This window comes from Longimonas sp. (assembly GCF_040409695.1).
Lineage (GTDB): Bacteria > Bacteroidota > Rhodothermia > Rhodothermales > Salinibacteraceae > Longimonas.
Genome location: NZ_JARWGJ010000033.1, coordinates 1 through 50,910 on the forward strand (window position 1 = coordinate 1; position 50,910 = coordinate 50,910).

Genomic DNA, 50,910 nt, shown 5'->3' on the forward strand with positions numbered 1-50,910 from the left:
TCCATGTCGCCAAGGGCTGCTTGTGTGGGAAGGTGTTGGTCCATCTCCCTTCCAAGCCGCCTGCGGCGACATGGTTTTTTCTACCCCTGATTGGCATAACCTTCTTCTACGTTGTGGTATTTGGACTGTGGATGGCCTGGGCGCATCTGAACGAGAACGATGCATCGACCCCTGAGCAGCAAGATACTTCCACCCCTTCTGCTCAAGCCCCCGCGCTCTCGTCGTAGGCTCTTATGGACCGCACTTCTCTCATCGGAACCGCGCAGGCTATTGCCGTGCGGAGTTTGCTGATCGTGCTGCTCTTTGTCGGGTACTGGACCGCCTGGCGTCCTGCACGAACGGTTGTACTGAACCAAGTGGCTGTTCCCGTGCTCCAATGGAGTGCCGAGCACGAAAACGATGTGCAGGCGAGCGCCGGACCGGCACGTCTCACACTGCCGAGCGGACAGGAACGCGGGCTTCCCGCACCTGCTGGTATCCCCTTTCTGCTGCCAGCCCTCTTCCTTGTCGCAGCCTTTCCCCGAAAGCCCTACTGGTTTCTTTTCTGGGTCGGACACTGCGCGCTGTTTTTTCTGATCGTTGCCTTATGGAGCGGAGCCCTTATGATGTGGCCGGGAGCCGAGGCGGTAGCTGGGTTTATGCAGACATATGGCGTTGACCTCTACAGCATCGGTGTTCCCGTTGCGCTGTGGATGTGGGAGCGTCGCCGAGGTAGCAGAACATAGCGATTACGACCCGCTTCCATTCGACTTGCTTCCTTTGAATCCCGACAGGCTACGCTCCGAAAGCAGGTTTACGTCGTAGGTTCGGATGCGGCCCGACGCTTCGGAAAACCGCTGCTGTGCAGCCTGTATCATGCGATGCATGAGCCTGTCAAACGGCACGCCACTTGGCTCCCACAGATAAAACGAGAACGATCCCGGAATGGTGTTGATCTCATTAAAGTACACGGCACCCGTGTTGCGGTCCATCATAAAGTCGATACGGGCTACCCCAGCGCATTCAAATAACTGGAAAATGCGTACTGCCTGCTCCTGTATAGCAGTAGTCCGTCCGCTATCTAACTCTGCAGGTATGATCCGGTCGAGCGACGCCATCCCTTCAGGGCCTCGTGCCTTCGCGCCTGACGAGCCGGCATCGTCTTCGCGCATGTACTTGTCCTGAAAAGAGAGCACCTCCTCTTCAGATGACGGAACGGGCTCTTCCAGTACGCTCGCTTCGGCTTCAGCCGGCGTGCCAAGCACCGAACAGTTAATCTCACGTAGCGCCGTTACAGCCTCCTCCACAATTACCTTACTGTCGTATCGGAATGCGTCTTCAATAGCGGCGTCAAGCTCAGCCCGCGTGTCGGCACGATCGATGCCGATTGAGGAGCCGCAGCGTGCGGGCTTCACGATGAGCGGGAGGCCCAGCATATCTATGCAGCGGTCAAGCTGCTCGTCTTCATGATGGGCCCATTCACTTTCGCGGAGCGCTACGAAGTCAACAACTGGGATGTCATGCAGACGACAGAGCTCTTTTGAGAGCACCTTGTCTATTCCAATTGCCGACCCGACCACACCGCTTCCGGTATACGGTACCCCCATCGCCTCGCACAGCCCCTGAATGCTTCCATCCTCGCCGGGGCCGCCGTGCAGGCCAAGGAGCATAACGTCAATTGTTGCACGCAGTGGCGTATGCCGCATGCGCTCCCAGCGCGACGCGGCAGGTACCTCTACGATGCGCAGGGTGCCATGGCGGTTAGGATGCAGGGCTACCGGAGTGGCTTGGGCGCGCAACCTGTCCAAGTCGCGATAGGTTTCTACGTCGAGCAGCGCGTCTCCGGTATACCAAGTTCCATCTTTCGCGATATAGAGCGGGATAGGGCGGTAGCGACTGCGGTCGAGAGCCGCTGCAGCCTGAAGGGCCGATATGATCGATACCTCATGCTCAGGGGCAACCCCGCCCAGTACAACACCGACGGTACATGTGGGAGTGCTCACGGAAGAACGTAGCTATTAGGTAGGGGCGTATTGGTGCATGCGAGCAGTCGACGTACAGGTCAGCCCGGTACGTATCAGGTGGGTCGCACGTCAAGTACAATCCAATTGTTCTGGATCCAGTTGTACACAACAAAAGCATTTCCTATGTTGCACTGTTCTCGTTCTGCATCCCATAAAACATGGCACTGTGCGGCTGGCTGTACTCTCCGACATTCATGCGAACCTGCAAGCGCTTCAGGCAGCGCTTCGCGTTGCGGAGCAGGCTGAGATCGACGCGATATACTGCTTGGGGGACATCGTGGGGTATAATGCCGACCCGGGCCCCTGTATTGATCTTGTACGCAAACACTGCGAAATCGTCGTACAAGGCAATCATGATCGAGCCGTTGCAACCGGCGAAGGGGTCGAAACCTTGCCACCTAACGCGCAGGCGGCAGTCTCGTACCAACGGTCTGTGCTAACCGAAGCACAGCTTTCGTTTTTGAAAGAGCTGCCCCTGCTTGAGGTTGTCGGTGACTGTACACTGGTACATGCCTCCCCTGATGCACCAAGCGCATGGAAACGCCTCTCCGCCTACCGGGATATCCGTGCGCAGTTCGACCATTTTGACACCCCATTCTGCTTTACCGGGCACACCCACGTTCCAGCAGTTATTGCAAACACACTTGGGGTGTTTGAAGTGCGAGCGGGCCACCGGTACCTGATCAATGTAGGAAGCGTAGGGCAGCCGCGCGATCACACGCCTAAGGGAAGCATTGTGCTGTTCGATACCGAAAAGCCGTACCATCGCTGCCTTCGATTTGCCTACGATGTAGAAGGAGCCGCCGAACGAATCAAGGAAGCAGGACTGCCCGAACGGCTGGCGCAGCGAATCTACAAGGGGCAGTAGGTCTCTGAAGAGTAAACGCTGCAGACGCCTCGCATTCGTAAACAGCGCAGGGAGAAGGGGGCGTAATCCCACAATTGATCTTTTTCTCGTATCAACAGTACACACTATGTATCCCTACTGTGTGTACATAATCAAGATATGAAACGACTTAACTTTACGCTCGACGAAGAAGCCGTCACACTGCTAAATGAGCTGGCTGCAACGTATTATGGCGGGAATAAGTCGCGTACGGTACGGGCGGCTCTCGAGAGCCTGGCTACCCACACCGGCCACGACGGATGGGTGATCTCCGGGTACACGCCGACCCAGCTCGACCATGAGGCTGCGTGCCATACATGCGGCACAACCTACGCCGAAGGTGATATCCTACTGCGTCCGGTGTTTGAACGGGGAGCCAGTCCGCAGGCGCTTACGTCGATCCCAGCAGAGGAGTGGCTCGACTGTCCACAATGTGCAGAAGACCGAACGGTGTAACAGACTACAGACTCCGTGTGCAGGTGCCGTGCTGATCTCCAGGCCAGGCGTTGCACTTGCCCGGCTCGATGTGTATCGTTCACTGTAGCCCGTCTTCCTACGTATCGACTTCCATTCCGGCTGCTATGCCCACCCCCCGTGTCGGATGCGCTGCCTTCCCAACCGATCTGCCATTTGCACGTCAGGTAGCTACAGCCCGCGACTGGCCCTGCATACAGGCTGACGTCACGCGTTTTCCAGACGACGAGATCGATGTGCAGTGGCCTGCTCCTCTGCCCCAAACGGTGGTACTGGTAACGTCGCTCGTGTCTACCCACGACCAGTCGGTGCACGACCGCATCATGGAGCTTGTGTTCGGGCTTCATCAGCTCAAAGAAGCTGGAGTAGCGCGCTGCATTGGACTGGTGCCCTATCTCGGGTATACGCGCAGCGATACAAAGGCCACTCCAACAAACTTGCTCGGGCTCAAAGCGATTGCCCGGCACCTCACATATGCCGGGTTAGACGCGCTGCTCACCGTTGACGCACACACGCCCGCTGCACTTCATAACGCGTTTAGCGGACCGACCTGGTCGATGAACCCGGTATCGGTTATGGCCGAACAGGTAGATCACCAGCTCCCTGAAGGCGCAAAGGTCGCCGTCTGCGCTCCAGATGCAGGCGCATGGAAGCGCGCCCAGGCATGGGCCCAGGCATTAGCTACCCCACAGCGTGGCCCCGTAGAACTGGCCCTTGTGCACAAGCAGCGTATCCGTCCTGATACCGTCACCCAAAACGCTTTTATGGGAGACGTAACCGGTCGCACGGTGCTTGTTGTGGATGACATGATCAGCACCGGTGGCACCATGGCCCAGGCCGTGCAAACCTGCTACGATGCCGGTGCACAGTCTGTATGGGCCGCTGTCACGCACGGACTTCTGTTAGACAGCGCCCCCACACGGCTTCGCACGGCTGGTCTTGAGCGGCTATTTGTCGCGAACACGATTCCCGCGGATCAGGTGACAAGTACGCCGCTTCACAGCCGTACGCATACTGTGGATGTGGCTCCACGCTGCGCGCAAGATCTTACGGCGGTCATGACGAGAGAAGCCTTTGCGCGACCCTCGCCGTGATAGCGTCCCAATGCGGGCTCATCACAGCTGGTCACGGCAAGAGGAAACCGGCGTCTGGTCGTCGCCTCTGTTTAGCGAAAGATCACAGCGCATCCGCATGACAGTGGAACCGGCACCTGCTCTCCTCGTTTTTCGGAAATAGACATACACAATGGGGCTATAGCTCAGTTGGTAGAGCGCTGCAATCGCACTGCAGAGGTCAGCGGTTCGAATCCGCTTAGCTCCACTGCCCCCGACCCTCGCCCGAGCCCTGTGCCCGAGCGGGGGTTTTTATATTTTTATATGACGTGCAGGCCGCGTGCTGCTATACAAGCAAAACGCAAAGCCCAAACGCAGGCCAACAAACAAAATACAGGGGAAAGCGGTGCGTGGCCATTATACCAATGCGCATCACGGAATACGTGCGTCCCGATGCTTGCAGCGTGGCCTGGCCTCTATCTGTAGAAGATTTCTGTCTGGTGCTGTTGCACGTAGAACAGTCTGCATCACGAATCTCGCAGCGGGCCTTTTCAAGAATACACCCGTAAAACGCGTACAGCCAAGTCCGCTCCATGCGGACCCGGCTGCATGCGAATAATCCTGTCTGTCTGCCATGCGGCAGAACAAGGACAGTTAGAACGTTTCAAGATACCGATCCAGCTCCCATCCTGATACCGAAGCAAGGTACTCCGTATACTCTACGGTCTTCGCTTCGATAAACTTCTCGCTCACGTGAGAGCCGAGCGCTTCAAGAATGACGTCGTCTTCCTTCAGCGCATTAACGGCCTGCCCCAGCGTGCTGGGCAGCGTTTCAATACCGCGCTCAACGCGGTCGGCCTCCGTAAAGTCATAGATGTTCTCGCGTACGGGTCCAGGAGCCTCCATCTCCCGCTCGATGCCGTCGAGGCCGGCGTGTATCATCACGGCGAGCGCCAGGTAAGGATTGCACGACGGATCGGGCGAACGCAGTTCGATGCGTGAAGCTGCAGGAACACGCGCAGCCGGCTTGCGGACCAGCGCTGAGCGGTTCACATCGCTCCATGCAATGTAAATAGGCGCTTCGTAGCCCGGCACAAGGCGCTTGTACGAGTTCACGGTTGGGTTGCAGATGGCCGTGAGCGCAGGGGCATGCTCCAGAATTCCGCCCAGGAACTGATAGGCCTGCGTGCTCAGGTTGAACTCATCGTCGTCGTCATGGAACAGGTTCGTGCCGTCTTTGAAGACCGAGAGGTGCGTGTGCATTCCCGATCCGTTGATGCCAGCAATGGGCTTCGGCATGAACGTGGCGTGCGTGCCATGCAGTCCGGCTACCGCACGCACCACAGCGCGGAACGTCGCAATGTTATCGGCGGTGGTCAGCGCATCGGCATACTTAAAGTCAATCTCATGCTGTCCGCGAGCCACCTCGTGGTGACTGGCTTCGACCTCAAAGCCCATCTCCTGCAGCATGTAGATGATCTCGGCACGGATCTCCTGGGCCATGTCTTTCGGGCCCAGGTCAAAGTAGCCGCCTGCGTCGTGTGTCTTTGTTGTAGCGCGCCCTTCCTCATCTTGCTCAAAGATGAAAAACTCCGGCTCCGGCCCTGCATTGATCTCGAAGCCGTGGGCTTCGGCACGCTCAATAGCGCGATGCAACACAAACCGCGGGTCTCCAGCAAAGGGCTCGCCCGTAGACGTATTCATAACGTCGCAGATAAGCCGTGCTGATACCGTACCATCGGAGCGCTGGCTGCGCCAGGGCAACAGCGCAAACGTATCGGGGTCGGGCTCCAGGCGCATGTCCGACTCTTGAATGCGCACAAACCCCTCGATTGAGGAGCCGTCAAAGTAGATCCCTTCGCTGAACGCTTTTTCAGCCTGGCCTGCCGGAATCGATACGTTCTTGACCGTGCCCAGGATGTCTGTGAACTGCAAGCGCAGGAAGTCAACGTTCTCCTCCTCGATACGCGTTAAGATGTCTGCTTGGGTCATTGTGCTTCTGTAAGGTAGTCGTGAGAAAACGAATGGGAAAAGGCAAGACGTTATGCCTCATGTTATGCCTCCTCGGTAGGGGCAAATACTTCGATCGGGCGTGTCGGCACGGTACGCGTCTCCTTAAAGGTGCTGAGTACGATACTCGTGGATGTGCCTGATACCCCCGGAAGGGCCTGAATACGTGACAGAAAGCGCTCCAGCGAGGTCGTGTTTTCAGTACGAATCTTAAGCACATGCGACCCTTCGCCGGTGATAGAGTGCACTTCCAATACCTCGGTCATGGCTGTAGCCGCATCCACAAACTGAGGATAGTGCTCGGAGCCGTCTACCCCGACACGGATAAACGCGGTGATGTCAAACCGAAGACGCTTGGCATCAAGCACCGCGTGATAACCCTGAATGATGCCGTGGGCCTCAAGCTTGCGCATCCGCTCGCTCACTGCAGACACCGACAGCCCGACTTCTTCAGAGATTGCGTTGCGCTGGATGCGACCATCCTCCTGCAACAGCGCAAGAATCTGCGCGTCAATCTCGTCAAGCGTGTGGCTCATTTTTGCCCGATTGCTTAATTATTTTTGGTTACAAGGGCATTGTACACCATTATTTTTGGCTTGTCAAGTACAAAACAAAAAAATATTCTATAAAGGAAATGGTAGCGCTTCCAGCATATTGCAGGGGGCCTCTCTGAGCAGTCTATCCTAAAATAACGCTCCCAGCCGAGTCGGCTCTGGCGCTTCCGGTTCGGGGACTGCTCGTTCCTCCACACCTCAACCTCTTCGGGCATGGTGCAGCCCGTACATGCCAGAACATAAAGAGCCCCCGAGCGAGCCGGCACGGACGCTCGGGGGCAAAAGTGCGACAAACGGGAAACCAGACGCTGAAAAACAGATGCTGTCCGGTCCGGTCACATGGTAAAAGACGCGGCGAACAACGTGATGATGAAACAGGACCTCGGCAGCCTATCTACTCAGCGCAGGCGAGTCCTTGGTCTCTGATCGCCTGCACAGAGGCCTCGGCCAGTCCGTCAACACGCGTTAGATCGTCAAGACGAGAGAAGGGGCGCGCATCTGCAATGCCCTGAGCGGTAGCCGGGCCTACGTTGGTGATACGGACAAGCTCGTCTGGCGCTGCGGCGTTTATGTTGATGCACCGCGCGGCGATGAGCGCATCCACGTCGGCGGTCGGCTCCACGTCGAAGGTGCCGTCAGGGCGTGCGCTGATGCGTATGGTGCCGTGGGTGTCGGTGCGGTACACCTCGGCCCCGACGCTATCATACAACAGCATCGCCTCGTCGTGCGGGTGCCCGTAGCGGTTGTCGGCCCCAATGCCTGCCAGCACGACCTGTGGACGCAGCTGGTCGATGGCTTCACGTACATCGCCGTTGCGGCTGGCGTGGTGACTGGCCTTATGGACCTGTACATCAGGAAATAGATCAGGGTGGTTGGCAAGAAGCCACGCAAACTGATCATGCTCAGCATCCCCATAAAAGGAAGCCTTGAACGTTCCATACGTCAGGAGCAGCCCCACGCTGTTGTCGTTGAGTCCGAGATCCTCGTCGTTGGGAGGCGGAACGATCTCAATGTCCACCGGGCCAAACTCGATGGTCTGGCGATCCGGATCCAGCAGCTGCGAGCCCGCCGCCTCAATGGCGTCGAGATAGCGCTCGTAGGTGCGTGTGGTATGAGCCATTCCGCTGTCGATAATAAAGCGCGGCTGGTAGGCTTCGATGACAGCGGGCAGACCGCCGATGTGGTCTTCATGCGGATGCGAAGCAATAATCATATCGATCTGCTCGATCTCAAGAGCACGAAGCTGGCTCAACACATCAGCCCGCCGGGGGCCGCCATCATAGAGGATGGTCTGACCCTCGGGGCTCTGCAGCAAGACCGCGTCTCCCTGGCCCACGTCAAGCATAGTGATCTGCAGCGGCGCTGCCGAAGAAGCGGCGTCGCCAGGCGCCGCAGCATCGCCATTGGTTACTTCAGGCTCGGGAGATGCGTCTGCCGTTTCATCGGAGGGTGCCGATGCCTCACAGCCCAGCCCGAAGACGAGAAGGGCCACGGCAGGAAGGATAGAAAAGAAAAAAGAGCGGGGCATCATAGCGAGATGGGGCCGTCCGGTTTGGAAGAAGATAGCTTGTTACGACGCGCTTGCAAGTTGTCGCGCCGGCGTTCGGTGGCGTCGGTATCGCGCGTGAAGGTGACCGTGCTCGATTGCGCTCCGGCCTCGAGGTCGGCGTGCACGACGTCGCCTTCTGATACATCGGTGGGAAGCCAGGCGGTGGGCACATCGAGCATTGTGCCATCCGGCATTTCGAGCACGGCCCATTCGCCGTCTTCGATGCGATCAATAATGTAACGGGCAGAAGACATAGCGTGTGTGCTGTTAGCTGGATTTGACGTGAACAATGCTCATGTAAGTAACACAGGCAGAGATACGGAGGCGGGTATACTCGGTTCACTGCGAGGGCAAGAGCGATAAAGGCTGGAGACACGAAAGGGGACGTGCTGCCCGGATGAAATTAACGCCCTCCCAGCACTTCAGACTTGACATTACCGCTTTTTTCAGTACTTTAATTAAACGTGGGGAAAAGTGGGGGACTTTCCCATATAGTCCGATATGGTCCGAAAGCGTTCGCATTCCTCTGGTTTGCGGATACGTTTCAAGAGCAGGGCATGCTGCTGTGCCGCGCCTAACGAGTTTCATCTGGATGGTATTTGATGGTATTTAAGGGACAGGCTGAGCATACCATTGATAGCAAAGGACGGGTTGCCATTCCGGCAAAGATGCGCAAGGTGCTCGGCGACGCAGCGCAGTCCCCATTCACGATTACGCGAGGATTTGAGCAGTGCGTTGTGCTCTATCCTGCGAAGCGCTGGCAAGCGATTGAAGACGAAATCGCCGCGCTCAACATGTACAACCGGGCCACGCGCGACTTCGTACGCATCATTATGATGTGGGCCGAAGACGTTTCGCTCGATGCGCAGGGCCGCGTTCGGCTACCGAGCTCGCTTGTTGACTTCAGCAACCTGCAAGACACCGCCCGCATCATTGGCGCATTCGACCACATTGAAATCTGGAATCCTGAACGCTTCCAGTCGTACCTTACCCAGCAGCCCAGCAACTACGAAACGCTGGCAGAACGCGTGATGGGCATGTAGGGCATGGGCATCTGCCCCCCATCACATTTCGCTGCTATAACGACCGCCTTCTTATTACCATGGCCAACGCGTCTCCAAACGGTTCTGACACCCCCTCTTCAGCCTATGCAACCGCGTACCACGCGCCCGTAATGGCGCTCGAAGTATGCAACAGCCTCATTACAGATGCGTCGGGCACCTACGTAGACGCTACAGCTGGTGGGGGCGGACATACCGAAGCCCTACTTGATGCGCTTGCGCCGGACGGGCAGGTTATCGCTGTTGATCAAGACCCCGAAGCGCTCGGAGCCGTACAAAGCCGGCTCGCAGGGGACGTGGAAGCAGGGCGCCTGCATCTGATACGCGGAAACTTTCGCGACCTGCCTACGCTGCTTCGAGAGGCGGGTATAGACACAGTGAGCGGGCTGCTTCTCGACCTGGGCGTATCGTCGCATCAGATTGATGAGCCCGAGCGCGGATTCAGCTTCCAGGCCGACGGGCCGCTCGACATGCGTATGGATCCGGAGCGTCGGCTTACGGCTTATGCCATCGTAAATGAATGGCCTCATGGCGACCTGGCACGGGTGCTGGGGCGCTACGGGGAAGAACGCTACGCAGGGCCCATAGCTCGTGCAATCGTCGAAGCCCGCCCGCTCAACACCACGGGGGAGCTTGCCGAGGTTATTCGTAATGAGGTGCCGGGGCACGTGGTAACAAAAACGTTGGCACGCGTCTTTCAAGGGCTGCGGATTGCGGTGAACGGCGAGCTGGAGGCGCTCGAAGCAGTGCTCGAAACCAGCCCTGATATACTGCCTGCCGGACGGCGTATTGCGGTGCTTAGCTATCATTCGCTGGAAGACCGCCGCGTAAAGCGCTTCCTGCGCGACGGTAACTTTGAGGGCACTGTGCAGCGTGATATCTACGGCACGCGCATTGCACCGTTTGCACCCGTCGACGCGTCGCCACAGACAGCCTCTGCGGCGGAAGTGGAGAAGAACCCGCGTGCACGGAGCGCACGGCTACGCATCGCCGAACGGCGTGCCGAAGACGCGGCAGGCCCCCCTGTGCCGTAATAACTGCACTGTGCACAAACCGTACACCCCGAACCGATATGGCTTTTTCGCGCCCTCCACGTGCGCCCAGCTCCGCCTCGTCGTCGCGCCGCTCCTCGGCACGCACGTCAGGGGCCTCTGCGGCGCACGGCCAGCGGTCTACGAATGGGACGTCTTCACCACGTGCATCCAAGAGCGCATGGAGGCGGCACGGCACGGCATTGCCGAGCTGGACCGACCTTGAGCACACGAATGCACGCCGCTACGCCCCAAAGTCTGGTGAGGCGTTCCTGGAGCAGGTACCCACGTGGAAGTTTGCTCTTGTCGTTATCCTACTCGCTGCGTCGTTTACCGGGTACGTGTGGCATGTGAACGCGACCCAGCAGCTTCTGGCCGACGTTCAGCAGGCCGAAGCCGAGAATCAGTCGCTGCATATTCAGTACAACTATCTGCAAGGCGAGCGCGCCCGGCAAACGGGGCCGTCCGTTATCTACGAACGGGCCCGTGCGCTCGGGCTTGAAGAGACCGTCGCCTTTGGGCCGAGCATTCCTCGCGAAGCGCTCTCAGACCGCTAAACCGTTTTCCTCTTTCTTACACTGCAGCTGCCGTGAACGCCCGCGACGCAATCCAATTACGGATGTACATCGTCCTGGTCCTGCTGGGACTCATTCCGCTGCTTGTGGCTGCCCGTATCGGACTCATTCACCTTATTGAGGGAGATGAATTGCGCGCCCGAGGTGAGCAGCAAGCACATTCTGAGCAGGTCATTCCGGCCATGCGTGGCGCCATTCTCGACCGGCAAGGCAACGCGCTCGCTATCAACACCGCGACCTACGACATTGCGCTCGACCCGACGGTAGACGGATTCGCCGGGGTGGCCGAACGGTTTTACGAGGCGCTGGCCTCGGTGACAGACCGATCTGCAACATACTATCGTAACCGGGTGCGCTCGCGGACAAGTCCGCAGTACGTTCTCTTGCGGCGCGGGCTCGACGAGTCGCAGCGCAGCGTGATCGAGGAATGGAGCGTGCCGGGACTCATCATGACGCCGCGCTTTGCCCGTACATACAACCATGGCACCAGCGCTGCGCACATTCTGGGGCACATCGGGAGCGATGGCGAAGGACTGGCGGGCTTAGAGCTGCAGTACAACGAGTACCTGACCGGGACGCCCGGGCGGCGGGCGGTGCAGCGCGACCGTCGCGGGCAGATCAAAGCACTGGTGGGCGGGCGCGAGGTGGCTCCGCAGCAAGGCCAGAGCCTGGTGCTTACCATCGATCGGATGTGGCAGGTAGCACTCGAAGACGAACTGGCGCGCGGGGTGCGCGAGCAGGGCGCCGCGTGGGGCACTGCCATCGCGATGGATCCGCGCACCGGAGCAATCCGGGCAATGGCAAACGTGCCCACCTACAATCCCAATCGGGCTTCTGCGTTTTCGGATGCGCAGCGCCGCAACCGCGCGATCACAGATCGCTTCGAGCCCGGCTCGACCTTTAAGTTTGTGACGGCGGCAGCGGCGCTTGAGCAAGGCCACGTAACGCTGCAAGACACGATTGATACGGGCGACGGGTGGGCGGTCTACTCCGGCTACACCATGCGCGACATCAGCGCGTACGGTGCAATCCCCTTTCGAGAAGTGCTGGCCAAGTCGAGCAATGTAGGCACCGCCGAGGTGGCCAGCCGCATTCAGCCAGGTACGCTCTACCAGTATGCCCGCAACTTTGGGTTTAGCCAGCCAACCTGGATTGATCTTCCGGGAGAGGTGAGCGGTGTATTACGGCGTCCTTCAGAGTGGAGCCGAACAACGCCTACGTCTATGAGCATCGGCTATGAGGTGGCGGTAACCCCTATTCAGTTGCTTTCAGCTTACAGTGCACTAAGCAACGGTGGTGTGCTGGTAAAACCGCACGTGGTTGCCGAGCGGCGTGATTACAGGGGCAACACGCTCTGGGAGGCCGAGCCCGACACCATACGGCGGGTCGTAGAACCGGAAACGGCAGCACTGCTTACCGAAGCGCTGCAAGACGTCGTCGAAGAGGGTACCGCTACCGCTGCTCGTATCGAAACCGTTCCCATCGCTGGAAAGACAGGAACGGCCCTGGCTGCGCAGGGCGGACAGTACACCCGAAATCAGACCCGAGCGTCGTTTGTCGGCTCTTTTCCGGCCGACGATCCTGAAGTGACGCTGCTTGTTCTTATTGGGGCGCCCCAGCAGGGCATGTATGGCGGAGACGTGGCTGCACCCATCTTCAACCGGATTATGCGCCGCTGGCTAACGACCCTTCCGGGGACCTCCGCACGCCTGATGCAGGCGGCCACGCTTCCCGAAGATACGACCGCCACGCCTCCCTCTGTACAATCCGTGCAATCTGTACAACCCGCTACGCTTTCGGTTGACGACCCTGCGACGATGCCTGACTTCCGGGGTATCGGTATGCGAACGGCGCTCCACTGGCTGGAGGCGCAGGGGGTAGACGTTACGCTGCGCGGTACAGGCGTCGTAGCACGGCAGTCTATCGAGCCCGGAGGCGCGCTCCCCGAAGCAGTAACGCTCATTAGCGAGTAACGAATATGGGACTCTCGGAATCCGACATCAGATCGACCGTCCCGCCGGCGTCGCGCACCGTGCGTTTTGATACGCTCCTCGATCGGCTTTACGCTGCCGGGGTAGTCACCGATGTCGTGCATGGCGACCAGGTAGACGCCGGTGCCACGTGCTCACTGGCGCAAGTGGCCGACGACAGCCGGAAGGTGCGCGAAGGAGCATGCTTCGTGGCAATTCCCGGAAATGCTGCCGACGGGCACGCCTATATCGAGATGGCCATCAATCATGGCGCGCACGTCGTAGTCGCCGAGCGGCTCCCTGAGAGCCCGTCCACGCAGTATCCTGGTGTCCGATTTGTGCAGGTGTCCAACGCGCGAATCGCGCTGGGGCATAGCGCTGCAGCTTACTACGAAGACCCGGCGCGCGAGCTGAGCATGATCGGCATCACCGGAACCAACGGCAAGACAACAACGGCATATCTTACGTACAACGGCTTGCAGGATGTTGGAGAAACTCCAGGCCTAATTAGCACAGTAGAGGTGCGAACGCGTACGCTTGCTGTTAACGCAGCCCTCACAACACCGGGCCCGATCGAACTGCAACGCACGCTCCGCCGCATGGTCGATGACGGATGCACGGCCTGCGTCATGGAAGTCTCCTCGCACGCGCTCGACCAGTATCGCACCACGCCCATTGGATACGACGTAGCGCTCTTTACCAATCTAAGCACCGACCACATCGACTATCACGGCACCCCCGCGGCCTATCAGGCAACGAAGAAGCGCCTCTTCGATGGCCTTTCCGCAGATGCAACCGCGATCTACAACCGCGATGATGACGCCGGGCCTGCTATGGTGGCCGACACAGCAGCTACGGTTCGGTCGTACGGTACGCACCCGCAAGCCGATATTGCGATGCGCCGCGTCGACGCGCAAGCCCGAGGGCTCTCCATGCGGTTGGACGGCCACGACGCTACCTTTCAGGTAACCGGACGCTTCAACGCGTACAACCTGGCTGCTGCGTATGGTGCACTGCGGGCCTGCGGCGCCGACGCTGATGCAGCGTGCCGTGCGCTCGAATCAGCCCCTTCTGTGCCCGGACGCTTCGAGCGCCTCGATCTTGAGGCCGGACCTACCGTCATTGTTGATTATGCACATACCCCGCACGCGCTGGAGTCCATTCTGCAGACGCTTCGTCCTCTCGTGCCAGACACCGGTGCGCTGTGGTGCGTGTTCGGATGCGGGGGCGACCGCGACACAGGTAAACGTCGCCTTATGGGCGGCATGGCCGAGACGCTGGCCGACCGTGTGATCGTGACAAACGACAACCCGCGCACCGAAGACCCCTACGCTATTCTGAACGATATTCGGCGGGGCATGAGCCGTCCGGCTGATGCATGGTGGATCCCCGACCGTGCCGCCGCGATCGAAGAAGCCGCGCGTCGCACATCTCCGTACGATGTAGTGCTCATTGCGGGCAAAGGGCACGAAACGTATCAGATTATCGGCGATGAGCGCCATGCCTTCGACGATCGGGTTGTGGCACGACGTCACTTTGAAGCCTACCACACCTCCGGGCAGCCTGATCTATTCGATTAATTCTGTTTCTGGCCTGGCACACTATGCCCCTCTTCACACCGTACCCCACCGACTGTTCTTAGCCACCTTAATGCATGCTCTACGAACTCCTGAGCCTAATTGAGCGCACGCTCGATCCGCCGGGCTTTCAAGTCTTTCAGTTTATTACTGTACGTGCCTCGCTGGCTGCGCTCACAGCGCTCGTGATTGCGCTGTTCGCAGGGCGTCGTATCATTGTGTGGCTTGAGCGACAGCAGCTTGGCGAGCGCGTTCGCACCGGCGATGCTTCGGGTACAGTAGACCATGCCCATAAAGCGGGAACGCCCACCATGGGTGGTCTAATTATCTTACTGGCTCTGCTGGGTAGCGTGCTGCTCTGGGGCGATCTGCGCCAGCCGTACGTATGGCTGGCGCTGGTCGCCACCGCCTGGATGGGCGCCGTAGGGTTTGCCGATGACTACATCAAAACGGTGCTCAAACAGAAAGACGGACTACCCGCACGGTATAAGGTACTTGGTCAGGTCGGTATCGGCGTAGTCGTTGGCGCTGTGCTATACTTCACACCGGCCTTTGCCGAGTACAACAGTCTTACGTATCTCCCTTTCATAAAAGACTATTCGCTCGACTATTACTTCTTCCGCGACTGGGTAACAACGAGCATTGATCTCGGCTGGCTGGTCTACATTCCGGTGGTCGTGTTTATCATGAGCGCCGTTTCCAATGCCGTAAACCTTACCGATGGACTTGACGGACTCGCGGCGGGCGTAACGGCGTTTGTGTCGCTCGGGCTCATGGCGCTGGTGTATGTGTCAGGAAACGTCAACCTGGCCACATTTCTAAACGTGATGCACCTGCCCGGCACGGGCGAGCTTACGGTGTTCTGCGCCGCAATGGCGGCCGCATGCTTCGGGTTCCTGTGGTACAACGGCTACCCGGCTTCGGTATTTATGGGGGATACGGGTGCGCTTGCCCTCGGTGCGGCGGTAGGTGCCGTTACGCTTATGGTGCGAAAAGAGCTGCTGCTTCCTCTGCTGGGTATTGTGTACTTTGCGGAAGCGCTATCCGTAATCATTCAGACCGGATACTTCAAGTATACGCGCCGCAAGACCGGCACCGGAAAGCGCGTCTTTCGGATGGCGCCGCTGCATCACCACTACGAAACACAGGGCACACATGAAGCCAAAATCGTGACCCGATTCTGGATCATCACAGCGCTTACCGTTATTGCTGCACTGCTCACGCTTCGCATCCGCTAACCAGATTGCCTGTCGGATTGCCTGCAACGCACCCGCGCCTCGTCTCGAACGCGAGTCCTCAGCCAAACAAGCTGTAGAGACCGGCCCCCTACCCCTATATCTTCAGACCCTGAGTAATCGCTTTTTCGCCCCGTGCTTCGACCTATGGCTCCTTCCTCAATTGCCGGCAATCGCATCACCATTGTGGGCGGCGCTCGTAGCGGGCAAGCTGCTGTGCGTCTCCTGGGGGATGCGGGCGCCCAGCTTTTTCTGACAGAACAGGGGCCGCCCAGCGACGCGGTGCTCGACGTGCTGCAGCAGTACGATGCAGCGTACGAGTTCAACGGACACAGCAACCTGGCCCTCGATGCCAACATTATGGTGCTGAGTCCGGGCGTGCCTTCTACGGCCCCACTGGTGCAGCAAGCCAAAGAGCGGGGCATACAGGTGGTGTCAGAGATCGAGATGGCATCCTGGTTCTGTGACGCCCCGATCGTGGCGATAACCGGCACCAACGGCAAAACGACTACGACCGAGCTAACAGGGCATGTGCTACGCAGCACGCTCAGCGACGACACTGAACGACGCGTTATCGTAGCCGGCAACATCGGCATTCCGTTCAGCGACCACGCCGCGGCGGCGCGCCCGAATGACATTGTGGTGCTCGAAGTGTCGAGCTTCCAGCTTGATCACGTAGACGCGTTCCAGCCGCGCGTGAGCGTGCTCCTGAACATTACCCCCGACCATCTTGATCGCTACGGGGGCGACGTAGACGCTTACGCAGCAAGCAAGGCACGTATCATGGCGCAGCAGAAAGCCGGTGATGCAGTCATCTACAACGCTGACGACGAACGCGTAGCTGCTGCTGTACATCAGGCGCATCCAGACAGCGCCGCAGCGCGCCCGAACGTGTATGGATTTAGCCAGCAGGCCCCTCTCCAACAGGGGCTCTACGTGAGCGATGGGCAGCTCTGGCTCCGCCAGGATGGCGCCACAGATATCTCGCTCTTTGAAACGAGACACATTGCACTTCGAGGTCGTCACAACCGCTATAACGCCATGGCTGCGACGCTTGTCGCTGTTGCATTCGGAGTACCTATAGATACCACGCGACGTGCGCTGCAGTCCTTTGAAGGCGTACCGCATCGCCTGGAGGCCGTGCGCACGCATCGAGGCGTGCTCTACGTGAACGACTCAAAGGCCACCAACGTGGAAGCCGTATGGTATGCCCTGGAAAGTTTTCAGCGCCCGGTCGTACTCATTGCTGGCGGGCGCGACAAAGGAAATGACTATGCGCCCCTCAAACCCCTTGTTCGTGCCGGTGTGCGCACCGTAATCGCGCTGGGCGAAAGCGCTGACACCGTCATGCGTGAGCTTGGTCCGCAGGCCGAGGCATGCGTGCACGCAACGTCGATGCGTGATGCTGTTGCGCACGCGCAGCGCCTGGCTGAGCCTGGCGACGCTGTGCTGCTTAGCCCAGCCTGTTCCTCGTTCGACATGTACGCCAACTACGAAGAACGCGGCGACGTTTTCCGGCGTCTGGTTCAGGCCCTGTAACGTGCCGTGTTGCACCTTCTGCATGGCAAAGCCGCTGTTCGTAAACGTCTGTGCCAGCCCCACTCTCGCTTTAACGATCCACTCGCACCGTCGTGAAAAAAATTTTCCGCGCCCTTGCTACTCGATTCCAGAGCCTGCCGCCGGCCGACAAGTACGTCACCTGGGTGGTGCTTGTGCTGGCGGCGTTTGGGGTAGTTGCTGTGTATAGCTCGATCACGTTCTTTGCCGAAATGCGTTCTGGTGGCAACACCGAGCTCTTCCTGGTTAGGCACCTCACGCGCGTCGTGCTTGCACTAAGCGCTATGTTCGTTGTAAGCATGATCGACTATCGCATCCTGGCACGCTACAGCCGCATCGGGCTGCTGGGAGCCCTCGGGCTGCTCTTCACCGTGAAGGTTATGGGAGCATTTGCAGAAGGGCCGGCTCGTTGGCTCACCCTGGGCGGGTTTGGGTTCCAGCCGTCGGACATAGCGCGCGTCGCGCTTGTGCTCTATGTTGGCGTGCTGCTGACCCAGAAGCAAGAATACATCAAAAGCTTCAGCCGCTCCTTTTTGCCCGTGCTGGTATGGGTGGGGATCACGGTCGTGCTGGTTGGACTCGAAGATCTGTCTACCTCAGCCGTAATGGTCATGGCTGTCATTGTGATGTGCTTTATTGCACGCGTCAGTACCATGCAGATCGGTGTGCTGGCCATGCTGGGGCTACTTCTGGGAGTGGGGCTGATTCTGGCAGAACCTCACCGGGCCGCGCGTGTCGAGTCCTTCATTGGCACCAACATGTTCGCATCTACCGATGCGGAATACGTGCTCGACCGGCAGGGCGAAGGCTACCAGGCCGATCAGGCCCGCATCGCTTTTGCAATGGGCGGACTTACAGGAGTGGGGCCAGGGAAAAGCGTACAGCGCGATTTTCTGCCCACCCCCTACAACGACTTTATCTTTGCCATCATTGCTGAGGAGTACGGGCTGCTCGGTGCCCTGGCTCTGCTGGGTGCGTTTTGCTTGCTGCTCTTCCGAGGCTTCTTGCGTATTGCCCGTGACGCACCTGACCCCCTGGGCGCGTTCCTGGCAACGGGGTTTACCACACTCATCGCGCTCTACGGATTTATCCATGCTGGCGTGTCGTGCGGCCTCCTTCCTGTTACCGGACTGCCCATGCCGTTTGTGTCGTACGGCGGTACCTCTATGATTGCCAACGGAATCATGGCAGGTATCTTACTGAACATATCGCGACAGACGAACGCATCCAAAGAAAACACATGAGTACACGTCCGCCCCACATTCTGCTGGCAGGAGGAGGTACCGGTGGGCATGTCTACCCGGCTATCGCGATTGCCGATGCTATACGGCACGAGCATCCTGATGCCGTGGTCGTGTTTGCCGGTACGCGCCACCGGCTCGAAGCGCGTGCCGTGCCTAAAGCAGGCTATGCCTTGCATCCCATTACGGTAAGCGGATTTCAGCGTGCGTGGACATGGGATAATCTCGCATTTCCCGTTAAACTTGTGCGCGGCGTGGTGCAAAGCTGGCGGCTCGTCGGTGCCATACAGCCCGACGTGGTCGTGGGTACGGGGGGATACGTGGCGGGGCCCGTTGGACTGGCCGCCTGGATGCGGGGCGTGCCCCTGGTTATTCAAGAGCAGAATGCGTACGTGGGCGTCACGAATCGCTTGCTAAGCTCGATGGCTGCATCGATCCATGTGGCCTTCCCAGAAGCAGCAGAGCAGCTGCCTGAGCAACGTACACACCAGAGCGGCAACCCTGTACGCGAGCGGCTTCTGTCAGTCGATGCATCGGCTGTGCGACGCCAGTATGAACTTGATGATGAAGCAACGGTTTTGCTTGTAACGGGCGGCTCGCTGGGGAGTGCAGCGCTCAACGAGGCAGTGCGTCAGCACCATCAGGATCTGCTACAGGCGTTTCCAAACGTGCATCTGTGGTGGCAGACCGGGAGCCGTTACTACGAAACGCTCTACCGGCAGGTAGACTCCCATCCGCGCCTGCGGCTGATGGAGTACATCGACCGCATGGACCACGCTTATGCGGCGGCCGACCTGGCACTCTGCCGCGCCGGAGCCCTTACGTGCAGCGAACTGCTGGCCACGGGAACGCCCTCGGTCCTGGTTCCGTCGCCCAATGTCGTAGCCGACCATCAGACAAAGAATGCGAAGAGCCTGCGCGATGCCGGGGCCGCGAAAGTGCTTGCCGAATCCGACCTGCACGATCGGCTCTTTGATGCACTCCATGCGCTCCTGAACACCCCCGACACCCGAGCCGAGATGGCACGTGCTGCTCGAGCACAGGCACAGCCTCATGCGGCCCGCACTATTGCGCAAGACGTACTTCGCCTTGCATCGTCCCCTTCCACCCATACCTCGGCCCCTTCATGAGTACATCGCGACGACGACAGCCCGCTCTGGGACGCATTCGAAAAGTCCACATGGTTGGCATTGGCGGCATCGGCATGAGCTCCATCGCCGAGGTGCTCCTAAACCGGGGGTACCGGGTAAGCGGGTCAGACCTGAAAACCAGTGACGTGACCGACCACCTTGTGTCGCTGGGCGCCACGATCTACCAGGGACACGACGCCACGCAGGTGGGCGATGCCGACGTGGTGGTCTACTCGTCGGCCATCGACCCCGATGCGAATCCCGAAACGCAGGCGGCCGACGAGCGGCGCATCTCGCTCATCCCACGCGCCGAGATGCTCGGTGAGCTCATGCGCATGAAGTTTGGCGTGGGCATCGCCGGCACGCATGGCAAAACAACCACGACCTCTATGGTCGGCCTGGTTACCACGGAAGGCGACTTCGACCCGACCATCATCGTGGGTGGAAAGGTCGCGGTGTTCGGGTCGAACGCCGTCGCCGGAGAGGGCGATATTATCGTGATTGAGGCCGATGAGTACGACCGCACGTTTCTTCGTCTTACGCCCTCGTTGGCTGTCATTACGAGCATCGAGGAAGACCACCTCGATATCTACGAAGACCTCGACGACATCAAGCAGGCTTTCGTGCAGTACGCCAACAGCGTGCCCTTCTTCGGCGCCGCGATTGTCTGTCTCGACGACCCAAACGTGCAGTCTATTGTAGGACGCATTGAGCGGCGTGTGCTCACATACGGCACCACGCGACAAGCGCAGATTCGTGCCGAAAGCGTTGCGCATGACGGACTTGGGACGCGCTTCACGGTGATGCATGGCACCGACGAGTTGGGCACGATTCGCTTGTCGGTACCCGGGCGTTACAACATCCGCAACGCCTTGGCTGCAGTGGCTATTGGATACGAACTTGACATCCCGTTTGCGGATATCCGAGACGGGCTCGCACGCTTTTCAGGGGTGCAGCGGCGCTTCGAAAAAGTTGGCGAGGCAGCAGGCGTGACAGTCATCGACGATTACGCGCATCATCCTACCGCACTGAACGGTACGCTGCAAGCGGCCAGCGAGGGCTTTCCCAACCGCCGTCTGGTTGCCGTTTTTCAGCCCCACCTGTACTCGCGCACCCGCGACATGCTCGATGACTTTGCGCGCTCGTTTTTCAACGCCGACCTGCTCGTCATCACCGACGTGTATGGAGCTCGCGAAGCACCGATTGATGGCGTGAGTGGACGCGCGCTGGCCGAGCGGGCCCGTGACTTTGGGCACCAGTCGGTACAGTGGGTGGCAGCGCTCGACGAGCTTCCCGGGCGCCTTCTTGAGGTGACACGTCCGGGCGACGTAGTGCTCATGCTCGGAGCAGGAGATATCTGGCGGGCCAGCCGCAAATTTGTGACGGCGCTCGAAGAACGGGCGTCGGAAGAGGCAAACGGTGGAGGGGCAACCCATCAAGAGCAAGCGTTTACCGGAGCTGAAGCCACCGACGCGTCGTCATGAACCTACCAGACTGGCTACGTATTGAGTCTCGCTCCGGCCCGTCGTTCATTGCCTCGCTGGTTGTGGCCGTGTGCGTATGCGCAGTGATTGTCGTGCTGGGGTGGCGCTGGTACGCCGGCGGCACCATGCAGTCTATGTCGGTATCAGGAGCGACCGTGCTGACGGCGGATTCGGTACGGGCGTTGGCCCACCTGCGCAGCGGGATGTCGCTACGCGAGGTTGACCCCGAACGCACAACGGCTCGTCTAACACGCCACCCCTGGATTGCCGATGCGCAGGTGCGCACGCATCCATTTCGTAACCATGTAGCGGTAGCGCTGGACGAGCGCACCCCGGTGGGCCGCTGGGTCGACGCGGAGGGGCGCCCTCAGTTCTATCTGGATGCACACGGATATGCTCTTCCGCTCCGTAACGATAGTGTCTTCGACGTACCCCTGGTGTACGACGACTCCATTTCGTATCATCAGCATGAGCCTGTTGCGCGACCGGAACTACGGCAGGCGCTTCGTGCCATTGCCGGATCTGGAACGACCTACGACATAATTTCCGGCATCGAGATAGGGCCCGATCATGCGGTGCAGCTGTACGTTACGCATCCGCAAGGCCATGCGATGACAGTCCGGCTCGGAAAGCAAGGGTATCCAGAAAAACTTCGACGCCTCGAAGCGTTTCATACGCATGTGATCCAGCAGACTGCAGATCCGGTACGCACGATCGACCTTCGCTTTCGGGGGCAAGTGATCACCCGGCCATGACCAGCGAGTTATGGTCAGTAAGGGCATCGAATAACGCAACACATGTACGTTTCTTTCGCACCACGCATTTACACATACCATGGATGGACAGATCGTAGTGGGGGTCGATATTGGCACAACAAAAGTGTGCGCCGTAGTGGCCGCTGAAGACGAGCTTGGCGAGGTCAATATCTTAGGCATGGGCATGGCGGCCTCAGATGGGCTTAATCGTGGCGTCGTAGTCAATATCGATCGTACCGTGAACGCGGTGCGCAAAGCCATTGAGGAGGCCGAGCGAGCGGCAGGCGTGGAGGTGCACCATGTAATTGTGGGAATTGCAGGCGACCACGTACAAAGCTTCCAGAGCCATGGCGTTGTCACTATTCGCTCCGGCGAGATTACCGAGCACGACGTGCAGCGGCTGCTCGAAGACACGATGCAGGTAGCGATGCCAGCCGACCGTGAGATCCTGCACGTGATTCCGCAGGAGTTCGTCGTAGACGGGCAAGACGGCGTAGCCGACCCCGTTGGGATGAGCGGCGTGCGCCTGCAGGCGAACGTCCACATCATCACCGGGCTGGTTTCGGCAGCAAAGAACATCTACCGGTGTATCGAAAAAGCCGGATTTGAGGTGGCAGACATCGTGCTCGAACCTCTCGCTTCCTCGTTTGCCGTGCTCCACGAAGACGAGAAGGAGGTGGGGGTGGCACTTATCGACATTGGGGGCGGTACCACCGATATTGCGGTGTTCGAAGACAACACCATCCGCCACACGGCTGTAATCGCTGTTGCCGGTAATAAAGTCACCGACGATATTCGCAAAGGCGTGAGCGTAATGCGCGACCAGGCCGAGCAGCTAAAGCGCCAGTTTGGCACTGCGCTCGTCGACTTTGCAGATCCGAGCGAGCAGATTGAGATTCCGGGTATTGCGGGACGTCCCGAGAAGACGATCGGGCGTGATACGCTGGCTCAGGTCATTCAGCCCCGCATGGAAGAGCTGCTGGAAATTGCTGCGATCGAGATCAAGCGGAGCGGCTACGGCCGGCACCTGGGCGTTGGATGTGTGCTCACGGGCGGCGGGTCGCTGATTCCTGGTACAGCCGAGCTGGCGGCTGAAGTGCTGGGCATGGAAGCGCGCATCGGACGCCCGATGGGACTTGGTGGGGGACTCGTTGAAGAGGTGACCGACCCGAAGTTTTCCACGGGTGTAGGGCTGGTGCTCTACGGGATGCGGCCCGAAATCATCGGAGGCCCTACGCTGAGCGAAGACGTGGAAGCGCGAAGCAGTGCCAATGGTAAGACCGAAGGGCAGACGCTGATGGATCGCTTGGCAGCCCGCATGAAAGCGTGGTTTGACGAGCTCTAAGTAACTTCTCCAAGATTAAAAAACACGTCGCAGGGTCCGATAGCCTGTATTCGCACCGGAGAAGGCGTCGGGGCCCATGCTTGAGAACAGCAAAGGGTGCACGGGACTTTTGACGGACGTAAGCAAACGAGTCACACGTCGCTATTCCCCAAATGTGTAAAGATAGCCCAACAATATATTTTGAATAAGTTGTGAACATACCAGCTCGGCATGCATAGACATCGCTCAATAATTTGGAAGCAACCGTTCTTCTCGTTACAATAGGTGTAGCATTTACACCAATTCTTAGTCATGGCTCTAAGAGCCTGTCTGGGTTTTGGCTTGTATGCGAGAGCGAGCAGCCCATTGAAGCCGCCTGCAGCGCCCCGGTCGCAGGGAGGAAATACCCCTGGGATGCTCAAATTAATAAATTAAATAGGCTATTAAAGTGCAGCGTAACACGTTGCGATACTCATTATGGCGTCTGGTCTAAGAAATTGAAGGACCGACGTTTCCTGCGGTATATTTTATCAGCCCCGCGTGTCTTACCGGTGCTTCAATGCTATACCTATCAAAGCGGATGCACAGCATCTACACCAAAAACGACTTATCAATAGCACCATAAGAGCACGTGCTCTGCGCAGCACACAGAGAAGATGTATGGAGATGCGCTGTTGAAAGAAATGATGGAAGAAATGATATTTACGCATTTACGCAAGCGTTGAACATATTTCTCACACTGTCATAGGCTAACAACGAGTGCACCGTTTCTGCGAAACTGCTCATTTCGTGAGGGGCACTTGCGTTTGTATTTGTATCCAACCTGGAGGGACCCATGGATAATGATTTTGGATCACGATTCTCGTTTGACGACGCAGCCAACGAAGAAGCAAAAATCTGTGTAGTCGGTGTTGGGGGAGGCGGAGGAAACGCCATCAACAACATGATTGAGAAAGGCATTCGCGGTGGAGTCGAGTTTATCGCAATCAACACGGACTCACAGGCGCTTGCCGAAAATAAAGCCTCTCATAAGGTGCAGGCAGGTCGCACGTTAACGAAAGGCCTCGGTGCTGGTGCGCGCCCTACAATCGGCGCTGAAGCTGTTGAGGAGAACAGCCATGAGATCGAGCAGGCGCTCGAAGGATACGACATGGTGTTCATCACAGCAGGCATGGGAGGCGGTACCGGAACGGGGGGAGCCCCAGTGGTGGCCTCCATCGCCCGCAGCATGGATATACTCACGGTTGCCGTGGTCACAAAGCCATTTGCATGCGAGGGCGGGCGCCGGATGAAAACAGCTGAAGAAGGGATTGAACTGCTGCGCGAGAACGTCGATACGCTTATCATCATCCCGAACGAGCGTCTCCTCGATATCGTCGATGACAACACAAGCCTGATCGAGTCTTTCGCAAAAGCAGATGAGGTCCTTTACAACGCCACGCGTGGGATCAGTGACCTGATCACCGTACACGGCCTGATCAACCTGGACTTTGCTGATGTGAAGACGACAATGAAGGACGGCGGTACGGCCCTGATGGGATCTGCCATGGCTTCAGGGAGCGACCGTGCAGAGAAGGCTGCCATCAAAGCAATTAGCAGTCCGCTGCTCAACGGCTTAACGGTTGCCGGCGCAAGCAATGTGCTTGTGAACATCACATCCAGCACCTCACTCGGGCTGCGCGAAACGACCAAGGCAACCAGTGTCATTCAGAACGAAGCAGGCGAAGACGTTGAAGTCATTCTGGGCACTGTGATTGATGACGACATGGGCGAAGATATGCGCATCACCGTCATTGCTACGGGGTTTGGCCAGGACGATAATACGATGGATAACCCCGGGCATGGGGAGCAGAACGCTCAGGGACAAGCCCCGCAGAGCGGCGTGCGTCGTACCGTTCCACTCGATGGCGAAGACTCATCGTATCGCTACAAAGGAGAGGATAACCTGCGCACTCTTGACACGCCGGCCTACGAGCGCCGTAGCGCACCGGGGAGTGACAATGACGCGCCGGGTTCTTCTGACGAGAATAGCCAGCAGAAGAAAAATCAATCGGGCGGGCAGCGTGACAGTAGCCCACGTATCCGACGCCTGCGTGCCGATGATGATGCGGATGAACGGAAAGACCGAAGTGAACGCATCCGCAAAGATGATACTGATACCCCCGCATTTCTTCGCAAGATGATGGATTAGGAGGAATCTTGTGATGTTTCCTCCTCGATTTCGGGGCCCTCCAGCCCCACCACGACCCCCGTTTGCTACTGATCAAAGGAGCATCGCAGGGCCCGGCTAACGATTGAGCACCGTTCGCCTGTCGTGGATTGCGTATGTGGAGGTAGCATACTTCCGCTTGCGCACAGATAAAACGCCACGCTTCCAGCTATATGGGAGCGTGGCGTTTCTGTATGACTTCCCCACAGTTTTCCTGCAGCTGCTCGGGTAGTGCCTAAAAAGTAAGCGCGCAGCCTATGAGGCGCTCTCAGGCGGTGCATAGAGAAGTGTAGAGGAGGGTATCTGCCGCTGCTCGTGCAGAGATCTCAGACGTTACAGACGCTGCCTAAAAGACAAGGTACATCAGTGCACCGAAGAACGTGCCGAGGCCGATAAGAACCAGCCCAATGGCGCGGACGCGAAGTGCAGTAATAAGTGCTTTATTTGAGGTAGTGCGGTCGGCCAACTCCATCGCGCTATACACGAATGCCGAACCGACAAATACCATGATGGACGCAAATCCAAGCATGGTATCGACCGTGAACAGCATTGCTGTGATAAACAGCATAGAGACGCCGATCAGTACGGCGAAAGCTGCACTGGGGCTAAAGTAGCGGGCAACACTCATTTTTCCTTCTCTACGGAGACTGTTTTCATAGCGTCGCCTTCTTCCATAGCGTCGACGACATCTTGGCCCTCCTCGACGATACCGAAGACCGTATGTTTGCCGTCTAAGTGGCTCTGGGCAGCCCGCGTTATAAAAAATTGGCTGCCGTTCGTATCGGGGCCTGCATTCGCCATAGAAATAACCCCGAGTTCGTGCTTGAGCGGATTATCCTGCACCTCGTCGTCAAACGTGTAGCCAGGCCCTCCACGTCCAGTGCCTTCAGGGTCTCCTCCTTGAATCATAAATCCATCGATCACGCGATGAAACGATAGACCATCATAAAAACCCTGCTCTGCTAAAAACACGAAGTTGTTCACAGTCATGGGCGCATGCTCAGGATAGAGCGTGAGCACGATCGTGCCTTTGGAGGTATCGATTTCGACCCGGTAAGTCGCCTCCGTGTCAATCGTGAGGTCGGGCGGTGTGCTCCATGTAAGATCTTCGCTCATAAATGCAGATCAATTTAGTTTGGTTAACAAAGAAAGTCGAGTAATAGCACCCCGCTTTTCCCCTCGGTGTTTCGTTGGGATGCCATCGTGGTCTTGGCAGATACAGAGCCATGTTCTAAGAAGCTGTTTGGGTTTCGGTTTGCCGGTGAGAGCGAGCGCTACCGCGGCGAAAATTGGACCACGATAGAGGTTCGTAGCCGGGGCTACGGGCCGACACGAGGGCGCAAGCCCGACTGACACCCGTATATCGGGGGCAATTTGCAGCCCAGCGGAGCCGCTCGGAGCCCAAATTAAGAAATCAAAACAGGTTCTAACTTCAAAGATAGGTGCAGGGCACCAAAAACAAAACCGGACAAGCATGCTCACCCGTACATGCTTGTCCGGCAACGGAGGCCTCCGTGGTCGGGGTACCTAAATTATGAGGTGGAACTGTGATGCACCTTGGTGTACTTGCATGAGATACAACTCACATGCCAGAGCATACCAGAAAGCCCGTAGATCCCTGCACGGCTCTATTGCTCCGATACAACTGCAATCTGGTGTGTAGGATGGATGCGACACCCTGTGGTAAGGTGTATACAATATGACGCACCAGCGTAACAGCGGGCGAGGAGATTCCAACCACCGGTGAGCTTACAGAGCTCACAGTCTGTCGGTAGAGTGGAGTGCAGAGTATCGTCCACTGAAGAAGAATCAGGGGGCAGAGGCGACAGGGGGAGACTCAGTAAGACGTTTCAGCCATCCCAGCATAATTTCGTTGAATGTCTGGGGGTGCTCAATCATTGGAGCATGGCCACATTTGTCGATGAAATGAAGCTCTGCATTGGGCATCCGATCACGAAACTCTTCTCCGACATCAGGAGGAGTAATCACATCGTTATTCCCCCATACGAGAAGGGTTGGCATATCCAACTTGCCAAGCTGGTCTGTCACGATCTCTTTATCTGCCGAGCGCGCAATCTTGATAAGGCGGAGTGCGCGCGGGCGATCGCTAACCAGTTCCAGCATCTCATCGATGAGTTCGTCGGTAGCATGGACCGGGTCGTAAAACGTAAGTTCGGTACGCTCTCGGATAAACTCGCGGTCGTAACGGCGCATCGTCGACGTGCCGAGGTGAGCTTCGTATATGCCAGAGGATCCGGAGAGGACCATAGCTGCAACATGTTCTGGGTGGTCGAGGGCATACAGCAGCGCAATATGTCCTCCAAGCGAGTTGCCTACCAGAATGGCCTGATCGAGACCGAGATGCTGTATGAAGTCATGCATGTACGACGCAAGTCCGGGCACACTCGTTTTACGGAGGGGGAGGTCATACACAGGCATAACCGGTGTAATTACGCGGTATCCTTGGTGGACCAAGTCCTCAATAGTGTGTGTCCAGTTGCTAAGGTCGCCCAGCATGCCGTGTAGCAGCACAATGGGCGGATGCGATGCATCTTTGGGGCCCTCATCAAGATAAGTGAAATCGTCAGTGTGTTGGACGACATAGGGCGTATCATGCATGAGGGCGAAGCGACATTAGATTATAGAGTACATCGTGGTGGTTTGAGGTTCACGGCGCTTCTTTAGCGCGGTGAGTCGTACGAGTAGCAACAGGGCAGCCATACAGGTAGAACCCTTACAGGCGATACCGCAGCGCATGAGAATATCGCAGCGCATAAGAACGTCACGTGCTCGAGCAAGAGCTCATCTCATGCTGTATGAAACAAATACCTTACGATAAAAACTATGAGAGGACAAGTAAGTTTTTGTAATGCTATGCCTTCTGTACATAAACACCGCGCAAACATATTGCCACTGCTACAAAGGGTTGAAGAGGCTTTGCTTGCGAAGCGCTTACCACGTTGGTTGATTCAGTTGCGTGGGTGGGTGTCCTCCGCATTATACACCCGTCTCGGTGCTATATCATCTGAAAGGGTTTCCAGTAGATAACACCGTCCGCACCGCAAAACAAGCGTACAACAGGAAAGTGCACAGAATTACCGGAAAGCATCTGCTTCGTGTGCGTTCCGATATGTCTTGTTATGACGATATAGTCACTTCATGCATACTGAATCGTTCCCAGATACTTGTTATTCATTGCGCTGCGTTTAAATATTTGCTTGTTCAGATGGGTCTCATGCATTAGATAAAGCGTTTTGAGATAAGTGGGAGCCGTCGGCGCGTGAATCTCAACCAAGTGCTCATGCGCAACGTGCTGTTTACGCTTGCAAGAAACGTGAGAAGTGAGTACAATACACCGTGGCTGTAATGTTTGCCGAAGCGCACGCGCTATATGGTATGACTTGTACATATACCGTACAATTTGGGCTTCGTAGCACCAGGTTGATGAATGGAGCAGATACACTTCACGTTGATACCTGCACGAAGTTAAAGTTGTGAAGTTAAGATCGTAGAGTTGAGGCAAACTGCGAGCCTGAAAGCAAGCAGTCTCTGCGGTAAAGCCGTAAATCAAGACCGCTTTTTTCTTGTGTTCATCCTGACTGTACCCGAGGATGTCATGTCCGACAAAAAAACGACCCGCATACCGTTTTGGAGCGTACTGATCAGCGGAGCCATTGGCTTTGGGCTGGGAATGCTATTTGCTCCCCAGCGCGGCCCAAATGCTCGCCGTCGTATCGCGTACCAGCTCGACCAGTTCGCATCCCAGACGGGATCGTACGTTCGAGGCCTTGCTTCACCCTCCAGTAGGAGCAGTGAGGCTCGGCGAACGCGTGACGCGCTCGTTGCAGATGCCCAGGCGCGTGCCAATAACATTCGAAATGACATTGACTCACTCTTGGATGAACTCAAGAAACAGCAACAAGATCGTTCCTCTTCATGAGAGCAACGCGCTGAACTGAGCATGCGTCGTTGTATCACGCGCTGATGGTATGCCCTGGTGCCGCTACACGTTATAGTGCTGTGCCAACGCTGAGTCATGCTAAAAGCACGCAGTACGAATTCTTTCTGCGGAGCACAGAGCATGTACTGCGTATGGTACACACGGTGAAAAGATATGCCATGTGTGGCGTTGCAATCCCTCTCTGATGTGACACAGGATGCGTAGTACCTGCTATATGCCTATGTGCAGTGCCGCGTCTTGTACAGTGTGCGTTCACTCTTTTTTATCCCGTGCTGTAACCCTACATGCCCAACCTTACTGTTCTGCTGGCTCCTTCCGATCAAAAACAGCCCGGTGGCAATCCGTTTGCACCGGATATGTTCGACTACCGGACATCGGGAACGTTCAACTATTTCGATGCACTCAATCCTGAGCGGCGGGCGTTGATCGACACGCTCCAGAATGTCATTAACGAATATGAGACTGACACCCTTGCCGACATCTTCGGTCTCGAAGGAGCAATGCTCGACGAGGCCATTCGGGTGAACACCGAAATCTACGATGCGCCGCTCATGTCTGCACTTGACCGGTATAGCCCGGGAATTATGTATGCCGCGATGGACTTCGCGAACCTGCCAACGGGAGCACAGCGGCGCCTGCTGGAGAACGGAATTATCATCTCTGGGTTGTTTGGACTGCTGCGGCCCGATGACCTCATTCCTAACTATCAGCTTGGCATAACAGACGACGTGCCGGAGTTAGGAAAACCGGTTGATTACTGGCGAGAAACTATCAGCCCGGTACTTAATGACTACATCGAAGGGCGTTTTGTATGGGACCTCCTCCCCGAAGCGCATCGGAATGCATGGGAAGATACGCGTAGCTACGAGGCGCGTGCGGTCGTGCACTTTGAAGAAAAAACAGGAGGCGCATACGAACCCGTACCTTCCGAAGAGGAGGATATCCAGCGGGGGCAATTCGTGAACTATGTAGTTCGTGAGACCGCGGAGGAAATTGAAGATCTGGAAGAGTGGGAAGACCACCCTGACGGATTCTCGCTTGCAAAGCGAGCGTCTGAGTATGACGATGAAACGCGTACCTGGCATGTATACATGCGTCGGTAGCTTTTTAACAACACGAGACGCACGACAAAAAACCCGTTGTGCGCATCTACCACTATCTGCCGTGAGTCAGCGCCAAGGTCAACTATGCAACGTCCGGTCTGTATTGGTATTGCCGGCGGTTCGGGGTCGGGTAAGACAACGGTGCTCAAACGCATTGTGAAAGCGATTGGCCCCGATCGCATTGCAATTCTTGACCATGATGCATACTATCGCGACCTCAGCCATCTGGACCCGGAAGAGCGCAGTTCCTTCAACTTTGACCATCCTGATGCGCTTGAAACCGAGCTCATGCGCGCTCACCTGGATATGCTTCTGGAAGGAAACGTCGTGGAGAAGCCCGTCTACGACTTCAAACGCCACTGTCGCGTTGATGAGACAACCACTGTGAAGCCACGCCCGGTCGTAATTGTTGAGGGCATTCTGGTGCTGGCCGAGCCAAGTCTCGAATCCAGTATGGATATCAAGATATACGTTGATACTGCCGACGATGTGCGCCTCATGCGGCGCATACGACGTGACCTGGAAGAGCGAGGACGCACTATCAAAGAGGTCCTCTCACAATACGAAAGTACGGTGCGCCCCATGCACCTGGAATTTGTGGAGCCGTCAAAGCGCAAAGCTGATGTAATCATTCCACGAGGCGGCAAAAACCATGTAGCAATCCATATGGTGCTTGCACGGATACGCGACCTGCTCCAGAAGGCGCAAGGTACATATCCATAATTGCAGTACCAGTTGTGTGCGTGGCGTGCAGCATTCCCCTGAATGCAGATAAGGAGAGAAACGAAAGAGACACAGGTGCTGAGCATGTCGCTTCGTCTTGTCGTTTAATAATCAGTACGCTACCCGCTATCCTGTTGTCATCCTGACATGCCGGTTATCCAAAAGTAACCTGGCGTCTCCCCAAACCGCACCGAATAATGTCGGGAAAAGCATAGCGAGGAGTAACAGAAAGCGCTTATACTGTTTCAGTTACCAGTATTTAACTAACGCGGCGTGCAAGCTTTTCTATTGTCCTTTCGGGCCGAGCATTTCCCTTTGTCGCCGCGCGACATGTATTCTGCTTCGCTTCGTCAGTCGCTGACGCTCGCGTCCCCCCTTCGTGAAGGCGCGTGCCGGACAGTGTGAGGGAATGGGGGGCAGGACCACGTATTCTGTAATAAGGCAATCAGCAACGATAAGAGGGAAGCCCGTACATGCCGTTAACTATGTGGTGTACGCGGAGCAGTGTGCACAGAAAACCCAGGTAACAAAATTACGTAATACAACAAGATATCCGACGTAGGTAGTATCTAAAAAGCAAGTGGCTCACGCAGTGGCGCACAACTCGCGAAGGGCTTTTAGATACTGCAGCGTGAGAGGTGCGCACCCTCGTCGAGGCGTTTTTTCTCAAAAAACCGGCAGAGGCGTCATATCATATCGCACATAGTAGCGCATGATAGCTACTGCCCTATCCATTAAACTTGCTCGTTGCGTGTTGACGCTTACGCGCGTTAACGTTTGTAAACTAAAGCAGGTGGACGAACTGATTTGCTGGTCGAGGAGAAATAGCGTACCAGATTCAAAAAGGGAACCCGGCATACGTACCATTGCTTTTATCCGCGCTCTTTACATAAGTACCCTTTTTCATCATGTATACCAAAATGCCGACCTTCATGCACCGGCTCTTCGTGCTGCCGGGCTTAATCCTCATCATTATTAGCATGGGGCTTCTCGGATGCGACTCAAGCACCGACCCCGGCCCAGACCCAGGCGATTTTGAAGGGACATACGTCTTTGAAGAGTTCATCTTTGAGATTCCAGGTACAGCTGTTCGAGACCTGGATTTTCTCGAAGATGTGCTTGTCGTTTCTGAGAATACGCCACGCATGGAGTTTTTCGGACGGAATGCGAGTGTGGATCTCGTGTACCAGCTCGAAGATGGGCGCTCGCGCATTGCGGGGGTATACAGCGTGAGCGGAGGAGATCAGGTGCGGATCGACTTCAGTGGAGCAAGCGCCCGTTCAAGCCCCGCCGTCAGATCGTAATATTGGGTACACCCTGTCTCCTAAAGTCGAGTGGTTTCAAGGGGAAAACAACTCGGGCTTGCAGCGCGATCTGCTTTTTGGAGGAGAGGCCGGTATCAACCTGGGCCGCTACCTCGAACTCAGCGGAGAAGCACTCTACGGACCTAATTTCCGGACCGACTTCAGCCAGTTTGACGCGCTGGTTCCGCCAAACCGAGACGTGGAGGTGCTACGATATGGCGCGCGCGTCCGTACCAACCTTCGTACCGATGGCGTGATTCCCTTCCTCAGTTTCGGTACAGGAGTCTTTCAGGTAACTCCTGATGGTGCTGATGCATCGCGTACGATCTATTCCAGCGCCGAAGCGGGTATCACATATGCTTTCGCAGGCCGCTATCGTGTTTCGTTTGGTGGCGAGCTCCTTGGCTATCGCAACAACCCCGGCACAGCGTTCCTGCCAGGCGACAACGTCTTCACCGGAGAGTCGCGTGTCGTCAACCCCTCATTGAATGCCAGCGTGGCTCTTTTTCTGGGCGGACGTCCCCTTGACGAAGAAACCGCTATCGATGAGTCGTTTCGGCAGCAGTTTGAGCGCGGGCTCAGTGGACTCAGGTGGTCGGTAGATCCGTTTGTTTCACGTATGGAGTGGAATGAGGCCTTAGGTATGCCCAAAGACCAGAACATGCGTGGCGTAAATGCAGGATTCGAAGTAGGGTCTACGCTCAGCCTTCACGGGTTCTATGCACGGGGAGCGGTCGGAGATGACCTGTTTGACGATGTGGCTGGTAGCTTCGAACGGGCCCAGATGTACGGTGGCGAGGTCCGCGCGCGCCTGTTGCCTCAGCGCCGAGGCACAGTATCGTCTATCTCGCCTTTTATTGTTATTGGAGGCGGCTACTTTGATGTCCTCTCCAACTACAGCGACGATCTGCCAGAAAATCTTTCAGCTCCTGCCGATCGGTTCTTTGCAACGACGGGGCTGGGCGTCGAAATTCCGCTGGGGGATACGTTCTCGCTGACAGGATCGGCGCGGTCGGTCTTTATGGAGTCGCAGAACCCCACAGGGACGGCCGATACCGAAATCTATGGCAGCCTAATGTATTCGCTGGGCGTATCGTTTGGAATTGGGGGGCGCGACCGGACGCGTCCGGCACGGCAAGCCCAGGAGCGCCTAACCGAGCAGCAGCGCCTGGAGGCCCGCCTCGACTCGATTGAGGCTGCACAGGCGTCGGCATCCCCAGAGCAGCAAGACCTGGAAGCACGCATCAATCAGCTTGAAGAGCGCGCACGGGCGCTACAGGAAGGAGAACCCGCTCCGGCAGAAGAGCGCCGCTCGAATATTTCCGGCCAGACCATAACGGTGCCTGTGCCCGAAGTGGGATCGCTTTACATCCGCTTTGGAGAGGGCGAGCCTGAGATACGTCGCATAGACCGCGAAGAAGAGCGCCGTCCCGATATTGCGGGCCGCATGGACGAGGAGGCCATCCGCGATGCTGTACGTGAGGCGCTCGGTGCGCGCGTCGAAGACCGCGACCGTCCGCTTACCGACGAAGACGTTGAGCAGACCGTACAGCGCACGCTGCGCCGGCTCCTCGACGAAGACCGTACGCGCCGCGACACGCGTACCGACGACTCGCGCGTTGCTGCGCTTCAGTCAGAGATCGATGAGCTGCGCCGCGAGCTCCGCCGCGAACGAGGCGAAGATATCCGCCGCCCCGAGCGCACTGATGTCGAACCAACCATTCCAGGACGCCCGTTCTACAGCTCGTTCTTCGGGCGCCCGCTAACCAACATTGTGCCGGTGACCGGCTTTCGGGCGGGGCAAGGACCCACGCAATATCAGGTTGGGCTGCGTGGCGACTATCGTCGTTCGCCATCATCTAATTTCCGTTTCTTGCCTGAAGTGGCTATTGGGACAAGCCCAAGTACCACATCGGTTGGTGTCATCGGCAACGTAGCGTATACGCTGGCTGAAGGCATCGCGCAGGAGCAGACAGGTTTGCCTCTCTCCCCATATGTTGGTGGCGGGGTTGGTCTGGTGAGTGCACGGGCACTACGCCTCGGTTTCGCCACTAACATCTTTTTCGGCGCAGAGTACCCGCTCGGACGCGGAGCGGCATTTGCGGAGTACAGTACGCTCAATACCTTCAGCGTGAGCCGCTTCATGATCGGCTACCGTATCCCGTTGTAGCTTCGCATACGTTCTGTCTGTTGAATGGGTACGCCCCGCTTTCTTCGTGAAGGCGGGGCGTTTATCTGTCAGTACGTCCGTACACGAGCGTGACGGACCGAGTACCTCTGGCTCTAACTGCCGAAAACAGCGCTGAGGGTCTCCTGTGAGGCTCCGGGCTGAGCTCCCGAATGGCATTCAAAGAGCGTTGGGCAGTTGAAATCCCAGGTGAGCACGTAGGCGTCGTGCGGGTCGAGATTGCTGATGTGATTGATATGCGTATTCGAAAAGCGCTTCACGGCAGCAGCGGGCCGTCCATCCTGGTCTTCGCGAAGCGACCAATCGGCCTGTTCAATCATGAAAGCAATCGAGAGGGCATGGCCTACGGTCACGGCAAATCGATGCGCCCCTGCCTCCAACGTCTCGCCGCCGCCGTCGCGGGCGTTGTTGAGCCAATCATTGGCATCTTTAAACGCCATTACCGCGTCCTTCATCGGGCCGATGAGCGTTTCCACCGAGCACCCAGTGAGCGTTTCTTTCAAGTCGCTACGGAGCTCCCGAAATTGCTGTTGATGCTCCAGTGTGTGAAGAAAGGTGAGCGCCAGATCGTGCGTGGTGCCATACGCAACGGCACGGTCGTGCACGGGGGCGAGTGCAGCATGCAACCCGTTAGAGGTGCGCCGGGCACTCCGGCCCCACACCTGAAGTGCTGCACGTGCAACCTCAGCGCCCTGCATCATAGCATGATGCTTTGCGAGAAGGGCCATCGGTTGAAGTAAGGGTGTGCTGGATTCGTCGCCGTTCTCCGTAGCATCGAGCAATCGAACACTGCGGTAGGTCAGGTTGAAGGCAGATTCGTAGCGCGCCTGCATGTCGGCGAGCGTCTCCTGAATGAGTGCACTATGGGCCAGCTCTTTATCCTGGACGCGCCATGTTTCAGCGGCGCCACGGGCCAGTGCGAGGACGCGGCGCATGTGGCTGACGGAGAGCACCGCATCCCAGACATGCTGAAGAAACGGAGCCGGCCCTACGCGTTCTACGTCGGACTGCAGGTGTTCTGCGGAGACGTTGTCAAGGCGTAGTGTTGCGGAGGGGGCGGCAGGATGCATGGCTGAGGGCACCGCCGCGTGAATATGCACACCGCTGGTTGCAGCGGGCTTATCCAGCAAGAATAGGTGACGGGTCTCCGATTCGTCTTGGGCCAGAACCAGCGCAGCATCTGGGTAGGTGGATGCACGGGCATACGTGCGGCCGTGCAGGCGCCATTTTCCTTCACTGTGTGTAGCGCGCATTGAGGTGTCGGGAGCGGAGAGCGAATGGCTGCGACCCCAGATATCGCACAGAGCCGACGTATCAGGGTCGCGGCTGGTCAGGCGGGGAACAAGCCGTTCCAGGTGGGCGGCTGAGCCCGTACGCATAAGGGTATGCACAGCTACGTCAGTCGTCGCAATAAGCGGAGCCAGTCCAGGCGCTTCAGGAGCCAGCAGATGCACCAGGGCCATCTGCACGAGTCGGCTATGGGCCGCATCGGGACGCGCCTGCGAGCGGTGGATGATGCCCTGCTTCGTAAATGCACGACGGCTCGGCCCCCAGTGGGCTGGAACCGGGGTTACATGCTGAGGCTGCCCCCATGCGTCTTCGGGAGAGGGCTTTGGATGTGACCTCTCATGGTAGGGCTGTTTATGATGAGATTGTGACGCGTAACGCTGTTGTTGGCGGCTGCCTTCGTCGCGGAGCACGTTGCGTGCATCCTGGTAGCGTGAAGACGGTAAGCGATGGGCGAGCGTGCCGCGTAAGACCCGATCGGCTTCAAACTGGTTTTTGAGATCGGGGGCTGTGATGGTAGACGCATCCATACAGAGGTTAGGGGCTTAATGAGCAGTAGCGTATGCATCCCTCGCATGGATAGGCGCCGTGCTCAAAGCACCCTGCCCGAGAACGTGAACTGCTGCCTGAATGTCGCGTGGCGTTGCTCTATCCCGCTGTATTGGGTTTTTATGGGGAGCTACACATGGGGAGCTACACAATGCGATCAGGCGCTGGCTCGATTTCAGGGCCGCTGTATCCAAAAACGCGCTTCACCCAGCGTGTAACGCGAGCGGACTGTTTCTGGGCGTACCATTGATCTGCTACGCGGCGAGCCGCCAATCCATACGAAGGGTACGGATGTATAGTGTCGGAGAGGGCGCGCAGCGTTACACCGTTGCGCATCGCCAGCGCAAACTCGCTGATGAGTTCGCCTGCCCGTGCGCCAAGCACGCTGGCTCCCAGAATCTTGCCGTTCCATTCTTTGGCGTAGACCTTAATTTCGCCCAGTGTATCGCCATCGGTAATGGCCCGGTCGACCTTTGAATAGGGGAAGCGATACGTTTTGAACGAGGTGCCGCTGGATTCGAGCTCGGCCTCGGTAGCTCCCACGTGAGCCAGTTCCGGATCAGTGTATGTGACCCACGGCACGTGCGCCGTATCAAAGCTTGCGGGCACCTTAAGGAGCGCCTTCGTCATCGCGGTCTTGGCCATGTGCTCGCTCATGTGGGTGAACTGATAGCGCCCGGTAACGTCGCCCACGGCCAGAATGTGCGATCGGTTGGTCTGCCCGGAGTCATTGACCGGAATGCCTTTTTTCGTGTAGGTAACGCCTGCAGCATCAAGCCCGATGTGTTCAACGTTAGGCTGGCGGCCTGCAGCAACAAGCAGCTCATCGGCTACTACGGTGTGGCTGGTATCGTCTTGTTTGGCCTGGATGCGAATGCGTCCGTCGTCGGTCTGTGATACGTGATCGGCCCGTGCATCGAGCAGGAAGCGCACACCCTCTTCCTCCAGTCGCTTTCTGAGCATCTCGGTAAGCTCCGGATGGTCATTACGCAGGATGCGGTTGCCCATCTCGATGACGGTAACGTCGGAGCCGAGTCGAGCAAAGGCCTGTGCCATCTCGATGCCGATGGGTCCTGCGCCAACGATGGCCAGATGGTCGGGCTGATCGGTGAGGTTGAAGAGCGAGTGGTTGGTGAGATACGGAACGTCCTCGAGTCCGTCGATAGGCGGCACGAGGGCACGGCCACCCGTAGCGATCACAATGCGGTCGCCTCGCACATGTCGCGTCTCTTCGCCGTCGTCGATCGCTACAGTATGGTCGTCTACAAAGCGTGCGGTGCCATGGGCAACTTCGATACCCATCTCCTCAAAGATCTCGGGAGCGTCTGCATCCTCGTACACCTCCTGCCGGAGCGTTCTTAAGCGCTCCATGACACGCGAAAAGTTAACAGCACGGCCCGATACCTCAACGCCATATGTATCTGCCTGTGCAACGGTGTGGGCGACCTCGGCGCTTTTCAGGAGCGCTTTGCTGGGGACACATCCGTACCAGGTGCAGTCGCCGCCGAGCTTGGCCTTCTCGATCATCAGCGTTTGGGCACCGATGTTCGTGGCCACCCCGGCAGCGGTGAGTCCGCCCGCGCCGCCGCCGATAACCACGACATCGAAGTCGTCATCGGGGTCAATGTCGACGCCAGCGGCAGGCGGGTCCTCGGTCTGAGCGCGAACCTTATTTACGGTAGCGACGGCGCCGTATGCCACCAGCGCGACAGCGAAGAAGTAGACCCAGAGCGGCAAGTTCTCGCCGGCCCAGAAGAGGTAGATGTAGGCAGAGAGCATAAAGAAAGAGGCGGCAAGCGTTGGAGGCACAGTGGAGGCGCCGTGTCGCAGGTTGCGAACCAGCCAGGCTACCGACATCCAGAAGAAAGGGATAGCCCCCAGATAAATGCTTCCAAAAATGACAGGATCTACCCCGTAGGCGCTCCCCAGTCCCATAAACCAATCTACGAACACGCTCCAGAAGTCCGTCATCACATATTACCCGTTTAATTGCGGAATGCGTAAAGTATGCGCAGCCTTATTTCGTCAGACGCAGCTTACACGGCTACATCCACCCGATGGGTGCCGCCGCCCCGAAGACTGTTACAAGCGCGTGGCTACAGGCGCATCAGAACAAACACGCAGGAGCGACCGGGCAGGGTAGCAAGATGCTGATGGCTACAGTTCAACCCGAGGGGGCAGAACAGATCAAAAGAGATGAGCGGAGGCGAGACGTTTTGTGCTCGCAGGAGCCAGCTACGCGTTCTAACGGAGGCTACGAAGTGACCTGTGCCGGCCGGTACGCGGGTGTTTTGCGACGAGGTGCAGAAACAGAAGGGGTAGAGGCGGACTCGTGCCGGGCCTCTTTCTGAGAGCGGGTAGCATCAGGAAGAGATGAAGAGATTGCGTTAGACCGTTTGGAAGCGCGTGTCGTAGAGCGCACTTTTCGGACGGTGGCAATGCCGCCATACACGATGCAGGCGCTCACAAGCAGGTAAAGCCAGATCGGCAGATTCTCGCCTGCCCAGAACAGGTAAGCGTACGCCATCACCATAAAGAAGCTGGCCGATAACGCAGGTAAAGTTACCGACGTACCCTTGCGTGCGTTGCGAACGATCCAGGCGACTGATCCCCAGAAAAATGGAATCGTAGCCACGTAAATGCTTCCGAAGATTATAGGGTCGACGCCGTACGAATCGCCAAGTCCCATAAACCAGTCAGAAACGAGCATCCAGAGGTCAACCATATAGGCGAGCGCGTACACAGACGTGTGAGGCATCCGTGCGTACGCTCCGTTTGTGAGAAGAACTCCTCGTTCGCACGAACCCCACATCACCTGCAGGGTGTTCCGAGTTTTCTGCTCAAAGCTTGGTATTCCGTTACATTGGATGCGGATGTGCCCTATATGCCTTTGGTCTCATCTTTTATTCATGAAAGGTGCGTGTGCAATGTGAGCTGAGGTGCCCCTTCTGGGGCGCGCGTCAGAATATGATCGAGCACATGCGAGCGAAATACGGGCTTCGATGAGACATGCGGTCGTTCAGAGTCTGGAGACCATGCAACGGCGCGAGGTGTTTTCGTGTTAATGGGCGTGCATTCTGTTATCCATCCTGTTTTATAACGACACACTGAACACATGACCGTATCGCTTCAACGAATCAACGACGCTATCCAGTTTGAAGGCACAAATGCAACAGGAAGTCGGCTTACAATTGCATCCAAGGGCGAGCAAGAGGGGGTGAGTCCGATGGAGATGACCGCGATGGCTATTGGTGGGTGCAGCAGCATCGACATCCTCATGATTCTGGAGAAGCAGAAGCAGCGCGTTGACGATTTTGCGGTTCAGGTGGATGCGGAGCGCGCCGAAGATCCGCCGCGCGTGTTCACAGACGTGCAGATCCACTACACCCTGACCGGCGAGGCGCAGGCGGACAAGGTGCGCCGTGCGATCGACTTGAGCCTGGAAACGTATTGTTCTGTTTCTAAGATGGTTGACAAGACGGCGACGATAACGTACTCGTTTACCCTGAACGGCGAGACGCACGAGGGAGCCGTGCGGGAAGAATAGACCAGGCAGAAAGCGGTAGAGGCGGGCAGGAGTATCCGGGCAGAGTTATCCGTACCGTTCCACGAAGTCGTGGTACTGCTCGTCGGTGCCCACCATGAGCAGTTCGCGTCCGGGTTCGAGCGCTGTGTCGGCGTTTACCTGCGTAATAACATCTTTATTCGGGCAGAGAACGGCTACAACGGTGAGCCCCGTCTGGGCACCGATGTCGCTCTCGGCCAGGGTTTTGTGATGCAGGGAGGGCGGGACCTCTCGGGTAAAGAGGTCGAGCCCTTCGCCCATCACGACCAGCTCTTTATCCATGAGCACGGCCCAGACCGATTCGATGCCGAGCATCGCGTATCCAAGCACAAAGTCGGCCCCTGCCCGGTGAATGGCCTCCATGTTACGCCGGTGCACGATGCGACTTACGATGCGGAGGCGTTCGTTCAGGCGGCGGCAGTACGAGGCCAGGTAGATGTTGACAGCGTCGTCGTGGGTGGTGAGGAGCACCGAGGGGGCATTCTGGATGCCGGCTTCGTCGAGCAGGCTGTAGTCGGAGGCATCGCCCTCAAATACGTTGACATCGAGGCGGCGCAGTGCCTTACACCGAGCGGGGTCGCGCTCTACGATGTTTACGTCGATGCCCCGATCAAGAAGCGCCCGGGCTGTTGATTCGCCCACGGTGCCACCTCCGATAACCAGCACCGGGTGGTCGCTGATGTCATACGAGCTGAGGCGCTGGTCGAGTGCGTCGATCTGATCTTGCATTCCGATAACGACGGGCACGCTCGAGGCGGTGAGTTCATGGTTCGGTCGTGCCGGTTCGAGCGCGCCTCGTTCCCACACGCCGATGATGCTTACCCCTGTATCTGCACGTAAGGTGGTTTCGCGGATCGTGCGCCCCTCCAAGGGGGTGTTCTGAACGGGAAGTTCGGCCAAAACCAGGTCTTTGTATCGGCCAATGGGGTGCACCTCGCAGTGCCGTGCATTAATGCGGTTAGCGAGCTGTTCGCCCAGCATGTGCTTGAGCGACAAGACATCGCTGCATCCGACCAGTTCAAGGATGTCTACGGCATCGCGCGAGTGGGCGATCGCGGTGATCGGGGTGTCGGGAGCAACCTCACGGACGGTGAGCGCAATGTTCGTATTTTCGACATCGCTTCGATTGGCAAGGATCATGCGGGCCTCGGGAGCGCGCGCATTCTCGAAGGTCTCCTTGCTGTCAAAGTCGCCAAGAATGACCGATATGCCATCCAGGTAGTAGTCGGACGCCTGATCGGCATCGGTCTCAATAAGCACATATGGGATACCATCGGTCTCCAGACGGTCGATAAGTCCGGGGGTGATCGGGTCATGGTTGCAGATAATAACGTGGTCTTGCATATCGCTGGACACGAAGCGCGGTGCGCGTGCGTGGATCTGAGCTTCCAGCCAGGGCGCATAGAAGTACCGGATAAATGCAAACGGGAGCACAATGAGTAGCAGCACGATGCCCGACCCCACTACAAACATGCTGTATAGGCGGCCAACATCGGTGTGAAACGTGATATCTCCAAACCCAAGCGTACTCATCGTAACCAGGGTCCAGTAGAATGCAGAGACCCAGCTATGGTCTTGCCCTTCTACATACCACATGATGAGCTGGAAGCCGACCGACAGCAGAATCATTGAGACGATCAGAAACGCGATGTACTTAGAGAGCGCAATAAGATTGCGTCGGGCTTCCTTGTCGTCAAATAGATAGGCGAGCTGAGTGCTGTAGAACTTCATGAGGTATGGAACAGGGCGATAGCATTACAAGGGGGCCAACAAAGACCGATAGGCGAATGCTCTTAATGAGAGCGTTACTAATGGTTCACGTATAACAAGATGAAAACAGTGCAGCGCCAAAAATGTCCCGATACCTCGGTTCCGAAAGGGTAGGAATAGAGCGCCTTTCGCCATTATCATACTGTTAGCGCTTCCAGATTCGCTGAGATTACGCGCACGGGGGCTTAACAAAACGGAGTGTAATCAATATATAATAAATATTGTGCACACTGTGACTTGTTATTCACCGTGCACTACCCACCGTTGCTTCGTCTTATTGTACCCGTTTCACTATGACGCTTCGATACGCCCCGGCGGTCTGGACCGCCGCATTTTTTTTCATGGTTGCTACGCTGGCCCCACCGGCGGCTGCCCAGGACCTGCTCCACTACTGGAACTTCAATGACCCGGTGGAGAACGGCAATCCCTGGCCCGCTCCGATAGCGGCTACGCAGGGAAGTGGCGAGATTACGTACTCGTTCGACACAGAAAGCCTAAACAGCTTCGGGGGTACCACAAATAACGCGCAAGGGGGCGACTCGGCTGGATCGAGTTTCGTGCCGACAGGACAGAGCGAAAACGGGGAGCATTTCGACCTCGCCGTTTCGACGGAGGGCTTCGAAGCGATCGAAATGGTCTACGCGACCCGCGGCACGGATACGGGGTTTGATACGCAAGTCATTTCGTACAGTACAGATGGAGGCACCTCATTTAGCGAACTGACGACGTTCACCGAGCGGAACAACACCGGATCCTCTTTTGAGATTCTTGCCGCCGATTTATCTGATATCGAGGCGGCCAATGACAATCCCGACCTTGTCATACGCATCACGGTTGATGGTGCCTCGTCAGGCAGCGGCAACAACCGCTTCGACAATATCACCATCGAAGGCTTTCCGCTCGGGGATGCCCCCGATGACGATGATGGGAGCAATGGCGACGACGACGGCGGAGACGACGACAGCGGAGACGATGACAATGGAGATGGCGACGACGGGGATGACGAGGGCTACCAGCCGCCGGGCGACGTCGACACGATCAACGAAGCCCGTGAGCAGGGCGAGGGAGCTACCGTCACGATCCAAGGCGTAGTAACGCGTGCCTTTGGCGACTTCGTTCGCCTGCAAGACGGCACCGGCTCCACTGGGGCCAGTGGCATGACGGTGCGCCAGAACGAGGGTCCATTGGCGGATGCGTTTCAGAACGACATTGAAGGTGGCACTATCGCTCCAGGTACTATCCTGCGCGTTGAAGGCACCATTTCGGCATTCAACGAACTGCTGCAGATCAACGACGCTGATCTGGACAGCTACTCGGTTGAAGGGATAACCGAGGTGCCGAGTCCGCAGAACGTGACGCTCTCTACGCTCGATAGCGACGGAGTCGACTACGAGAGCGTCCTGGTGCGGGTCGATGGCGTGACGATTGATGAATCGGGACGCTTTCAGGAAGCAAGCAGCTACACCGCCCAGGATGGCACCGGATCGCTAACCCTGCGGGTACAGCGTCCGAGCGAAACCGAAGTGATCAACCTGCTGATTCCCTCTGAACCGTTTGACTTTGAAGGCGTCATCGGCCAGTTCAACGGTGACATCCAGCTCATTCCGATGCTGGCGAGCGACTTCATCACCGATGAAAACCTCGACGATCCGGGCGATGCCAACGTCATCCCCATCGCCGACGCCCGCGCCGAATCCGACGGCACGCAGGTAACTGTGGAAGGCATCGTGACCCGCGCACGCGGACGCTACGTGCGTTTCCAGGACGACAGCGGAGGGCTTACAATCTTCGACGGCGGTGCCAACTTTAGCGGCACGGTATCGCCCGGCGATAGCATCCGTGTTACGAGCACGCTCAATTCGTTCAACGACGCGCGCCAGCTCGACACGCCCGTAGACGACCTGCTCATCCTGTCGTCTGGTAACCCGCTCCCTGATCCGCAGAACATTACGCTTGAAGAGCTTAACGCGAATATTGCTGACGATGGTGGACTGCTGGAGTCGCAGCTTGTGCGGGTAGAGGACCTCACGATCAATACGAACGATGTCGTCTTTCAGCCCAGCACCACTTACGACATCGAAGACGCTACCGATACAGGCTCGCTGCGCCTGCAGCAAGATCGCGACACGGCGCTCGATGGCGAGCCAGTGCCGCAAGACCCATTTACGTTCCAGGGCATTGTTGGTCGTTTTCAAGATAACTTGCAGCTTGAGGCGGTGCGCGTGAGCGATGTGCTGGGGGATAGCGAGCCGATCGACCTGGCCGACGCGCTCATCTGTGAGATTCAAGGCACCAGCTTCACCACACCGATTGATGGCGAAGAGGTGACTACCCGAAATAACGTGGTAACGGCGCTTGCCGAAAATGGCTTCTTCATGCAGATGACCGAGCGCAAAGACGAGTGCGCCGAGCAGGCCTCACGTGGACTCTTCGTCTTCACCAGCGGAAGTCCCAGCGTGTCGCCCGGCGACCTGGTCGACATCACGGCCACCGCGGTTGACTTCAACGGCTCCACGCAGCTTACCGACAATCCCAACATTAATGTAGTCGGTAGCGCGCCCATTCCAGAGCCCGTTACGTTTGACGCAACCACCCCCGACCCCTCCCCCCGCATCGTGCCCGACCTGTACCGCTACCAGAGCATGCTGGTGCGCGTAGAGAACGCAATCTCGACAAGCGGGTCAGACCGCTTTGGCAATTTTTACGTGGATGCGAGCGGTGAGATCGATGTGGAGCGTAACTTCCGGCAGCCCGGCCTTCCGTTTCCCGGCCAGCCTGGGTTGCCAGTGTGGGACGGCAATCAGCAGCTTTTTGAGATCGCCACACGCCCGGGTGATTTCCCAAGCAACTTTGACGTAGAAGTGCCACGCGGCACAACGATCCTTGAAGCCCAAGGCCCGCTCACCTTTTCCTTTGGCGAGCATGTGCTCTGGCCTTCGGATCTCGTTATCGAAGACCTTGACATTGAAGACACCGTCTCAGGTGTTCGTCCGCTTGAAGGCGACGAGTTCAGCATCGCCACGCTGAACCTCTTCGACCTCTTCGGTCCCAGCGGAGGCGGCTCAACACCAGGCGGATACAACGACCGGCTGGCCAAGCACGCCGTCTACATCTGCGATCTGATGCAGGCCCCTACCATTCTCGGCGTCCAGGAAGTGGGCGGACAGGAAACACTTGAAGAGCTCGCCGACGAAATTGAAGATGAGTGTGGAGTGTCGTATGACGCCTACACACCGGCTGAAACCCCCTCCAGCTTCACAACAGGAGCACTGGTGCACACCAGCGTGCAAAACGTAACGACGGAGGGGCTCGGGGCCGGTGAGACGTTTGGCAACAACAGCCGCGTGCACGATCGCCTGCCCTTCCTCGTCAACGGCGACATTACGACCGACGAGGGCCTCTTTCCCGTGAGCATGCTCGTGCTGCACAACCGATCACGGATCGGGCTTGATAGTGGCGATCAGTTTGTGCGCAATAAGCGCCTGGCGCAGAGCGAGTCGGTTGCACGTATGGTGCAAGACCTGCAGGATGCGAACCCAGGCATTGCGCTCTCGGTTGTGGGCGACTTCAACGCGTTCGAGTTTACCGATGGCATCGTTGACGTCGTCGGCGAAATCAGCGGAACGGTAACGCCGGGCGATCAGGAGCTTGAAGGCAACGTAGACGTCTCTCCGCCACTGATCAACCAGGTAACCGAACTCCCGCCAGAAGAGCGCTACTCATTCATCTTTGAGGGGGCGGCCCAGGTGCTCGATCATATTCTGACCAGCGAGACGCTCACTGCAGGCGTTACCGGACGCCAGTACATTCGAGCGAACAGCGATGCGCCTTCGTCTAACACCTTCTTGTCGGATCCGAGCACCACGCTGCGCTCGTCCGATCATGATGGGATGGTCGTATACGTGAGCCCCAGTGCGACTGAGGTCACCAGCGCATCCATCGACGTAAACCGCACCTTCGACGACCCGACCAGCAGCGCCAGCTATCGCCTGGTTGGGCTTCCGGGGCAGGTGAGCGTTGACCTTGCAGATACGGTAACCGGTGAGCAGGGCCCCGACTGGCGTGCCTTCCGCGAAACCGGCACCACCAACAGCGCAGACGCCTTCCTCGACGCGTACGACGGGAGCGCGGCCTTCACCTTCCGCCCCGGACGCGGCTTCTGGATGCTCGCGCAGAACGGCTGGAGCTTCACCGGAGACGTGGTCACGCTTGAGTCGGCCGTTACAGGCGACCCCTCGATTGAACTGCAGGACGGATGGAATATTATCTCGAATCCGCTCCTTGCTGATCTGGACTGGGATGCGGTGCAGTCGGCGAACGACATTGATGCGCCGCTCTGGCAGTGGAACGGAGCCTGGCAAGAGGCCAGCACGTTTGCCAGCGCATCCGTCGACGGCGAAGCCTACTATGTGCTCAATGAGGACGATCTCGGCACGCTCACGCTGCCGGTCGACGAGGCCTCATCTGGAGCCGCTGTGCGGGCTGCGGCCACCGAGCAGGCATCCGAAGCTGAAGCCCGAGCTATCGCGCTCACAGGAACCGTAGCAGGCGAACCGTTCTCCGGATTTACCCTCACGTTCGATGCAAACGCAACAGGCATCCGGTCGCACCTTGCTCCGCCTACCCACTTTGAACAGGGCGCGCTTCGTATTGAGGAGAGCGATGCGCGCTACGCATCCCGCGTTGTGCCGGCCGACACCGACCAGCATCAGCTTACCCTTACGCTGCGCGGCACCCCCGGCGCCACCGCTTCTATTGACCTAACTGCACGACATGGCTGGGAGACCAGCACCGATCTACCTGGCGTGCGCCTCACTCATGCCGACACCGGACGCGAGTACGCGCTCAACACCGGACCGGCAACCGTCGACATCGGCGATACCGGCGCCGTGACCCTGCGTGCTGAAATCGGTGCGCTCGACGCCGCTGGCGAGACGGTACCTGAACAGCTCGCACTGCGCCAGAACTACCCGAATCCGTTTCAGGGGCAAACCACCCTGGAGTACGCGGTCCCCGAGTCGATGGATATAGAGATCTCCGTCTACAACGTGCTGGGGCAGCGCGTCACCACGCTTGAGCGCGGCACGAAGACAGCTGGCACGCACCAGGCCGTGTGGGATGGCAAAGCCGACGGACGCACGCTGGCCAGCGGGGTCTACTTTGTGCGCATCACTGGCAATGGGGATTCAGACGTTCGCCGGGTGACCATCGTGCGATGACCACCGCGTGATAATCATCGCACGATACCTTGGTGCACTACCCCCCCGACCTCTTTGCTGTCTTTTGGATACGAACGCTCTCTAACTGTGCTTACTATGCATACTTCGTCACTCTTCCGCGCCCCTTTCGCCCCCTGGATGCTCCCCCTCATGATCGTAGGGGCGCTCCTCTTCTTGCCCGCATGTGGCGACGATGGGCTAAGTCCCAACGAACGCCCTCCTATTGTCGATAACGAGATTGAGGACCAGCGCGTGAAGGCCGATGACGAGCCGCTCACCGTCGACCTCAACACCGTATTCCGTGACTCCGAAGGACGCTCTCTCAGCTTCGACGCCTCGTCGTCTGACGAAGACGTAGCGACCGCTGCCGTAAGCGCAGCAACGCTCACGGTCACTTTTGTGGGCGGTGGGTCTACAGAGATCACAGCAACAGCGACGAACGACGACGGCTCGCGCGGAACCAGCTTCATGCTGGAGGTTGACCTGCCCGATCCGCCCACCCGTCCATCAGCTATCCATCCATAAGACATAAGATAAGACGGGTGGACGATATTTGTATGCTGCGCGCTGGCGCTACATATCTGCAGAAGCAAGCGGAGTGACCTGGTGCGGCTGGGGAGGCTGCGGGTCGCTCAGCAAGTCGTGCTCTTCGGCGTATGCACGGCATGCCTGCACAAACGACTGGAAGAGCGGGTGCGGATCGCCAACGGTGGTGCGGTACTCGGGGTGAAACTGCACACCTACAAACCAGCGCTTCTCAGGAAGCTCGATGATCTCCACAAGATCCAGGTCCGGGTTAATGCCGGTAAACCGCATGCCGCTCTCGCGCAGTCGGTAGCGCAGTACGTTGTTCACCTCGTAGCGGTGGCGGTGGCGCTCATGTACCGTTTCGGATGCGTAGACACGGTGGGCTGTGGAGTCGGGATACAGGTCGCAGGCGTACTGCCCCAGACGCATGGTGCCGCCCAGGTCCGACACCGTTTTCTGTTCCTCCATCAGGTCGATAACGGGATGCGGCGTATCGTCTTCGAACTCTGTTGAGTGAGCGTCGGGCCAGCCGCACACGTTGCGGGCATACTCGATAACGGCACACTGCAGCCCAAGGCAGATGCCGAAGAACGGAATATCGTTTTCGCGCACGTACTGAATAGCGGTGAGCTTTCCAGCCACGCCGCGCTCGCCAAACCCGGGGGCAACGAGCACGCCACTTACATTACCAAGAAGCTCGTCGACGTTTTCTTCGGTCAACGTATCCGATAGCACAAACCGGATGTCGACTTGCAGTCCGTCGGGGACGCCTGCCAGCATCAGGCTTTCGGTGATCGACTTGTACGCGTCCTGATGTTCTACGTACTTGCCTACGAGCGCAATGGTGAGCGTGGACTCCGGGTTCTTCAGTCGTCGAAGGAACTCGATCCAGTCGCTCAGGTCGGGCACCGCCATCATATTCGACCGCTCCTCGTCGCTGAAAAGCGATTCAACGACGAGCGCCCCCAGCCCTTCCTCTTGAAGCAGCAGCGGCACTTCGTAGATAGTTTCTGCATCCAGCATGGGCGTTACCGCCTCGGGGGGCACGTTGCAGAAGAGCGCAATCTTCTCACGGATGGCTCGGTCAAGGGGCTGTTCAGAGCGGCACACGAGCATATCGGGCTGCAGGCCATACCCGAGCATGGTTTTGACAGAGTGCTGCGTCGGCTTCGTCTTGAGTTCGCCAGCCGCACGCAGGTAAGGAACCAGCGTAAGGTGGGTGATGAGCGTATGCGGACGCAACTCGTTACGCAGTTGGCGAATGGCTTCAAGGTACGGCTGGCTTTCAATGTCGCCAACGGTGCCCCCAATTTCGGTGATGACTACGTCGTAGTCGCCACTGGTGCCCAGCTTCCGCATCCAGTACTTGATCTCGTCTATAATGTGAGGGACGACCTGAACTGTTTTGCCGAGGTAGGCGCCTTCACGCTCTTTAGTGATAACCTCCATGTACACGCGGCCGGTCGTCACGTTATTGGCCTGGCTCATGGAGCGCCCCAGGAAGCGCTCGTAGTGGCCCAGGTCAAGATCCGTTTCGGCCCCGTCGTCGGTTACGAACACCTCTCCGTGCTCGTAGGGGTTCATGGTGCCGGGGTCGACATTGATGTACGGGTCGAACTTCTGGATGGTAACGCGCAGGCCGCGTGCTTCAAGCAGCCGCCCCAGCGACGCGCTAAAGATGCCCTTGCCTAACGACGACGTGACGCCGCCAGTCACAAATATATATTTCGTTTCCACGGGTAGATGCGATGCAATGCAACAAAGTAAGCGAGCGAAAAACCTTGCATACAAGGTACGCTACGGCAGCGGTTGGAATCAATGCAGGCCTGCGTCGGTCGCGGGAAAAGCGCGTGGAGAGCAGCATGAATTCGTGGTATACCGGTCTGAGCGCATGAGCACCCTTGCCTAACTCTCGTCAGACTCGTCAGAAGGCGCGTCGTGTACGCGCATGAGTCCCTCCTGCGCCACCGAGGCGACCAGCGTGCCGTCTTGGGTAAAGACCTGTCCGCGCACGAATCCACGCGCACCATGCGCCACCGGACTCTCGGCGCTGTAGAGCAGCCACTCATCCATTCGAAACGGACGATGAAACCACATTGCGTGGTCGAGCGACGCCAGCTGCAAATTGGGCTGCAAGAACGAGCGTCCGTGCGGACGCAGGGCAGTGCTCAGCAGGCCATAATCTGACATGTAGGCAAAGATGGCCTGATGAAGTAGCGGGGTATCAGGCAGCGTGCCGCGCGTGCGTATCCACATGTGGTTGACCGGCGACGACGAGGTGGGGTTGAACGGGTCGACCGGGTCGACGCGTCGCACTTCAATGGGCCGCTCTTCCGTGTAGAACGAATGCAGGTGCTGGGGAATGCGATCGGCAATCTGTTCGAGCAGCTGCATGTCGGAGGCGAGCGCATCAGGGGGCGGCACGTCGGGCATCGACGTCTGGTGCGTGTCGCCCGGTTCGGGCGTTTGGAACGACGCTGCCATATTGAAGATGGCACGCCCGTGCTGAATCGCAATGATTCGCCGCGTGGTGAACGACGACCCATCGCGCAGGCGATCGACCTCGTATACAATCGGGGCGTCCACGTCGCCGGGCAAGATAAAGTAGCCGTGCATGGAGTGGGCCACGCGGTCGGCGCTATCGAGGGTGCGCTGTGCTGCTACGAGCGACTGCGCGAGTGCCTGCCCGCCAAACACGCTTCCCGATCCAATGTCGTAGTTCGTGCCGCGAAAGATGGTATCTTCGATGCGCTCCAGGTCGATGAGCGTGCGCAGGTCGCTGAGTGTGTAGGCCATACGGAAGAGAAAAAATGTGGGGGTAGGTAAGTCGGAAAAGATGCGGTTACACCTTGTCATCGCGAGGAGGCAGCTTGTGACCGACGCGGCGATCTCATGCGCCAGTTAGAGCGGTCTATCCGGCTCATAAGGCCCAAGATTGGCGCGTTGATAGCGCTCTTCGCGGTGACATACAAAAAGAGGTAGCGGTTCAATGTTAAATGATTGCCTGTGGTTTACATCATCGCAATCTGCTCAAAC

General features: G+C 57.8%; 40 protein-coding genes and 1 tRNA gene. 27 read left to right on the plus strand and 14 right to left on the minus strand.

Features of this window, described 5'->3' with window-relative positions; all coding sequences use genetic code 11:
* Together PPP56_RS01685 and PPP56_RS01690 are read left to right on the plus strand one after the other, a co-directional pair.
* Window positions 1-227 (plus strand): hypothetical protein (locus PPP56_RS01685; protein WP_353562147.1); only part of this gene is annotated, 227 nt, incomplete at its 5' end.
* A 6-nt stretch (window positions 228-233) separates the two neighbouring features.
* A complete protein-coding gene (locus PPP56_RS01690) occupies window positions 234-725 on the plus strand; it encodes a hypothetical protein (protein WP_353562148.1) in 492 nt (163 codons plus the stop codon).
* A gap of 3 nt (window positions 726-728) precedes the next feature.
* Here the strand turns inward: PPP56_RS01690 and PPP56_RS01695 are convergent, their stop codons facing one another.
* Window positions 729-1,982, minus strand: coding sequence for a D-alanine--D-alanine ligase family protein (locus tag PPP56_RS01695; protein ID WP_353562150.1), 1,254 nt, complete (start codon window positions 1,980-1,982; stop codon window positions 729-731).
* Between the two features lie 187 nt (window positions 1,983-2,169).
* Here PPP56_RS01695 and PPP56_RS01700 point away from each other — a divergent pair, with 187 nt between their 5' ends.
* From PPP56_RS01700 to PPP56_RS01715, 4 genes are all read left to right on the plus strand, one after another.
* A complete protein-coding gene (locus PPP56_RS01700; RefSeq protein ID WP_353562152.1) occupies window positions 2,170-2,871 on the plus strand; it encodes a metallophosphoesterase family protein in 702 nt (233 codons plus the stop codon).
* 138 nt (window positions 2,872-3,009) lie between these two features.
* Window positions 3,010-3,345, plus strand: coding sequence for a hypothetical protein (locus PPP56_RS01705; RefSeq protein ID WP_353562154.1), 336 nt, complete (start codon window positions 3,010-3,012; stop codon window positions 3,343-3,345).
* A 125-nt stretch (window positions 3,346-3,470) separates the two neighbouring features.
* Window positions 3,471-4,457, plus strand: coding sequence for a ribose-phosphate diphosphokinase (locus PPP56_RS01710; RefSeq protein WP_353562156.1), 987 nt, complete (start codon window positions 3,471-3,473; stop codon window positions 4,455-4,457).
* Window positions 4,458-4,610: 153 nt separating this feature from the next.
* Window positions 4,611-4,683 (plus strand) — tRNA-Ala (locus tag PPP56_RS01715).
* Between the two features lie 386 nt (window positions 4,684-5,069).
* Here PPP56_RS01715 and glnA read toward each other — a convergent pair.
* The 4 genes from glnA to PPP56_RS01735 all read right to left on the minus strand — a co-directional run bounded on the left by glnA (window position 5,070) and on the right by PPP56_RS01735 (window position 8,782).
* Window positions 5,070-6,407, minus strand: coding sequence for a type I glutamate--ammonia ligase (gene glnA, locus PPP56_RS01720; protein WP_353562157.1), 1,338 nt, complete (start codon window positions 6,405-6,407; stop codon window positions 5,070-5,072).
* Window positions 6,408-6,469: 62 nt separating this feature from the next.
* Window positions 6,470-6,961 carry an Lrp/AsnC family transcriptional regulator gene (locus PPP56_RS01725; RefSeq protein WP_353562158.1) on the minus strand — a complete coding sequence of 164 codons (492 nt, stop codon included), beginning with the start codon at window positions 6,959-6,961 and terminating at the stop codon, window positions 6,470-6,472.
* Between the two features lie 412 nt (window positions 6,962-7,373).
* Window positions 7,374-8,510, minus strand: a complete 1,137-nt coding sequence (locus PPP56_RS01730) for an MBL fold metallo-hydrolase (protein WP_353562160.1) — start codon at window positions 8,508-8,510, stop codon at window positions 7,374-7,376.
* On the minus strand, window positions 8,507-8,782 hold the full coding sequence (locus PPP56_RS01735; protein WP_353562162.1) for a DUF3006 domain-containing protein: 276 nt from the start codon (window positions 8,780-8,782) through the stop codon (window positions 8,507-8,509). The genes PPP56_RS01730 and PPP56_RS01735 overlap by 4 nt, the downstream gene beginning before the upstream one ends.
* 348 nt (window positions 8,783-9,130) lie before the next feature.
* On the opposite strand from PPP56_RS01735, the gene mraZ reads away from it, so the two are divergent.
* The 13 genes from mraZ to ftsZ all read left to right on the plus strand — a co-directional run bounded on the left by mraZ (window position 9,131) and on the right by ftsZ (window position 25,659).
* Window positions 9,131-9,571 (plus strand): division/cell wall cluster transcriptional repressor MraZ, encoded by a 441-nt coding sequence (mraZ, locus tag PPP56_RS01740; RefSeq protein ID WP_353562221.1) that lies wholly within the window; start codon window positions 9,131-9,133, stop codon window positions 9,569-9,571.
* 59 nt (window positions 9,572-9,630) lie between these two features.
* Window positions 9,631-10,623 carry a 16S rRNA (cytosine(1402)-N(4))-methyltransferase RsmH gene (rsmH, locus tag PPP56_RS01745; protein WP_353562165.1) on the plus strand — a complete coding sequence of 331 codons (993 nt, stop codon included), beginning with the start codon at window positions 9,631-9,633 and terminating at the stop codon, window positions 10,621-10,623.
* 38 nt (window positions 10,624-10,661) lie between these two features.
* Window positions 10,662-11,177 carry a hypothetical protein gene (locus PPP56_RS01750; protein ID WP_353562167.1) on the plus strand — a complete coding sequence of 172 codons (516 nt, stop codon included), beginning with the start codon at window positions 10,662-10,664 and terminating at the stop codon, window positions 11,175-11,177.
* Between the two features lie 32 nt (window positions 11,178-11,209).
* Window positions 11,210-13,168 (plus strand): PASTA domain-containing penicillin-binding protein, encoded by a 1,959-nt coding sequence (locus PPP56_RS01755; protein ID WP_353562169.1) that lies wholly within the window; start codon window positions 11,210-11,212, stop codon window positions 13,166-13,168.
* A gap of 5 nt (window positions 13,169-13,173) precedes the next feature.
* A complete protein-coding gene (locus tag PPP56_RS01760; protein WP_353562171.1) occupies window positions 13,174-14,745 on the plus strand; it encodes a UDP-N-acetylmuramoyl-L-alanyl-D-glutamate--2,6-diaminopimelate ligase in 1,572 nt (523 codons plus the stop codon).
* Between the two features lie 74 nt (window positions 14,746-14,819).
* Window positions 14,820-15,980, plus strand: coding sequence for a phospho-N-acetylmuramoyl-pentapeptide-transferase (gene mraY, locus PPP56_RS01765; RefSeq protein ID WP_353562173.1), 1,161 nt, complete (start codon window positions 14,820-14,822; stop codon window positions 15,978-15,980).
* A gap of 144 nt (window positions 15,981-16,124) precedes the next feature.
* Window positions 16,125-17,516 carry a UDP-N-acetylmuramoyl-L-alanine--D-glutamate ligase gene (gene murD, locus PPP56_RS01770; RefSeq protein ID WP_353562175.1) on the plus strand — a complete coding sequence of 464 codons (1,392 nt, stop codon included), beginning with the start codon at window positions 16,125-16,127 and terminating at the stop codon, window positions 17,514-17,516.
* A 92-nt stretch (window positions 17,517-17,608) separates the two neighbouring features.
* Window positions 17,609-18,778: an FtsW/RodA/SpoVE family cell cycle protein gene (locus tag PPP56_RS01775; RefSeq protein WP_353562177.1), complete on the plus strand. Its 1,170-nt coding sequence runs from the start codon at window positions 17,609-17,611 to the stop codon at window positions 18,776-18,778.
* The gene (gene murG, locus PPP56_RS01780; protein WP_353562179.1) at window positions 18,775-19,905 is read left to right on the plus strand and encodes an undecaprenyldiphospho-muramoylpentapeptide beta-N-acetylglucosaminyltransferase; all 1,131 of its coding nucleotides are present in this window, start codon (window positions 18,775-18,777) and stop codon (window positions 19,903-19,905) included. The genes PPP56_RS01775 and murG overlap by 4 nt, the downstream gene beginning before the upstream one ends.
* Window positions 19,902-21,389, plus strand: a complete 1,488-nt coding sequence (gene murC, locus PPP56_RS01785; RefSeq protein WP_502912538.1) for a UDP-N-acetylmuramate--L-alanine ligase — start codon at window positions 19,902-19,904, stop codon at window positions 21,387-21,389. The genes murG and murC overlap by 4 nt, the downstream gene beginning before the upstream one ends.
* A complete protein-coding gene (locus PPP56_RS01790; RefSeq protein ID WP_353562181.1) occupies window positions 21,386-22,144 on the plus strand; it encodes a cell division protein FtsQ/DivIB in 759 nt (252 codons plus the stop codon). Before murC ends, PPP56_RS01790 begins: the two co-directional genes overlap by 4 nt.
* A gap of 79 nt (window positions 22,145-22,223) precedes the next feature.
* A complete protein-coding gene (gene ftsA, locus PPP56_RS01795) occupies window positions 22,224-23,489 on the plus strand; it encodes a cell division protein FtsA (RefSeq protein WP_353562183.1) in 1,266 nt (421 codons plus the stop codon).
* Between the two features lie 814 nt (window positions 23,490-24,303).
* Window positions 24,304-25,659 carry a cell division protein FtsZ gene (gene ftsZ, locus PPP56_RS01800; RefSeq protein WP_353562185.1) on the plus strand — a complete coding sequence of 452 codons (1,356 nt, stop codon included), beginning with the start codon at window positions 24,304-24,306 and terminating at the stop codon, window positions 25,657-25,659.
* A gap of 364 nt (window positions 25,660-26,023) precedes the next feature.
* On the opposite strand, the gene PPP56_RS01805 is transcribed toward ftsZ, so the two are convergent.
* The 3 genes from PPP56_RS01805 to PPP56_RS01815 form a co-directional block, all read right to left on the minus strand.
* A complete protein-coding gene (locus tag PPP56_RS01805; protein WP_353562187.1) occupies window positions 26,024-26,305 on the minus strand; it encodes a hypothetical protein in 282 nt (93 codons plus the stop codon).
* The gene (locus PPP56_RS01810; protein ID WP_353562189.1) at window positions 26,302-26,793 is read right to left on the minus strand and encodes a peptidylprolyl isomerase; all 492 of its coding nucleotides are present in this window, start codon (window positions 26,791-26,793) and stop codon (window positions 26,302-26,304) included. The genes PPP56_RS01805 and PPP56_RS01810 overlap by 4 nt, the downstream gene beginning before the upstream one ends.
* Window positions 26,794-27,486: 693 nt before the next feature.
* Window positions 27,487-28,296 (minus strand): alpha/beta fold hydrolase, encoded by an 810-nt coding sequence (locus PPP56_RS01815; RefSeq protein ID WP_353562191.1) that lies wholly within the window; start codon window positions 28,294-28,296, stop codon window positions 27,487-27,489.
* Window positions 28,297-29,293: 997 nt separating this feature from the next.
* Here PPP56_RS01815 and PPP56_RS01820 point away from each other — a divergent pair.
* From PPP56_RS01820 to PPP56_RS01840, 5 genes are all read left to right on the plus strand, one after another.
* On the plus strand, window positions 29,294-29,617 hold the full coding sequence (locus PPP56_RS01820) for a YtxH domain-containing protein (protein WP_353562193.1): 324 nt from the start codon (window positions 29,294-29,296) through the stop codon (window positions 29,615-29,617).
* 305 nt (window positions 29,618-29,922) lie between these two features.
* Window positions 29,923-30,741 (plus strand): peroxide stress protein YaaA, encoded by an 819-nt coding sequence (gene yaaA / locus PPP56_RS01825; protein ID WP_353562195.1) that lies wholly within the window; start codon window positions 29,923-29,925, stop codon window positions 30,739-30,741.
* An 84-nt stretch (window positions 30,742-30,825) separates the two neighbouring features.
* Complete coding sequence (gene udk, locus PPP56_RS01830; protein WP_353562197.1) at window positions 30,826-31,464, plus strand: uridine kinase; 639 nt, start codon at window positions 30,826-30,828, stop codon at window positions 31,462-31,464.
* Window positions 31,465-32,372: 908 nt separating this feature from the next.
* On the plus strand, window positions 32,373-32,768 hold the full coding sequence (locus tag PPP56_RS01835) for a hypothetical protein (RefSeq protein ID WP_353562199.1): 396 nt from the start codon (window positions 32,373-32,375) through the stop codon (window positions 32,766-32,768).
* Window positions 32,769-32,826: 58 nt separating this feature from the next.
* Window positions 32,827-34,938, plus strand: coding sequence for a hypothetical protein (locus PPP56_RS01840; RefSeq protein WP_353562201.1), 2,112 nt, complete (start codon window positions 32,827-32,829; stop codon window positions 34,936-34,938).
* A 113-nt stretch (window positions 34,939-35,051) separates the two neighbouring features.
* Here PPP56_RS01840 and PPP56_RS01845 read toward each other — a convergent pair whose 3' ends face one another.
* From PPP56_RS01845 to PPP56_RS01855, 3 genes are all read right to left on the minus strand, one after another.
* The gene (locus PPP56_RS01845; RefSeq protein WP_353562203.1) at window positions 35,052-36,773 is read right to left on the minus strand and encodes an acyl-CoA dehydrogenase family protein; all 1,722 of its coding nucleotides are present in this window, start codon (window positions 36,771-36,773) and stop codon (window positions 35,052-35,054) included.
* 163 nt (window positions 36,774-36,936) lie between these two features.
* Window positions 36,937-38,763 carry a dihydrolipoyl dehydrogenase family protein gene (locus tag PPP56_RS01850; RefSeq protein ID WP_353562205.1) on the minus strand — a complete coding sequence of 609 codons (1,827 nt, stop codon included), beginning with the start codon at window positions 38,761-38,763 and terminating at the stop codon, window positions 36,937-36,939.
* A 283-nt stretch (window positions 38,764-39,046) separates the two neighbouring features.
* A complete protein-coding gene (locus PPP56_RS01855) occupies window positions 39,047-39,550 on the minus strand; it encodes a hypothetical protein (RefSeq protein ID WP_353562207.1) in 504 nt (167 codons plus the stop codon).
* A 357-nt stretch (window positions 39,551-39,907) separates the two neighbouring features.
* On the opposite strand from PPP56_RS01855, the gene PPP56_RS01860 reads away from it, so the two are divergent.
* Window positions 39,908-40,339, plus strand: coding sequence for an OsmC family protein (locus tag PPP56_RS01860; protein ID WP_353562209.1), 432 nt, complete (start codon window positions 39,908-39,910; stop codon window positions 40,337-40,339).
* 45 nt (window positions 40,340-40,384) lie between these two features.
* Here the strand turns inward: PPP56_RS01860 and PPP56_RS01865 are convergent, their stop codons facing one another.
* Complete coding sequence (locus PPP56_RS01865) at window positions 40,385-42,088, minus strand: potassium channel family protein (protein ID WP_353562211.1); 1,704 nt, start codon at window positions 42,086-42,088, stop codon at window positions 40,385-40,387.
* Window positions 42,089-42,420: 332 nt separating this feature from the next.
* Here PPP56_RS01865 and PPP56_RS01870 point away from each other — a divergent pair, with 332 nt between their 5' ends.
* On the plus strand, window positions 42,421-47,346 hold the full coding sequence (locus PPP56_RS01870; protein ID WP_353562213.1) for a T9SS type A sorting domain-containing protein: 4,926 nt from the start codon (window positions 42,421-42,423) through the stop codon (window positions 47,344-47,346).
* Window positions 47,347-47,442: 96 nt separating this feature from the next.
* Window positions 47,443-47,871, plus strand: coding sequence for a hypothetical protein (locus tag PPP56_RS01875; RefSeq protein ID WP_353562215.1), 429 nt, complete (start codon window positions 47,443-47,445; stop codon window positions 47,869-47,871).
* 48 nt (window positions 47,872-47,919) lie between these two features.
* Here the strand turns inward: PPP56_RS01875 and pyrG are convergent, their stop codons facing one another.
* A complete protein-coding gene (gene pyrG / locus PPP56_RS01880) occupies window positions 47,920-49,611 on the minus strand; it encodes a CTP synthase (RefSeq protein WP_353562217.1) in 1,692 nt (563 codons plus the stop codon).
* A gap of 168 nt (window positions 49,612-49,779) precedes the next feature.
* Window positions 49,780-50,670, minus strand: a complete 891-nt coding sequence (tesB, locus tag PPP56_RS01885; RefSeq protein WP_353562219.1) for an acyl-CoA thioesterase II — start codon at window positions 50,668-50,670, stop codon at window positions 49,780-49,782.
* Window positions 50,671-50,910: the final 240 nt, after the last annotated feature.

Coding starts and splice junctions, on each gene's coding strand:
- PPP56_RS01690 (WP_353562148.1), top strand. CDS start 234: ATGGACCGCACTTCTCTCATCGGAACCGCGCAGGCTATTGCCGTGCGG.
- PPP56_RS01705 (WP_353562154.1), top strand. CDS start 3,010: ATGAAACGACTTAACTTTACGCTCGACGAAGAAGCCGTCACACTGCTA.
- PPP56_RS01710 (WP_353562156.1), top strand. CDS start 3,471: ATGCCCACCCCCCGTGTCGGATGCGCTGCCTTCCCAACCGATCTGCCA.
- glnA (WP_353562157.1), bottom strand. CDS start 6,407: ATGACCCAAGCAGACATCTTAACGCGTATCGAGGAGGAGAACGTTGAC.
- PPP56_RS01725 (WP_353562158.1), bottom strand. CDS start 6,961: ATGAGCCACACGCTTGACGAGATTGACGCGCAGATTCTTGCGCTGTTG.
- PPP56_RS01730 (WP_353562160.1), bottom strand. CDS start 8,510: ATGATGCCCCGCTCTTTTTTCTTTTCTATCCTTCCTGCCGTGGCCCTT.
- PPP56_RS01735 (WP_353562162.1), bottom strand. CDS start 8,782: ATGTCTTCTGCCCGTTACATTATTGATCGCATCGAAGACGGCGAATGG.
- mraZ (WP_353562221.1), top strand. CDS start 9,131: ATGGTATTTAAGGGACAGGCTGAGCATACCATTGATAGCAAAGGACGG.
- rsmH (WP_353562165.1), top strand. CDS start 9,631: ATGGCCAACGCGTCTCCAAACGGTTCTGACACCCCCTCTTCAGCCTAT.
- PPP56_RS01750 (WP_353562167.1), top strand. CDS start 10,662: ATGGCTTTTTCGCGCCCTCCACGTGCGCCCAGCTCCGCCTCGTCGTCG.
- PPP56_RS01760 (WP_353562171.1), top strand. CDS start 13,174: ATGGGACTCTCGGAATCCGACATCAGATCGACCGTCCCGCCGGCGTCG.
- mraY (WP_353562173.1), top strand. CDS start 14,820: ATGCTCTACGAACTCCTGAGCCTAATTGAGCGCACGCTCGATCCGCCG.
- murD (WP_353562175.1), top strand. CDS start 16,125: ATGGCTCCTTCCTCAATTGCCGGCAATCGCATCACCATTGTGGGCGGC.
- murG (WP_353562179.1), top strand. CDS start 18,775: ATGAGTACACGTCCGCCCCACATTCTGCTGGCAGGAGGAGGTACCGGT.
- murC (WP_502912538.1), top strand. CDS start 19,902: ATGAGTACATCGCGACGACGACAGCCCGCTCTGGGACGCATTCGAAAA.
- PPP56_RS01790 (WP_353562181.1), top strand. CDS start 21,386: ATGAACCTACCAGACTGGCTACGTATTGAGTCTCGCTCCGGCCCGTCG.
- ftsA (WP_353562183.1), top strand. CDS start 22,224: ATGGATGGACAGATCGTAGTGGGGGTCGATATTGGCACAACAAAAGTG.
- ftsZ (WP_353562185.1), top strand. CDS start 24,304: ATGGATAATGATTTTGGATCACGATTCTCGTTTGACGACGCAGCCAAC.
- PPP56_RS01805 (WP_353562187.1), bottom strand. CDS start 26,305: ATGAGTGTTGCCCGCTACTTTAGCCCCAGTGCAGCTTTCGCCGTACTG.
- PPP56_RS01810 (WP_353562189.1), bottom strand. CDS start 26,793: ATGAGCGAAGATCTTACATGGAGCACACCGCCCGACCTCACGATTGAC.
- PPP56_RS01815 (WP_353562191.1), bottom strand. CDS start 28,296: ATGCATGATACGCCCTATGTCGTCCAACACACTGACGATTTCACTTAT.
- PPP56_RS01820 (WP_353562193.1), top strand. CDS start 29,294: ATGTCCGACAAAAAAACGACCCGCATACCGTTTTGGAGCGTACTGATC.
- yaaA (WP_353562195.1), top strand. CDS start 29,923: ATGCCCAACCTTACTGTTCTGCTGGCTCCTTCCGATCAAAAACAGCCC.
- udk (WP_353562197.1), top strand. CDS start 30,826: ATGCAACGTCCGGTCTGTATTGGTATTGCCGGCGGTTCGGGGTCGGGT.
- PPP56_RS01835 (WP_353562199.1), top strand. CDS start 32,373: ATGTATACCAAAATGCCGACCTTCATGCACCGGCTCTTCGTGCTGCCG.
- PPP56_RS01845 (WP_353562203.1), bottom strand. CDS start 36,773: ATGGATGCGTCTACCATCACAGCCCCCGATCTCAAAAACCAGTTTGAA.
- PPP56_RS01850 (WP_353562205.1), bottom strand. CDS start 38,763: ATGACGGACTTCTGGAGCGTGTTCGTAGATTGGTTTATGGGACTGGGG.
- PPP56_RS01855 (WP_353562207.1), bottom strand. CDS start 39,550: ATGCCTCACACGTCTGTGTACGCGCTCGCCTATATGGTTGACCTCTGG.
- PPP56_RS01860 (WP_353562209.1), top strand. CDS start 39,908: ATGACCGTATCGCTTCAACGAATCAACGACGCTATCCAGTTTGAAGGC.
- PPP56_RS01865 (WP_353562211.1), bottom strand. CDS start 42,088: ATGAAGTTCTACAGCACTCAGCTCGCCTATCTATTTGACGACAAGGAA.
- PPP56_RS01870 (WP_353562213.1), top strand. CDS start 42,421: ATGACGCTTCGATACGCCCCGGCGGTCTGGACCGCCGCATTTTTTTTC.
- PPP56_RS01875 (WP_353562215.1), top strand. CDS start 47,443: ATGCATACTTCGTCACTCTTCCGCGCCCCTTTCGCCCCCTGGATGCTC.
- tesB (WP_353562219.1), bottom strand. CDS start 50,670: ATGGCCTACACACTCAGCGACCTGCGCACGCTCATCGACCTGGAGCGC.